Below are 53,670 nucleotides of genomic sequence, written 5' to 3' on the forward strand. Positions count from 1 at the left end.
CGGCGCGACTCTGCCGCATATAGATCGCACACGATCAAATCGTGAGCGATTTAATAAGAAAGGACATGCCATGACCACCATAGCCTATTCCACCACCTCGACCGCGACCGGGGGCCGCGACGGCAAGGCCCGCACGACCGACGGCAGCTTCGAAGTCACGCTCGGGACCCCCAAGGAACTGGGCGGCAACGGCCAGGGCAACAATCCGGAGCAGCTCTTCGCGTCGGGCTATGCCGCCTGCTTCCTGGGCGCGATGAAGTACGCCGCCTCGCAGGACAAGGCCCTGCCGCGCGTTCCTTCCGATGCCGAGGTGTCGGCGACGGTCGGCATCGGCCCGCGAGCCGACAAGGGCTTCGGGCTGGCGGTCGAGTTGGTCGTGAGCTTGCCGGGTGTCGACCGGGCAGCGGCCGAGGCGCTGGTTGCGGAAGCCGACACCATCTGCCCCTACAGCCATGCTGTGCGCGGCAATATCGAGGTGAAGCTGAGCGTCGCCTGACGCCTGCAGCGGACCCCGTCCTTACCCCTCCCCTCGCCGGGGAGGGGTTTTGATTCCAGCGGCATCGCAGACTCACCTGCACCCTTCCTCCGGGGTCCGTCCTGTCCTACATGGGAGGGATGAACGCCCCCCTCTACAATATGGACATCCTTCGCCTCGCGGCGAACATCCCCCATCATAAGCGGCTGGCCGACCCGCAGGCGAGCGTCGAGAAGCGGTCGCCGGTCTGCGGGTCGCGCGTGACCGCCGATGTCAGGATGGAAGGCGGCAAGGTCGCCGAGATGGGGCTGGACGTGAAGGCCTGCGCGCTGGGCCAGGCGTCCGCCGCACTGATGGCGGCGCAGGCGATCGGCATGAGCGCGGACGAACTGGCCGATGCGCGTGACAGGCTGACCGCCTGGCTGGCCGGGGAAAGCGAGACACTGGATTTCTGGCCCGGCCTCGCCGTACTGGCACCCGCGCGCGACTATCCCGCCCGGCACCCCTCGATCCGCCTCGGCTTCGAGGCGATCGCCGAGGCCGCGCGGATGGCCGACGCCTGATGCATCCACCCGCACCCGCCAACGCCACCGATATCCTGCTGTCCGAAGGCGTCGTCCTGCTGGGCGCCGCCGTGCTGTTCGTCATGATCTTCCGCCGCTTCGGCCTGGGCGCAGTGCTGGGCTATCTCGTCGCCGGGGCGCTGGTGGGACCGCAGGGCCTCGGCCTCGTGGGCGGCGGCGAATCGAAACTCGCCATCGCGGAGATCGGCATCGTGCTGCTGCTGTTCCTCGTCGGGCTGGAACTGCATCCGGCGCGGCTGTGGCGACTGAAGCGCGACATCTTCGCACTGGGCCTGGCGCAGGTCGTGCTGTGCGGCTGCATGCTGGCGGCGATCATCTTCTTCACCACCGGTTTCACCTGGGGCGCGGCGATCGCGCTCGGCCTGCCGCTCGCGCTATCCTCCACGGCGCAGGTGCTGCCGGGCCTGAAGTCGAGCGGTCGCATCAACTCGCCCTTCGGCGAGAAGGTCTTTTCGATCCTGCTGTTCCAGGACCTGTCGATCGTTCCGCTGATCACTATCGTCGCCGCGCTGTCCCGCAACCCTGCCGACGCGGCCGGGCCGCCGGGCTGGCTGCTGGCCGGCTACACCGTGGCGGCGATCGTCGGGCTGGTCCTGGCGGGGCGTTTCATTCTGCGGCCGCTGTTGGGTTTCGTCGGGCGGCTGGGCGAGCGCGAGCTGTTTGTGGCGGTGGGGCTCTTTACCGTGCTGGCGGCGGCGGCGCTGATGCATGCGCTGCATCTCTCGACCGCGCTGGGTGCTTTCGTTGCGGGCGTGATGCTGGCCGATTCGCCCTATCGCCACGAGATCGAGGCCGATGTCGAGCCGTTTCGATCGATCCTGCTCGGCCTGTTCTTCCTGGCAGTCGGCATGGTGCTGGACCTGCAGACGGTGATCGCCCACCCCACCTTCGTCATCGGCCTGGCGCTGGTGCTGGTCGCGACCAAGACCGCGCTCATCACCTTGCTCGCTCGCCTGTTCGGCATGGCCTGGCAGCAGGCGATCGGCGCCGGGCTGCTGCTGAGCCAGGGCGGCGAATTCGGCTTCGTCCTGTTCGCCCAGGCGCAGAACGCCTTCCTGATCCGGCCAGAGGCGGCCAGCCTGTTCAGCGCGATCGTCACCTTCTCGATGGCGACCACCCCTTTCCTGATGCTGTTCGCCCGGCGGCTGGAGTTTGCCACGCCCAAGGCCGGCATCCACCTGACCGACCCCGATCAGGCACCACGGGGCACGGCGATCATCGTCGGCTATGGCCGATTCGGCCAGACCGTCGCGCAGATGCTGATGGGGCACGGCTTCGGCGTGGTCCTGATCGACAAGAAGCCGGCGCAGATAGAGGTGTCGAGCCGGTTCGACATGAACGTCTATTATGGCGACGGGACGCGCATCGACCTGCTGCGCCGCGCGGGCGCGGAGGAGGCGCGGCTGATCGCCTTCTGCATCGACGACCCGTCGCTGGACGGCCGCGTTCTGGAGCCGATCGCCGAAGCCTTTCCGCAGGCAGCGCTGGTGGTGCGCGCCTTCGACCGGCGCCAGTTGCTGACGATGCAGGACCTGAACCTGGCGGGCGTGGTGCGGGAAGTGTATGAATCGGCCATCTGCATGGGCGTGCAGGCGATGGAGGCGCTGGGCGTTCCCCAGGGCGAGATCGAGGAGGTCGAACGGCAATATCGCCAGAATGACGAGCAGCGGCTGGCGCTCCAGATCGAGCATGGGAGCCTGCTGGCGGCCAAGGACCTGATGTACCGGCCCGGCCGGGGCATGCGCCTGATTGCGCGCGGGGACAGAGAGGAAAAAGCATGATCGGACTGCTGGCCGCCTTGTCCGCGGCGCTGGCCATCGGAGCAGGCGCATTCGGCGCGCATGGCGCGGCGAGTCCGCAGGCGGCTGAATGGCTGCGGACCGGCGGCCTGTACCAGCTGGTGCATGCGGTGGCGGCGATCGCGCTGATGGGCACGGCAAAGGCGGCGGCGGCGCTGATGCTGCTAGGCGCCGCGATCTTTGCCTTCACCCTCTATGCGATGGCACTGGGCGCGCCCAAATGGCTCGGTGCGGTGACGCCGGTGGGCGGCGTGCTGATGATCGCGGCCTGGCTTTGGACAGCCTGGGCTTTTGTGAGGCCCTGATGCGCGCCCTTGCCGCAAGGGCCGTGCGAGCATAAGTTAAGGGCATGGCGGACCATCATCATAATCATCACGAGCCGATCGGCGCCAAGCTGGCAGATGCGGCCCGTGCCACGCTGGAAGCGAAGGCGGAACAGTGGACGCCGATGCGCGCCGCGATCTTCGACGCGCTCGCGGCCGAGGACAAGCCGGCGTCCGCCTATGACATCGCCGACGCGGTATCGAAGGCGCGCGGCAAGCGCGTGGCGCCCAACAGCGTCTATCGCATCCTAGACCTGTTCGTGACGAACAACATTGCGATGCGGGTGGAAAGCGCGAATGCCTATATCGCGAACGCCCATCCCGGCTGCCATCATGACTGCATATTCCTGGTGTGCCGCAACTGCCGCGAGGCGACCCATGTCGACGACGACAAGGTGACGGACGAGGTTCGCGCCGTCGCCGAGCATGAGGGTTTTCGTCCCGAGCGCCCGGTGATCGAGATATTGGGCACCTGCGCCAAGTGCGCCGCATAAGGGCTTGCGGTAAAGGGCTGAAGGGAGGCGACCGGTCTTCCTACTTACATTTGGCTGAAGGGTAATTCCCGGAAAGTCAGTTTTCGTCCTCCCCTTTAAGGGGAGGTGGCAGGCGCTTAGCGCCTGATGGAGGGATGTTACCCTGTCGTGAGCAAGACACCCCTCCACCACTGCGTGGGCCCCCTTCCCTTACAGGGGAGGAAGTCTATGGCTGTCTGACCGTTGGCAAATGTCACCCAAAGGAAGCCATCGACCTCGCCGCTACGCCTCGTTGGTGGAGAAGAAAGTGTCTCCATCGGCGAGGACCAACGGGCCGGCGCCCGTCATCGGGGCGGTAGCCGGCCAGCGGGAATCGAGCAGGCGGGCCTTTGCGATCCGCGTGACCGACACGGCATCACCCTGGTTGCCGCCCAGCACATGATAAGCGGAACTGTCCTCCCCGGCATAGAAACCGACATGGCCGAGCCAGCCGTCGCGGCTGCCGCGCCAGAAGACAAGGACAGCGCCCAGCGTCCGCGGTCCGGCCGCGCCGAACCTTTGCCACGCCCGCGCACCCAGCGGATTGCCCGGCAGGCTTTCCCCTGAGAGGGTGGCGCTGATGCAATGCGCGACGAACAAACCGCACCAGGGTATGTCGTCCGAATCATAGTCGATGCCGGCCTTGTCGGCCCAATCGATCAGGACCGGATTGCTGCCCGGCCCTACCTTTTCCCGGACGCCGATCAGCCGGCGTGCTTCCTGGAACCAGGGGATGGCGGGATTGTCGGCAACGGCCTGCTCTTCCGCGTCGCCGAACAGCGCCTTCCAGGTGACGGGGCCGACGATGCCGTCCGCCACCAGCCCCTTGGACCGCTGGAACGCCTTCACGGCCGCTTCCGTGCGCCGGCCCCAAATGCCGTCGATAATGCCCGGATCGAAGCCCTTGCGGGCCAATATATGCTGAATGCTTTCAATGGTCGCTTTCGACTTGCTTGGCATGACTGTCTCCTTTCGAAAGACATGGCGTCATTTCGCGAAATCAGAAATAAGCGACCCTTTCATCATCAATGCTTGTGCGCCAAGGATACAGTAAAGTCAGGGGGAGTCCAATGGTGCTTTCTGGCCGGAACAAAGAAGCGCCCGGGAAGCATATGCTTCCCGGCCGCTTCATATTGCGGGATAGCGATTGATCAGCGCGAGGCGAACTGGCGGCCCTTGGCGGCGGAGGCCCAGCGCGGCTGGGTTGCGCCGGGAGCCATCTCGCGGACGAAGCACTGGCCCCGCCTGGCCTGGATGGTACGGCACAGTCCCGCCGCGTCGGCGCGATTGCCGAAGCCGCTGATGGCGAGGCGGTGATAGGCCTTGCCGTTGACCGTCGCCTGGCTGGTCAGGACCGGGAAGGCCGCGAGCGTGGCGTTGCCACGCATCATGACGGTCCATTTTTCCCGCGCCACCGCTGCGCTTTCATAGGCGCCAAGTTGGACCACCCAGTTGCTGGCACCGGTGCTCACCGGCTTGAGGAATGCCACCTGCTGCATGCGGGCGACAGGCGCAGGCGTCGCGGCGCGGCCGGCCTTCGGAGCCTGACGCGTCGTGCGATCCTCGATCACGAAATCCCTGGCTGCGACGCGCACCGGCGCCGAAACGGCGGGCGCGGCCGGAGCGATCGAAGGCCCGACGGGCTGCACCATGGGCGCGGGGGCCGGCGCCGGATCGGCGGACGCCACTTCGACAGGGGCGGTAGGCTCCGTGGTCGGCACGGGTGCGGCTTCCGCTACGGCGACGGGGGTGGCAGCAGGCGCAGCCAGCGCCAGCGCGACCGGCTGCCCAGCGTCGGCACCATCGATACGGATGCCCATCAGGGCTGCGACGCGCTGGGGCGCCAATGCTGGATCAGCCATCTGCGCCCATTGCGAAATGCGCTGATTGGCGGCGAGGGTGTCGAGGTCCATGCCAGCGACCAGCCGCGCGTCCTTCCAGCGGCCGGCGAGCGCATAGGCATAGGCCAGGTTCTGGCGGGTGCGCGCATTGGCCGAGGGAGCATGGATTGCGTCCGACAGGATGCGGACGCCTTCATTGGGATCACCGGCCATCGCCAGCGCAAGGCCATAGTCTCCGGCGGGCAGTTGGGTGCCATGTTCGGCCAGCAGCGCGCGAGCCGCATCGGGCTTGCCGAGGCCGACCTGAACCAGTGCCAGCGTGATGATGGTGCGCGAATCCCTGTTGCCGAGCGTCAGGGCGTCGGTGAACGCGGTTTCCGCCGAGGCGAAGCGGCCGCTCAGCACATAGGCGCGGCCCAGGAGCTGACGATAACCCCCATTGTCGGGTGCGGCGCGAACGGCGCCTTCCGCAGCCTCCACCGCCGCGGCACCGTCTCGGGCCGCCAGCGCCTTTTCGGCGGCGGCGGCGAACTTGACGGGATTGAGCTTCTGGGGGGTGATGCCAGCCGACGGGCGGAACGCCGCACCGGTGCAACCGACCATGGTCGTGGCAACGAGCAGCGAGGAAATCGCCGCCTTTCCGAATGTGGTGCGCTTCATAATCCTACCCACCCCTTCATTTCGTCTCGCCGCGTTCCGGCGGCAGCTGCTGGGCCAGCCGGGCGACATCGGGCTGGCTGTCGAGAAAGGCGTCGAGCGCCTGCGTGACCATTTGCTGTGCCGACTTGCCCGCGATGGCGCAGGCGAGGCGCAGCTTGAGATGCCGGTCGGCGTCCAGGCGCAGCGTGAAGGCGGCCTTCCGCCCGCTGCGCGCCGGCTGGAGCTGTTCGACGCGCTCCGCGAGCTCCTCCCGTTCCGTGACCACCGCCGGAACAGGCGGCGGCGTGACGGACCGTGCAGCGCCCGGCATGGGCGTCAGGCCCGCAGAAGGACGAGAATCCGCCGGCGCGGGTTTGGGCATGGGCAGGTCAAAGCCCATGTCGTTCCAGCCCAGATCGTCCTGCTGCAGCGCGGCGGCGCCGGTCGCGCGGCCGAAGCCGAGCATCGGACGGCGCATCGCGGGCTGCGCCGCGCCCTTCCGGGCCAGCAGGCCGGAGGTCAACGAAGCGAGCGGCTTGGGTTCGGACATGGCTCCCCTCCTCGCTTACTGGCCGACCACGCGGCGGCCGAAGCCGCCACCGGACGGACGGGCGGCGGCGGTGCCGACGCTGCCCTGGGGCACCGAAAACACGGTGCGGCGGAAATTCTTTTCCAGCCGGTCTGAGATATAGGACCAGAGCTGCTCCACTTCTCCGGCGGAGCGACCCTTGGGATCGACCTCCATGACCGTGCGGCCGTCGATCATCGACGCGGCGAAATCGGTGCGGTGATGGAGCGTGACCGGCGCCACGGTGCCATGCTGGGAGAGAGCGACGGCGGCCTCGGACGTGATGCGCGCCTTGGGCGTCGCAGCGTTAACCACGAAGATCAGCGGCTTTCCGGCGCGCTCGCACAGGTCCACCGTGGCGCCGACGGCGCGCAGGTCGTGCGGGCTGGGCCGGGTCGGCACTACGATCAGTTCGGCGACGGAAATGACGCTCTGTATCGCCATGGTGATGGCGGGCGGGGTGTCGATCACCGCGAGCTTGAAGCCCTGCTGGCGCAGGATCTCCAGGTCGGCGGCAAGGCGGGCAACGGTGGTCTGCGCAAAGGCCGGGAATTCAGCCTCACGCTCGTTCCACCAGTCAGCGAGGGAGCCCTGCGGGTCGATGTCGATCAGCACCACGGGACCGGCACCGGACAGCTGCGCCTGTACGGCGAGATGCCCCGACAGGGTCGTCTTGCCTGATCCGCCCTTCTGCGATGCCAATGCCAATATGCGCACGCAATTCCCCCCAGGAAAATCCAGTTCCGGGTCGGACTGCCACGATGTCACCTAAGATTTGGTTAATCGGGCGGGAAGTTTGCGCGTGCCCCAATGGCAATGACTTGACTATCTTTCTCGCGTTCTCGCGGGCAATTTTTCGCTAACAGGCTATTAACCTTGTCCCGTTATCGGATTATTCAAGGAATCCGTTGGGAGCATTCTCATGAAGCTTTTCTGGGGCGCGCTGGGCGCAGGCATGATGCTGGCCGTCGGATCGCCGGCCGGCGCGGACGTCAAGGCCGGGGTCGATGCCTGGCAGCAGGGTGACTATGCCAAGGCGATCGGCGAATGGCGGCCGCTGGCGCAGGCGGGCGACGCCGACGCGCAGTTCAACATGGGCCAGGCCTACAAGCTAGGGCGCGGCGTGCAGTCGGACCTCAACGCGGCTCTGGACTGGTATCGCAAAGCTGCGGCCCAAGGGCATCTTCGCGCGGAGGATAATCTGGGCCTGATCCTGTTCCAGCAGGGCGACCGGGCCGGCGCCATGCCCTATCTGCAGCGCTCCGCGGCGCGCGGAGAACCGCGCGCGCAATATATCGTCGCGACGGCGCTCTTTAATGGCGATATGATCGGCAAGGACTGGGTCCGCGCCTATGCGCTGATGACCCGCGCGGCCGCGTCCGGCCTGCCCCAGGCGACGACCAGCCTGCAGCAGATGGACAAATATGTGCCGGAGGACCAGCGCAAGCAGGGTCTCGCGCTGGCGGCCAATCTCGAACAGCAGCAGCAACAGAGGAAGGACAGCGCCATCGCGCTGGCGGCCCCCGCTGCCCCGATGCCGCAGCCGGCCCGCAACCAGCCGTCGCAGGTGCGTACCGCCGAGTTGCCGCCCTCCACCATTCCGCAGCCCGCTCCACAGGCGCCGGCGACGCCGAAACCTGCTCCCGAGCCGACCAAACCGGTTGCGAAGCCGGTGGCGCCCAAGCCTATGCTGGCGAGCCGGCCCGCGCCCGCTCCGGCGGCATCGGGAGGCTGGCGCATCCAGTTGGGCGCGTTCAGCGAGGAAGGCCGCGCGCGGACGCTGTGGAAACAGCTGACCGGCAAGGTCGGCGGCCTGTCCGCCTATCAGCCCTATCTGGTGAAGGCAGGCACCGTAACGCGCCTCCAGGCCGGCCCGGTCGCCAGTGCCGCCGACGCGGCGCGGCTGTGTGGCGCGATCAAGTCGGCCGGCGGCGATTGCATGCCGAGGAAGATGTAGGGCGGGGCGTTGCCCCATTTGCCCGAAGCCTTCGATCTGCGCTAAGACCGGTTCCCCATAGGAGCCGGTGCCATGTCGATGCAGAAGGAAGGAACGATCGCCGCGCTGGCCGCGGCCGCGCTGGGCGAGGAGGATGCGCGGAGGGCGCTGGAGGCGCTGGCGATCGCGCCCGCGCTGATGGCGGAGAGCGGCGAGCGTGTGTCGCGCGCCGCCTTCGCGATGGCGATGAATGTCCTCCTGTTCCACGACCTGCTGCGGCGGGTGCCGAGCGGCAGCGCCTATGTGACCGACACGCTGGGGCGCGGCGGGCGCGTGCTGTTCGACCATGGCGCGCTGCGCACCGTCCGCATGCCGCAGGGGCCGACCGGCGCCCTGCCCGCGGGAGAGGACGCCTTCACCCGCATCTTCCTACCGCTCGGCTATGAGATGGCCGCCGTCTATCCGCTCGACCGGCTGCGCATGACAGGCCGCGCCTATCGTCATGCCGACGCGCCGGAGGATATTCCGCAGTTTTTCCTGTCGGAGCTGCATGTCGATCGCTTCGATCCCGAGTTCCAGGAGGCGGCGGAGCGGGTCTTCGGGTCCTCGCGCGATCCGCTCGACGGGGAGGCGCTGGCCCTGCTCGACGCCTTCGCCGCTGGCGAGGCTGTGTCGCTGGGGCAGGCGGCGCGGGTGTTACCGACGATCGTCGCGGCCTTCGACCGGCAACATGAGGCGCCCGACTTCGAGGATTATCAGCTCCTCCTGTCCCGTTCCAACGAAGCGGCCTGGATCGCGACCGAGGGCAATGCCTTCAACCATGCCACCGACCGGGTGCCCGACGTCGCGGCGCTGGCCGAGCGGCTGAAGGCCGAGGAGCGGCCGATGAAGGCACGGCTGGAGGTGTCGGCGACCGGTCGCGTGCGGCAGACCGCCTTCCGCGCCGACAGCGTGGAACGCGTCTTCGCCGACGGTGAGGTCCGCACAGTTCCCGGTTCCTTCTACGAATTCATCAGCCGTGACGTCGACCCAGAGACGGGACGGCTGGACCTGGCTTTCGACACGGGCAACGCCACCGGGATCTTCGCGATGACGAGCGCAGGCCGATGAGCGGAACATTCCGGTCGATCGATCCGGCCAGCGGCGAAATGGTGTGGGAAGGCGAAACCGCGGACGCAGCAGCGTGCGCGCGCGCGGTGCAGACGGCGCGCGTCGCCCTGCCCGCCTGGCGCAGCGCGCCGGTCGAGCAGCGGGTCGCGGTCGCGCGGCGCTATGCCGAGGTGCTGGGCGAACGACGCATGGCGCTGGCAACACTGATCTCGCGGGAGACGGGCAAGCTGCTCTGGGAGAGCGATGCCGAAGTCGGCTCGATGATCGCCAAGGTGGAGGTGTCGATCCGCGCCCATGCCGAGCGCACCGGCGAGCGGGCGGCCGACATGCCCTTCGGCAACGCGGTGTTGCGCCATCGCGGTCATGGTGTGATGGCGGTGCTGGGCCCTTACAATTTCCCCGGCCACCTGCCCAACGGGCATATCGTGCCGGCGCTGATCGCGGGCAATGCCGTGGTGTTCAAGCCGTCCGAGGTTGCGCCCGCAACCGGCGCGGCGATGGCGGATGCCTGGACGGCGGCGGGGCTGCCCGAGGGACTGTTGAGCATCGTCCAAGGCGGACGCGAGACCGGGGAGGCGCTGGTCGCGAGCGACATAGACGGGCTGCTGTTCACCGGATCGGCGGGTGCCGGCGCGGCGCTGCGCCGGGCGCTGGTGGACCGGCCGCATGTCATCATGGCGCTGGAGCTGGGCGGGAACAATCCGCTGGTCGCCTGGGATTCGCCCGAGGAGGCCGCTTCCATCATCGTCAGTTCGGCCTTCATCACGACCGGTCAACGCTGTTCCTGCGCGCGGCGGCTGATCGTGCCCGAGGGCGCGACGGGGGATCGGATCGTCGAGGCGGTCGACGCCATGGCCGGGCTGCTGCGCGTCGCGGCCTGGGACGAGCCGGGCGACGCCTTCATGGGGCCGCTGGTCTCCGATGCGGCGGCGGCCGGCGCCCACCGCGCGGTCGAGGGGCTGATCGCGCGCGGCGCGGGGATCATCCGGCCGTTCGAGGCAGTGAGCGGGCGGAGCGACGCCTTCGTAACCCCCGCCCTGCTGGACGTGACAGGACTGGACATGCCTGACGCCGAAATCTTCGCGCCGGTGCTGCAGGTCCTGCGTGTGCCCGATTTCGATGCGGCGATGCGCGCGGCGAACGACACGGCATTCGGCCTGTCGGCGGGGCTGATCTCCAGCGACCCAGACCTCTGGCAACGGTTCATCGAGGAAAGCCGCGCGGGCGTGGTCAACCGCAACCGGCCGACCACGGGCGCGGCGGGGAACATGCCCTTCGGCGGTCTGGGCGCTTCGGGCAATCACCGCCCAAGCGCCTATTATGCGGCCGATTACTGCGCCTATCCCATCGCGAGCTTCGAGGCGCCGGAGGTTGCGCCCGTGCCGGTTAACGGCTTGATCAGCGAAACGGCATAAGGCAACGGCCGATCGTTTCGTTTAAGGAGGCATGGGTGCAGGGTTCGAACGTCCCGTCCTGGGTGCTGACGCTGGTGTGCGCCGACCGGGTGGGCATCGTCGCGGCGGTGAGCCGCTTCCTGGCCGAGCGAGGCGGCTTCATCACCGACAGCCAGCAATATGCCGACCGAGACGCCGGCCGATTCTTCATGCGCGTGGCGTTCGAGGCGACCGACGAGCGGATCGGCACCACAACCCGGTTACGCGAGGATTTCGCGACGGTGGGCGGGGAATTCGGCATGGACTGGCAGATCACCGCCGCCGCCGATCGCCCGCGCATGCTGATCGCCGTTTCGAAGGGTTCGCACTGCCTGGCCGATCTGCTGCATCGCTGGCAGACCGGCACGCTGGCGATCGACATCATGGGCGTGGTGTCCAACCATCCCGACATGCGCCGGATCACCGAATGGCAGGGCATCCCATTCCACGAACTGCCGCCCAATGGCGACAAGGCCGCCCAGGAGGAGGCGCTGGCCGCGATCTTCGAACGGACGTGGTCGGACTATCTGATCCTTGCGCGCTACATGCAGGTGCTGTCGGAAGAACTGGTGCAGAGGCTGGAAGGGCGCTGCGTCAACATCCATCACAGTTTCCTGCCCGGTTTCAAGGGCGCGCGCCCCTATCACCGCGCGCATGAGCGCGGTGTCAAGCTGATCGGCGCGACGGCGCATTTCGTGACCGCCGACCTGGACGAGGGGCCGATCATCGAGCAGGCGGTCGAGCGCGTGGACCATCGCGCCACGCCCGAGGACATGATCCGCATCGGCCGCGACATAGAGGCGCAGGTGCTGGCCCGCGCGGTCGGCTGGCTGGCCGACCGGCGGGTGCTGCTGAACGGCGGGAAGACCGTGGTCTTCCGCTGAGCTACAGCCCCAGCCGCGCCCAGAAATCGTCCGGGGCGATCGACGCGGCGGCCGAAGCGGGCCGTTCGATACGCGAACAGGAATAATGGGGAATGTGCACGCGGTCGCGCTCTTCGGCGCGGCGCTGCTGGCGGAGGGATTTGCGGCTCATCGTCTTCTCCTGTGCAAGGGAACACGAAACCGGGCGTCGTCGCCTGGGACCCGTGCGCTTTAGCCGTTGGTGACGCGGAGCAAGCTGACATCCTTCAAAAGCCGCGGAGCGAAACGCTCGCAGCCTTCATGCGCCATCCCGCCGCTATCGGCAAAATAGGTTTGCTTGGGAGGATGATAGATCAGCGCAGCCGATCGGCATGCCAGCGCAGATGATCCGCCATGAAGGTGGAAATGAAATAATAGCTGTGGTCGTAGCCGGGCTGAAGCCGCAGTTCCAACGGGATGCCGGCCGCCGCGCAGGCCGCGCGCAGCAGGTCAGGGCGAAGCTCGCGCTCCAGGAAGCCGTCGGCTTCGCCCTGGTCGACGAGCAGCGCGGGAACCCGCGCGCCGTCCTCGATCAATGCCACAGCGTCGTGGCGGCGCCAGGCGGCATGGTCGTCGCCCAGATATCCAGAAAGCGCCTTCTGCCCCCAGGGCACCTGTGACGGGGCGACGATCGGCGCGAAGGCGGACACGGCCCGGTAGCGGTCCGGATGGTTCAGGCCGATGGTGAGCGCGCCATGGCCCCCCATGGAGTGACCCATGATCGACTGGCGGTCCATGTCGGCTGGAAAATGCGCGCCGATAAGGGTGGGCAACTCTTCCGTGACATAGCTCCACATACGGTAGTGCGCGGCATAAGGCGCCTGCGCCGCATCGACATAGAAGCCCGCCCCCAGGCCGAAATCCCACGCGCCGTCGGGATCGTCCGCCACGCCCTCGCCGCGCGGCGATGTGTCGGGTGCGACGAAGATCAGGCCCAGCTGCGCGCAGGCGGCGCGAAACTCGCCCTTTTCCGTCACATTGGCATGGGTGCAGGTGAGGCCGGAGAGATACCAGACCACCGGCAGCCGCGCGCCATCCTCGTGCGGGGGCACATAGACGGAGAAGGTCATGTCCGTCCCCGTTTCTCGCGAGGCATGGCGATAGACGCCCTGGATGCCGCCAAAGGCCTTGGCGCCCGAAACCTGCTCCAGTCCCATCATGGGTAGCGATACAGCGCGCAGAGCTTGTTCCCGGCGGGGTCGCGCAGATAGGCGAGATAGAGCTTTCCGAAAACGCCGCTCTCGCGGATGCCCGGAGGATCCTCGCAGCTCCTGCCGTCAGCCGCCACGCCTGCGCTGTGCCAGGCGTCGATCTGCTCCGGCGACGCGATGGCGAAACCGATCGTCCCGCCATTGGCATGGCAGGCCGGCTGGCCGTCGATCGGCTGCGTAACCATGAAGAGCCCGCCGTCATGCGCATAGATCAGGCGGCCCTTCGGGTCCGTCCTGCCCGGCTTCGCGCCGGCGACAGCGAAGATCGCATCGTAAAAGGTCCTGGACGCCTCGATATCGTTGGAACCCACCATCACATGGCTGAACATCGCCCTGCCCTTTTCCTTCAGAAGACTACGACGCTGCGGATGCTTTCCCCGGCATGCATCAGGTCGAATCCCTTGTTGATCTCCTCAAGCGAGAGGACATGGGTGATCATGGGGTCGATCTGGATCTTGCCGTTCATGTACCAGTCCACGATCTTCGGCACGTCGGTGCGCCCCTTGGCCCCGCCAAAGGCGGTGCCGCGCCAGTTGCGGCCGGTGACCAGCTGGAACGGGCGGGTCGAAATCTCCCTCCCCGCCTCCGCCACGCCAATGATGATCGAGGTGCCCCAGCCGCGATGGCACGCCTCCAGCGCGGTGCGCATGACTTCGGTGTTGCCGGTGCAGTCGAAGCTGTAGTCGGCGCCACCGTCGGTCAGTTCCAGCACGCGGGCGATCGTCTCTTCGCGCGACAGGCCACGGGAATTGAGAAAGTCGGTCATGCCGAACTTGCGACCCCATTCCTCCCGGTCGGGATTGATATCCACGCCGATGATCCGGCCTGCACCCGCCAGCTTCGCGCCCTGGATGACGTTGAGGCCGATCCCGCCCAGACCGAACACGACGACATTCTCGCCCACCTGCACCTTCGCCGTGTTGACGACCGCGCCCACGCCAGTGGTCACGCCGCAGCCGATATAGCAGCTGGACTGGAACGGCGCGTCCTCCCGTATCTTCGCGACCGCGATTTCCGGCAGCACGATGAAGTTGGAGAAGGTCGAGCAGCCCATATAGTGGAAGATCGGCTGGCCCCTGTAGCTGAAGCGCGTGGTGCCGTCGGGCATCAGCCCCTTGCCCTGGGTCGCGCGGATCGCGGTGCAGAGGTTGGTCTTGCCCGAGAGGCAGCTTTTGCACTGGCGGCATTCGGGCGTGTAGAGCGGGATCACATGGTCGTCGGGCTTCACCGAGACCACGCCCGATCCCACTTCGCGCACGATCCCGGCGCCCTCATGACCCAGGACGGACGGGAAGATGCCCTCGCTGTCGAAGCCGTCGAGCGTATAGGCGTCGGTATGGCAGATGCCGGTCGCCATGATCTCCACCAGAACCTCGCCCGCCTTGGGGCCTTCCAGGTCGAGTTCGACGATTTCCAGGGGCTTCTTCGCTTCAAAGGCTACGGCTGCGCGGGTCTTCACGGGGTCGTTCCTCCAGGACGTTTGGGCTGCGGCCGGGCAGCCCGTCACGCGCCTTCTATCGCCTCCTCCGGCAAAAGCCAGCGGGCGGAACAGGATCAGGCAATCATAGCCGTGGAACAGCGACCGGAACGAAGGATGGCGGAACGGCGAAGATCGCCGTTCGCGACCGGCAACCGATATTCCGCCGGCCCCGGCCGAGGCGCATACGCCCAGGGAAAACGCGGCTCAGGCGATGGCGTTATACAGGAACCAGCCTACGATCAGCAGGCTCGTCACGATACAGATACGATCACCGAAGATATCAATCCGAGACATCGCACAACATCCTTCCATCCCCAGGGCGTTCTCGTTCTGACGCCTTAATCCGAGAGTACATCAGTTTTCTCCGGCAAGGAACAGCAAAGCGTCGCCGGAGCGCGCCGCACATGCGACGAACTGACAAGGGATGGATGTTGAAAACGAACGATGCGATAATAAGAGCCGCCTGGGCCGGTATCCGCCGTTAGCGAAAACCCGCCCCCCGGTGACGGAGGAAGGACCGGGTCGCTTCCTCCGGGCCGCGATAGGCCTCCTGGAACTCCGCGCTCCAGTAAACGAGATCCTCCAGATCGATCCGCTCGCCCGACACGGCGCAGAGCACGAACTGGCCGGGACGGATCACTTCGAAATGCGGAGTGTCGTAATGCAGCTCCGCAAGGCCCTGAATGTCCGCCATCAGTCGCCGGTCAGGATGCGGTCGACGAGCTGCTTCACGGTCGGCACGAATCCGTTCGAATAGAAGGGATCCTGCTTGAACTTGTAAGCGCCATGGCCGGCGAACAGCAGGTTCTTATCGAGATCGCCGCCGTGCACCGCTTCCTGCAGCGATTTCTGGATACAGAAGCTGCGCGGATCGGCCAAGCGGCCGGTCGAGTTGGTCTCGCTGTCCATCCAGCTGGAGAAGGCGCATTGGGAGAGGCAGCCCATGCAGTCGGTCTGGTCCTTGCGTATCTCGGCCTTCTCTTCCTCCGTCACGAACACCAGGGTGTTGTCGGGCGTCTTGAGCGCGGAGGTGAAGCCCTGCCCCACCCATTCGCGGGCACGCAGCAGGTCGCCGCGGGTAACCCAGAAGTTCCTGCCTTTCACCCCAGCATCGAGCTGGTGGGTGTGGTCGCCCGCCTGCTCGGTGCTGAAGGGAATCTGCCGTTCCGAACGCGCCTCCAGCTGGCGGAGGAAGGGATTGCGGACCGCCGAGCTGTAGAAGCCGGTGGGCGAAAAGCGATGAAGCAGCACGTCGCCGGGCTCCAGCTGCATCAGCCGTTCCTTCCAGAGCTGAGGGATCGGGCTTTCCTGCGTCAGCAGCGGACGAGTGCCGAACTGGAAGGCAATCGCGCCCAGCTCCGGATTGTCGATCCAGTCGTTCCAGTCCTTGAGGTGCCAGACGCCGCCGGCCATCACGATCGGCACCTCGTCCGAAATGCCGCCTTCCCGCATCGTCTCCCGCAGCGCCTTCACGCGGGGATAGGGATCCTGCGGCTGCTTGGGATCCTCGGCATTGGAGAGGCCGTTGTGGCCGCCCGCCAGCCAGGGGTCTTCGTAGACCACGGCGGCAAGCCATTCGGACGCCTTGGAATAGGCCCGCTTCCAGAGCGCGCGGAAGGCGCGGCCGGAGCTGACGATGGGAAGATAGTTGACGCCGTAGGAGGCGGCGATCTCGCTGAGCTTGTAGGGCATGCCCGCGCCGCAGGTCACGCCGGCCACCATGCCCTTCGTCTTTTCGAGGACGCCGTGCAGGACGCGCTGGGCGCCGCCCATTTCCCACAGGACGTTGATGTTGATCGCGCCCTTGCCGCCCGCGATTTCGAAGGCGCGCTTCACCTGCTCGACGGCGCCGTCGATGGCGTAGGCGATCAACTCCTCATGACGGTCGCGGCGGGTGCGGCCATGGTAGATCTGGGGAATGACATTGCCGAAGCTGTCGTAGCTGTCGGCATTGACCGCGGAGACGGTACCGATGCCGCCGGCAGCTGCCCAGGCGCCCGAACTCTCATGATTGGAAACCGCGACGCCCTTGCCACCCTCAACCAGCGGCCAGACTTCCTGACCGCCATAGACGATGGGCTTCAAACCCTTGAACAAAGAAATCTCCTGCATGTTAGCCGCGACTTCCCCAAGCCGCATAAAACCCATCTATAGCAGTTTTCGGCGCCAATGACGAATTTTCGCGCGCCCTAGCGGAAAATATCGGGATGTGCCAGTGCCGTGCCGTAGAGTGCAGCATAGGCGTCGACCATCGCCGCCTCCGTGAAGTCGCGCGCGGCGCGGCGGCGGTTGGCTTCGCCGAGCGAGGCGCGCAGATCGGCGTCGGCAGCCAGAAGGCCGAGCGCCGTCGAGAGCCCCGTTTCGTCGGGCACCACGAAGGGCCGGTTTTCCGGCGCGACCATGTTCGCGACATCGCCGACGTCGGTTGAGACGACCGGCATGCCGGCGGCCATCGCCTCCACCAGCGAAATCGGGAACTGTTCGCTGTCGGAGGAGAGGGCAAAGATGTCGAACAGGCCGATGAAGCGCCAGGGATCGGTCATGAAGCCGGCCATGCAGAGATCGTCCATGCCGGCGTCCCGCGCCGCCGCGACGATCGCGTCCCGCTCCGGCCCCTCCCCCACCACGACCAGCTGCAGCCGGTCGCGATGCGGGGCGATGGCGCGGACCAGCCTAGGGATGTTCTTCACCGGGCGCAGCCCCGCCAGCGTCCCCACCAGCAGCTTGCCGGGGGTGCGGCGCAGGGCGGGGATGGCGTCGGGTGGCGGGGGCTCGGCGTAGCGGTCAACGGGGACGCCGTTGCGGATCAGGTGCAACTTTTGCGCGGGCTGTTTCCAGACTTGGCGCGCTATGCCCTCCAGTCGTACCGAGGGGACGACCAGGGCATGCGCCCGCTGGAGGGCGATGCGGCGATAGAGGTTGCGCTGGGGTTTCAGGCCGTCGGCCTCGTCGGCGTTGAAGCCGTCTTCATGATGGATGAGGGGCGGCAAGGCGCAGAGCGAGGCGGACAGTCGATGCGCCATTGCGGCGTCCATCGCGCCCCAGTTATAGGTGAGTATTAAATCGAATGATTTCAAGAAGTTAGATATATCACGGAAACGCCGGATGCCCGGCTTGCCGGCCATCGGCGGCGCATCGGGAAAATCGACGGGAACGGCGGGGTCGATCGCGGCGCGCGCGCCCATCGCGTCGGGCGCGGCGGAGACGATGCTGTGATGCGCGCGGTCGCCCCAGAGGTTCATGAGGCGGATGGCACGCGCTTCCTTGCCGCCCAGGGTGAAGCTGCCATGGACGTGCAGCAGCCGGGGCGGCCGCCCGTTGGGATCAGCCATGGAGAACGCGGGCGAGCAGACGGTCGACGGCGGCCGCCGCCTCCGGCTCGTCGAGCACGGGAGTATGGCCGACACCCGGCACCGTCACCAGTTCCGCGCCCCCACCGATCTCCCGCACCATGCGCTGCGCCGTCGCGTCGCTCAGCAGGTCGGAACGCTCGCCGCGCAGCAGCAGGGTCGGTATGCCGCGGAAGGCGGCCATTACCGGCCACATGTCGACCCCCGCCTGCTCCCCGGCGACCCGCAGCGGCTCGGCGATGCGCATGTCATAGTCGAGCACGATCCGGCCGGCGCTGTTGAGACGATAGAGCCGCTTGGCCATCGCCAGCCACTGCTCCAGTCCGTAATGGGGATAGACGTCGCGGTTCGCCTCCTCCAGCGCGCGGGCCGCCATGACCCAGCTGAGGTGCGACTGGCCGACGCCGACATAGGTGCGGATGCGCGCCAGCCCCGCCTCCTCCAGCGTCGGGCCGACATCGTTGAGCAGCGCGCCGGCAAGCCATTCGCGATGGGTCGCCGCGATCAGCATGGTGATGATGCCGCCCAGCGAGGTGCCGATCGCCACGAAGCGCTGGACGGCTAGGTCCGCGAGCAGGCGGCCGATGTCCTGCAGGTAGGTGAGCGGGACATAGCTCATCGCGTCCTTCGCCTGGGCGCTTTCCGCCCGGCCGCGCATGTCCGGGCAGATCAGGCGCCAGTCGCCCGCCAGCCGGGCAGCGAGCGGTTCGAAATCGCGTGCGTTGCGGGTGAGCCCCGGAAGGCAGAGCAAGGGCGGTCTGCCGTCATCCCCGCCCGCATAGTCGCGATAATGCAGCCGAAGGCCGTCGGGGGACCACCAATATCCGTCGCTATAGCCGCTCAAGCTTGATCCTTCCGCTGTGCGCACCCCATATCGCCCTATGCGCGAGCCCCTGCAACCTTTCACATTTGTCCCTGCCAACGAAATTCCGGCGCTGCAGCCCGATTTCGCCGACCCGGTGGCGGCGGCCGATTTCCCGCAGGCGATCCTGCGCTTCCGCAACCAGCGCTGGGCAACGGCGGTGGGGCTGGGCGCGCTGACGGACGAGGAATGGGTCCGCCATTTCGGGCGTTTCGCGCCGATGGAGGGATCGCTGCCGCAGCCGCTGGCGCTGCGCTATCACGGGCACCAGTTCCGGCAGTATAATCCCGACATCGGCGACGGGCGCGGATTCCTGTTCGCGCAGCTGCGCGATGCCGACGGACGACTGCTGGACCTGGGCACCAAGGGTTCGGGGCAGACACCCTACAGCCGGTTCGGCGACGGGCGACTGACGCTGAAGGGCGGTGTGCGCGAGATACTGGCGACCGAGATGCTGGAGGCGCTGGGGGTCGACACCTCCAAGACCTTCTCCCTGATCGAGACCGGCGAGGCGCTGGAACGCAATGACGAGCCGTCCCCTACCCGGTCGGGGGTGCTCGTGCGGCTCAGCCATTCGCACATCCGCATCGGATCCTTCCAGCGCGCGGCCTATCGCGAGGACAAGGCGCTGATGGAGCGGCTGACGGACTATGCGCTGACCAGGCTGTACCGCGAGGCGCCCGGCGACAATCCGCCCGCGCAGCTGCTGGGCCGGGTGGTCGAGCGGACAGCGGAGCTGGCGGCAAGCTATATGGTCGCGGGGTTCGTGCACGGTGTGCTGAACAGCGACAATATCAACGTCACCGGCGAGAGCTTCGACTATGGGCCTTGGCGTTTCACGCCGCTGTGGGATCCGGGCTTCACCGCCGCCTATTTCGACCATGCGGGGCTGTACGCCTTCGGGCGGCAGGCGGAAGCGATCCACTGGGACGTGGCGCAGCTCGCCGTGTCCCTGCGGACGCTGACGGAGGCCGAGCCGCTGATCGCGGAACTGGAGCACTTTCCCATACTGTACGGCCAGGCGGTGACACGGCGCTTCTGCGCGCGGCTGGGCGTGGCGGCGGGGCCGGATGCCGGGGAGATGGTCCAGGCGGCGGTCCGAGGCATGATGGAAACCGGGACACAGATCGACCGCTTCTTCCACGACTGGCGGGGCGGCGTCGCGCGGGATGTGGGAAGCTATGCCGGGGAGGCGTGGACGCCGTTCCGGGAAGCGGTCGCCGGAGCAAAGCCGATGCCGGGGGCGAAGGACCACCCCTATTGGGCGGATGCAGCGCCCTGTTCGATGCACATCGAGGAGGTCGAGGCGATCTGGAGCGCCATCGACAAGGGAGAAGACTGGGAACCGCTCCACGCCAAGGTGGCGGCGGTCAGGCGCATGAGCGAAGCCCACGCAATTCTCCCCTCATGAGCCCGCCTGCGAATCCGCCTCTCTCTTCAGGACGCCGATGATCTTGGAATAGGCACGGGCCAGATCCTCCAGCCGCCCCCGTTCCTTCGCACAGTCGGCAACGACCGCCTGGTTCAGCGCCGCCTGCCGCCGCCGGTCGAGATATTCGAAGCGTTCCATGATCAGCGCCGATAGGAGGAAGCGGGCGGCTGCCGGGCGATATGCTGGGACGATCGCGTTACCGAGCCGGAAATCAGCTTGCCCTTCATGAGCGACCGGAAGGAATCGCAGTCGCGGCTGTCGAGCATCACGATCCTGAAGCCGCCAGACAGCAACGGCTCACCACCGACAGCCGGAAACCGTTCTTCTCGCAAAGCGCGTCGATCTGCCCCGCGGTGGCGTCGACATGGATCACGCGGCTCATGCATGTTCTCCTTCGCCGCCGAACGGATGCGGATTGAAGGATGCCGTGCCGTCGGCGCGATCCGACCGATAGGGCAAGGGATGCTGGCGGATGCGCCGGGCATAGCGCTTCGCGAGGCTGCGGTGGGTGCGGCGTTCGGCGGGGCAGGCGCAATCCTGCGCTCGCAGCAATTCTTCCTGCTCGCGCTTCAGCAAATAATTCAAGTCATCCATCGAAGGCTCCGCGGCTGGCAAGCGGGAGCGCAATGGTCTCTCAGTTACGGCGAATGCTTGCGGCATGGTTCGCGCAATGCACACATCCTAACAGGTCGGGGCCGGATTGTCGTGGGAAAGTTTGGAAATGGCTTTCGGCAGGCGTGCCAAGGGGCAAGCGGGCGACCGTCCGTCCCATGCCTCTTTTTTCCTTAACCATTTTCGGCCATATCCGCTGCCATGTCCGCAGCGTTGATTTCCTTCGAGCCCGCCACCGGCGCACAGCTGTGGCAGGGCAAGACAGGCGACGTCGCCGCGGAGGTCGCGCGGGCGCGGGCGATCTGGCCGAAATGGGCGTCGCAACCCATCGCCTATCGCATTGAGGCGCTGCGCCGCTTCGTCAACGTCGTTCGGGCCAATGAGGATGCGCTGGCCGACCTGATCGCGCGCGAGACCGGCAAGCCGCTGTGGGACGCGCGCGGCGAGGTGGCGTCCGTCATCGGCAAGGTCGACATATCGGTCGCCGCCTATTCCGAGCGCACGGGGCAGAAGCGGCTGGATGCCGCCATGGGCGCGCGCCAATCGCTGCGCCACAAGCCGCATGGCGTGATGGCGGTGCTCGGCCCCTATAATTTCCCCGCGCACCTGCCCAACGGGCATATCGTGCCGGCGCTGCTGGCGGGCAATGCGGTGGTGTTCAAGCCGTCAGAAAAGACGCCCGCCGTCGGCGAGATGCTGGTCCGGCTCTATCATGAGGCGGGCGTGCCCAGCGACGCGGTACGGCTGCTGCTGGGCGGGGTGGAGGAAGGCAAGGCGCTGGCGGCCCATCCCGACGTCAACGGGATATTGTTCACGGGTTCGGCGCAGGCCGGGATCGCCATCAACCGCCAGTTCGCCGCGCAGCCGGGCAAGATCCTGGCGCTGGAAATGGGCGGCAACAACCCGATCGTCGTCTGGAACACGCCGGAAATCGGCGCCGCGGCGGCGATCGTCATCCAGTCGGCCTTCATGACATCCGGCCAGCGCTGCACGGCGGCGAGCCGGCTGATCGTGCGCGACAGCCTGGCCGATACCCTCCTGACCGAAGTGAAGAAGATCACCGACCGGCTGATCGTCGATCATCCCCACGCCACGCCCGCGCCCTATATGGGGCCGGTGATCGATAACGAGACCGCCGACGGACTGACCGAAAGCTTCCTCTACCTGATGAGCAACGGCGGGCGGCCGATCAAGCATATGGTCCGGCCGGTCAAGGGCCGCCCCTTCCTGACGCCCGCGATCATCGACGTCACGGCGATGCAGGAACGGCCCGATGTCGAGCTGTTCGGTCCGCTGCTGCAGGTGGTGCGCGTGCCCGATTTCGAGAGCGCCATCGCCGAGGCGAACAATAGCCGCTACGGCCTGTCCGCATCGCTGATCGGCGGGTCGCCCGAGCAATACAGCCAGTTCTGGTCGAACATCCGCGCCGGTATCGTCAACTGGAACCGGCCAACCAACGGCGCGTCCTCCTCCGCACCCTTCGGCGGAGTGGGCATTTCGGGCAACCATCGGCCGAGCGCCTATTATGCGGCCGATTATTGCGCCTATCCGGTGGTGTCGGCCGAGATCGAGCAGCCGCGGGCGTCCATTGGCGTCGGGCTGAAGGACATCGACACCAGCGCGATGGGGGATTGAGAGAGCCAACGATGCCGTTTGTGCTTTCTCTACCTTCCCGCTAATCAAACATTTCCTTAGGGGCCACCAACGCATTCTGAATTGAAGTCGAGGCGCGCTTTCGCCATGTGCCGACCATGGCTTCCTCTGCCCCTGCAACCGTTTACCTGGTCGGTGCCGGTCCCGGCGATCCCGAGTTGCTGACCCTGCGCGCCGCGCGGCTGATCGCGGCGGCGGGGGTGATCGTGCATGACGGGCTGGTATCGCCGGAGGTGCTGGCGATGGCCCGGCCGGATGCGCAGCGGATTTCGGTCGCCAAGCAGCGCAGCCGCCATTCGATGCCGCAGGACGAGATCAACGCCCTGCTGGTGCGACTGGCACGCGAGGGGCGCAGCGTGGTGCGGCTGAAGGGCGGCGATCCGTTCATCTTCGGCCGCGGCGGCGAGGAAGTGGACGCCTGCCGCGCGGCGGGCGTTCCGGTAGAGGTGGTGCCGGGCATCAGCGCGGCGCTGGGAAGCGCGGCGCAGGCGCAGCTCCCCCTCACCCATCGCGCCGCTTCGAGCGCGGTGAGCTTCGTCGCGGGGCAGTGCAAGGGTCTGACCGAGCAGGACTGGTCCGGGCTGGCGGGCAAGGGCCGGACGCTCGTTATCTACATGGGCGTGGCGACGGCGGCCGACATCGCCGACAAGCTGATCGCCGACGGCGTGGCGCCGGGCATACCGGTGGCCGTGCTGGAGAAGGGTACGCGCGCCGACGCGCGGGTGCTGCGGACGCTGCTGGCGGACCTGGGCGACATGGTGGCGCGCGAGGCGGTGAAGAGCCCCGCGCTGATCGTGGTCGGCGAGGTGGCGGCGCTGGCGAATGCGCGCGATGTGATGGCCGGCTGGGCCGCGCAGGTTGAAAGGGAATCGGAGATGCGTTCGTGAAGATATTGACGGGCAATGACCTTGTGACCGGGGATGTCGTCTGGTGGGCGGGCGATGGCTGGTCGCGGCTGGTCGGCGATGCGGTCGATGTCGGCGAGCGCGGCGACGAACTGGCCCGCGCCGAGGAAGCCGCGCTGCGGGTCGTCGCGCCCTATGTGATCGACGCGACCGTCACCGACGAAGGCGTGCGCCCCGCCCATATCAAGGACCGCATCCGCGCGCTCGGCCCGACCGTGCGCCCCGACCTGACGCTGAAACCGAATGATGCCGACGCCGGCAACTGGGTGATCTGAACATGTATCGCTACGACAATTACGACCAGTCCATCGTCGAGGCCCGCGTCGACGAATTCCGCGACCAGGTGCAGCGCCGCCTGACCGGCGCGCTGACCGAGGACCAGTTCAAGCCGCTGCGGCTGATGAACGGGCTCTACCTGCAGCTGCACGCCTATATGCTGCGCGTTGCCATCCCCTATGGCACGCTGTCCGGGCGGCAGATGCGCAAGCTGGGCGAGATCGCGCGGAAATATGACAAGGGCTATGGCCACTTCACCACGCGCACGAACATCCAGTACAACTGGATCAAGCTGGCCGATGCGCCCGATATCCTGGCGGAGCTGGCGGGCGTGGAGATGCACGCCATCCAGACCAGCGGCAATTGCATCCGCAACATCTCGTCCGACCAATATGCCGGCGTGTCCGCCGACGAGGTGGCGGACCCCCGCCCCTGGGCCGAGCTGCTGCGCCAATGGTCGAGCTTCCACCCGGAATTCACCTATCTGCCGCGCAAGTTCAAGATCTGCGTGATCGCGGCGGAAGAGGACCGGGCGGCGATGCGGCTGCACGACATCGGCCTGAAGCTGGTGGAGCGCGACGGCGCTATCGGGGCCGAGGTCTATGCCGGCGGGGGAATGGGGCGTACGCCGATGGTTTCGCCGCAGATCCGCGACTTCGTGCCCGAGGACGAGATCGTGTCCTATCTGGAGGCGTGCCTGCGGGTCTATAACCGCCATGGCCGGCGCGACAACAAGTACAAGGCGCGGATCAAGATCCTGGTCCACGAGCTGGGCGTCGAGGAATATAAGCGGCAGGTGGAGGAAGAGTTCGCGCATATGCGGACGCTGGGCCTCAACCCGCCGACTGAGGAGCTGGATCGCATCCGCGCGCATTTCGCCGGGCCGGACTATGAGACGGGCCTGAGCGATGCGATCGACCGCAGCGATCCCGCCTTCGCCCTGTGGGTCGACCGACAGGTCGTGGCGCACCGGGCGCCGGGCTATGCGATCGTCAACATCAGCCTGAAGCCGCGCGGCGGCATTCCCGGCGACGCTTCGGCCGAGCAGATCGAGCTGGTGGCGGCGCTGGCCGAGCAATACAGCCTGGACGAGCTGCGCGTCACCCATGCGCAGAACCTGGTCCTGCCGCATGTAAGGAAGGCGGACCTGTACGCCGTCTGGCAGAAGCTGGACGAGGCGGGTCTGGCGGAGGCCAATCTGGACCTCATCACCGACATCATCGCCTGCCCCGGGTTGGACTATTGCAGCCTCGCCAATGCGCGCTCGATCCCGCTGGCGCAGAAGCTGTCGGAGCGCTTCGCCGCGCAGGACCGTCAGGCCGAGCTGGGCGAGCTGAAGGTCAAGATTTCCGGCTGCATCAACGCCTGCGGCCACCATCATGCAGGGCATATCGGCGTGCTGGGCGTGGACCGGAAGGGCGTGGAGAATTTCCAGCTGTCGCTCGGCGGATCGGGCGCGGAGGATGCCAGCGTCGGCCAGATCACCGGCCCCGGTTTCTCCGAGGACGGCGTGGTCGATGCGATCGAGAAGGTCACCGACCTCTATCTCGCCGAGCGGCAGGAGGGGGAGCGTTTTCTCGACACCTATCGCCGGATCGGCATGAAGCCGTTCAAGGAGGCGATCTATGGCTGAGTTCCTGTCCTTTCGCGAAGGCGAGGCCGCGCAGGAGCCGGCCGTCACGGTCGAAGCCTTCACCGGCCAGTCCAACGCCACCGCCGTCCGCATCGAGCCGGGCGAGGATGCACGCGAGCTGCTGCCCTGCCTCGATCGGCTGGCGCTGGTGGAAGTGAACTTCCCCGGTTTCGGCGACGGACGCGGCTACAGCGCCGCCCGCATCCTGCGCGAGGCCGGCTATCAGGGCGAGCTGCGCGCGGTGGGCGACGTGCTGGTGGACCAGATCGTCGCGATGCGCCGCTGCGGCTTCGACAGCTTCCGGCCGGACAAGCCGCTGGACGATGCCGCTGTGGAGCGCGCCCTCACCCGTTATGCCGACGTCTATCAGAAGAGCGTCGATGGCCGCAGCCCCGTCTGGGCGAAGCGGCACCCGGAGAAAACAGATGGCTGAGCCTGCCCGCAAGCTGGACGTCATAGACGCTCGCCCCGCCTTCACCCAGGCGGATGCGGACGCGCTGAACGCGCGGTTCGAGGGGGTGGACACGCTGACGATGCTGCGGACGGTGTTCGCCGAAGGGCTGGCGGGCAAGGTCGCGGTCGTCTCCTCCTTCGGCACGGAGAGCGCGGTGCTGCTCGACCTGGTGGCGAAGGCCGACCCGAGCGTGCCGGTGATCTTTGTCGACACGCTGAAAATGTTCGCGGAAACGCTGAACTATCGCGATACGCTCATCAAGCGCCTGGGCTTCACGGACAGCCGGACGGTGACGCCCGACGCGGCGGTGCTGGCGAAGAAGGACGAGACCGGCCTGCGCTGGTCCTACGACCCAGACGGCTGCTGCGAGATCCGCAAGGTCGAGCCGATGAAGCGCGCCAAGGATGGCCTGGACGCCTGGATTTCGGGCCGCAAGGCATTCCAGTCCGTGACGCGGCAGAACCTGCCGCGCTTCGAGGTCGAGGACGGCCGGCTGAAGATCAATCCGCTGGGCGACTGGACCAAGTCGGACCTGGAAGCCTGGTTCGCGGCGCACGACCTGCCCCGTCACCCGCTGGAGGCGCAGGGCTATCTGTCGATCGGCTGCGAGCCGTGCACGTCCAAGGTCCTGCCGGGCGAAGACCCGCGTGCGGGGCGCTGGCGCGGCTGGGACAAGGTGGAATGCGGCATCCATTCGCCGGTGTCGCCGATCCCGGTGGCCGATCCCGACGATCCAGCCAACCAGCCGGCGTTCTGACCGATCGCAGCCCTGGGCTTTGTCAGGCCCGCACCAGCTCCACGGCGCGGGCAAACACCGCCTCGAACATCTCGCGCGTCAGACGCCCGGTGTTCTGGTTGTAGCGGGAGCAGTGGTAGCTGTCGATCAGCATGCGTCCATCGGGCATGCGATGTTCCGCCATGTGCGCGAAACGGGCCTTGGGCAATTTACCGCCGAGTATCTTCACGGCCGACTGGTGGGCGATCTGGCCGAGCGCGATGAACACCCGCGCCCGGGGCAGCATATCCACCGCCTGCGCCAGGAAGGGCCGGCAGGTGCGGATTTCCTCCGGCGTCGGCTTGTTCTGGGGCGGGAGGCACTTGACCGAATTGACGATGATGAAGTCGCGCAGGACGAGACCGTCGTCGGGGCGGGCTTCATATTGCCCCTCGGCCAGCCCGAACTTCGCCAGCGTCTCGAACAGCAGCACCCCGGCATGGTCGCCGGTAAAGGGCCGCCCCGTGCGGTTGGCGCCATGCTTGCCGGGGGCGAGGCCGATCATCGCGATCCGCGCTTCGGGATCGCCGAAAGCGGGCACCGGCGCATTCCACCAGCCGGGAAATTCCGCCCGGCATTCCTGGCGTAGCGCGACGAGACGGGGGCAGCGCGGACAATCATGGGGCGGCTCGCTTTGCGGCAGGGGACTTTCCAGCATCATGCGCAGCAGATAGGCGGCCTTTCATGGCCGGGACAAGAGCAGGACATCGCTACGCCATCGCATTGGGATCGAACCGTGCCCTGTCGGCGCGGCTGTCGCCCGCGCGGCTGGTGGAAGCGGCGGCGGGGGAGATCGCAGCGCACGGCCGGGTGCTGGCCCGGTCGCCGCTGGTCGTGACCGATCCCGTCGGCCCTTCCCTGCGCCGCTATGTCAACGCCGCGCTGGTGCTGGAGAGCCTGCTGCCGCCCCAGGCGATGCTGGCGGCGTTGCAGCGGATCGAAAGCGCGCTGGGACGGCGGCGGCAGCGCCGCTGGGGCGCGCGCACGGTCGACATCGACATCATCCTGTGGTCGGGCGGGCTGTGGCAGGGCAAGGCGCTGACCATCCCCCACCCCGCCTTTCGCGGCCGGGATTTCGTGCTGACCCCGCTCGCGGCGGTGGCGCCGGCGTGGCGCGATCCGCTGACCGGCCGTTCCGTCCGGCATTTGCGACACCGGCTGCGCAAGCCGAGGCCGAAGTCGCGTCAGGGAGGTTGACCGCGACGGCCGCCGCCTCTAGGGCGAGCGCACCGCGCCTCAGGGGCCCTTAGCTCAGTCGGTAGAGCAACTGACTTTTAATCAGTAGGTCGCTGGTTCGAATCCAGCAGGGCTCACCAAAATATGTCTATTTTTCAGTGCGGTACAGCCTATCACCGACTTGCGGACACGGCTTACGAGATCAATGTCCGCGTGGTGTCCGCAAGATAGCCAGCAAAGAAAACCCCCGCCGAAGCAGGGGTAGGTTTCCACCAGTGGTTGCGGTTGGTCAGTTCTCGTTCGCGGCCAGGACAGCCTCCCGCTTGTCGAGCGCGGTGAGGCGGCTGCGAATCTGTCGGGCATATTCATGCGAGCCGGATGCCTCCAGTTCTGCGAGCTGCTCGTTCAGATGGTGGCGCATGCGGATCACGTCGGCATTGATCGCGCCGGCTGACTGGTCGACGCCATAGCGAGGCTTCTCGGGATAATAGTCCTCCCCCGCTCCCATCTGCGGCTCATCCTCGACATTGCCGCCGCCCGGATCGTCGTCCTCCGCAGGATCGTCATTCTCGTCATCCTCATGAAGGGCGTTGCCATATGCGTCGCGGGCCAGCAGTTCGCCACCGCCTCTGCTGAGCTTGTGCGAGCCGCGTGTGTGCCATTCGATGTAAGTTGCCGAATCCGGCTCGCTCACCGCGCAGCCGGGCGTATCGCTGGCGCTGGCCAGTGCATATGCGGACAGCACGAAATCGTCCTCCGCGTCGTTGCCGTTCTCCAGGTCCGGATCGCCGTCCAGCAGGTCGAGAAAGTCAATGGCCAGCGACAGGAACGCCTCCAGAGATTCCCGGTCATGCCGGGCGTAGCGGAGCAGGATGCGCTGCACGGCAGGCATGGGCGGGAGCGTGTTGGGGTGCTGCATCATGCCCATGTTACGCCCTCCCCGCTAGACGGCGGGCGTCTTCGAAGAGAAGCAGCAGCCGGTGATCCGAAGGGAATCCGTCCCAATCGGGATTATCCCCGAACATTGCGATGAATTTGCGCAGGAAGCCTGTGGCGTCGCGTGGTTGCCAGTCGTCGAGTGCATCAAGCGCGGCGGTAAATTCCTCCTCGGACGAGCCGCCGTTATTGAATGCCGCTTCGATCGCGAGATATTTTCGAGCTGGATCTAGGGTCTGGGCGCAGACCAACCCCACGCCCTGAGCGGCGGCGGGGACGGAGATAGCGGCTGGTAGGAAGGCGAGCGCGCGCATGACATCGCGCCGCGAACTGTGTAGTTCGGACATAGCTGTGGCCCTTCTCAGTCAAGGGTTGCGGTTAGGGCCGGGGAAAGCGCCAACTTTCCTTCGGCCCGCCACCGTGGTACCATGATAACCATGGCGATGCAAGAAACTGTGGTACCGCGCCGACGCGGACCTAAGCCCACTGGCAAAGGCGAGTCTCTCCACCTTCGCCTTCAACCGGATTTGCTAGCAGCATTGGACGCCTGGATTGAGGCCAACGTCGATCCGACCGATGGTTACGCAACCCGACCAGAGGCGGTTCGGGCCATTCTCAGGGAGAAACTCGGATGATTTTTGAACCGGGTACCGAATATTGGCTGACGTGGGGGACCACCGACGAACAGATTCTCAGTTCAATCAAGGTTATCGGGCAAGACGGCACTTGGCTTCACATCGAGTCAGAGAAAGAAGGCTTGGACCCGATGATAAACCTTGCCGCTCCCATCTTCATCAGCGCACGCAAGCGCAATCGCGAAACCGAAAAGGGTTTCGTCAGCCGCATTTCGTTTGTGGATCATGCGGGCCGCGAAGGCGGTCATATGGATATTGGTAGCGAGGGGAAATAGCATGCTGAACTTCGTGCTAGTAATACGCGAACCGGGCCGTCTTGCGCCTGATTACTCGCTTAACTTCACGGCTGCTGTTCTCCCTCGCGTGGGCGATTACATCTCCGTGCAGCGCAGCGACAAACCACGACCCTATGGCGAAGACATGATCGTCAGGGCGGTTTGGTGGCGCCTGGACCACCCAGAGACTGGAACTGCAACCACAGAGCCAAAGGCTGGAAGCGTCAACGAGATTTTCGTCGAATGCGAGCCCGCTGTGGGGCCGTATTCAAGCGATCAATGGCGCGACATGATCGCAGCCAGCGGCGGTCCCGAATTTGAGGTTGAACGCTTCTCCGTGCGTGAATCAGATATCGGTCGCTGATGATTGGCGACAGGTGATCCCGACAAACATCACCTGGGGATCGGTTGCGGACTGGGTTTCCGGCATCGGGTCCGTATTGGCGAGCTTGGTGGCGCTTTACCTGTCCGGATCGGAACGCCGTGCGCGACGCGAGGGAGAGCGGCCTATCATAAGCTGCAGCTTGGAATCGGGCGGCGGCGAAGGCTGGGTGAGGGTATTCGTCGGGTTCGACAATCCTTCTTCCAAGCCATGGAGATGTTATAGTGCAGAGGTGGTGCGCCCTCGCAGCGGCTTGATAGTGTATGAATCGGATAGTCTCGATTACGAGACGATGGAGACGGTGTTTAAGGTTGAGCTGAGAGATGCCCATGCGAAAAGAAATCTTCCTCTTGATATCACTATCGGTCCGATAGGTTCTCAGGCCCCATCGTGGTCCGCTACTGGCCGAGGTAACTACACTTATCGTCATTTTTATGCCACTAAATCAGAACATCACCCTTTCAAACTCCGGCTATCATTTGAATCGATGGAGCCAACTCCAGATCGTTTCACGGCGGTTATCGTCAGATAGCGGAGCAGGATACTGTAGCTTTAATCCTCTTGCGCTATAGTGATGGGGTCCCCAAAGTCTGGGCCATGCAGGGATGCTCGCCATGATGGGTAATCGCGGTTCAAAGGGCGGGGATGAGGTGGACGCCTTCTCGCGTAAGTCGCGTCGGCTGCTGTCGTGGCGGCCCGGCGAACTGCGGAGGCTCAAGCGCGCCTTCAGCAAGCGGATGCGTCGATCGTCGATCCAAACTTAGGAATGACTGAATGTGCGCCGGTTTACAAAACCGCTGCACGTTGTCCTCCAAATCTGGAGAGTCGGAACCGGGAGGGAGACGAGGAAACCCCTCCCGGCTCCTGCGCTGCGTTCGGGTCCCGCCGCGCTAACTGATCATCCATCATTCCTTTTCCATCACAGAGTCGTCTTCGGTAGGCATCAGACCTCCGTTTCGGCGTCGCCGCCATCATAGACGATCTCGGTATCCACAGAGGCCGTGGAATATTCCCACGCAGGCCCGGCGCCCGATCCCACGACATAACGATAGCGGACAGTATATTCCCCGTTCGGCACGGGCACACTGACTGCCGTGTTTATGTTGATCGACATCGGCCGCCACGGGTCATTTTCATCGCCAGTGATGTCGGATGTCAGGATATATTCGGCGACGTAGGTCGCGTCCGATCGGGGAGGGGCGGGGAATTCTATCTTGATCGTCCCTTCGGACACAGAGACGATTTCCCCGGTGATGGCCGGGAACGATACGGTTCCGGCTGACCCGTCCACCACAGGCTTGGGCTGCTCTTCGCCGGGGAGGAGCGTCCATCGGTTCTCCGTGACAGGCACGGCCCCAAAGCCGGTAAAGATGCCAGCCCCGTCCAGCTCGACAGGGGTGGCGATCTCATAATCGCCGGCAAAGGTGTTGTCATAATTGATTGTGACGATGCGTTCATGCCGCGCCTGCAAGCCACGGAGATTCACCACGGGGGTAATCTTGTGCCGGGGCTGAGAACGCATGCCGATCGCTTTAGCCAGCCGCATGGCCTGATTATGATTGGCGCACGCGAGAACATCCACCGTGAGGAATTTCGGTGTGGTGAGGGAGTCGTAGTAAAGTGGGTTCAGCCAGGCAGCCGATGGCTGGGCAGTATAATTCGCATCCGGCTCGATATAATTCACGATCACCCCTTGCGTCTCGCTCTCGCCGTCTTGGGGCTCGACACTGGACATCGCCATGATGTCCCGGTTGCGCGAAAATGACAGGGTGGGCTCATACCAATGTCCGACCCGGACCCATGATTTGCCATCCTCATCGAAGACTAGTTGCCCATCGCATGACAGTAGGATTTCGCGCTCCGCGTCGGCGCGGCGCTTGCTGTCTACGATTGCGACGCCGGCCTCATAGCGCTTCTGCGTGCCCTCGATGCCTTCCACGTCCTGATCGCAGATGTCGGCCTGTTCTGCGATGCGATCCCAATTGATGCTGGTCTCCGCCTTTCCGCGCCCAAAGGGATGCGTGCGGAACCATGCCCATATCAGGGCCGCATTACGCGTTGGCTTGTAGGTCGATCGGTTACCGAGCGTTTGGGTCGGGTCGCGCGGATCATAGGCGCTGCTCCAGTCGCCCACGACGCTCAAGGCGGGCTCGCCCATCCCGAATGGTCCGCGCCAACGATAGATTTTGTAGCGATGCTCGATTGGGATGGCGTCCAAACACACGACCGAGAAGGTCGTCCCGACCAGCTTGTGATCCGGCGTCCACAGAGTTCCGAGGGCCGCATCCAACGCGGCAATGCGGGGCGGAACCGGATCGGTCGCGCTGTAGGTCGTCGTCCAAATTCTGATGTAGCCCCTGCCCTGTCCGTCGAAGTCCGCAGGGTCGCGGTCCTTGTTCGTCTTCAGGCGGAACGCGGCCTGTTGGACATAGCCGTCGCTGCCCAGCGTCACCGGCTCGTCGTCCAGAAAGTAGCTATAGGGAGCGTGCAGGATCTCGTCGCTATGGATCACGACATACCAAAATCGGCCCTCGCCATCGAACTCACCGAAGACCACGCCGCCCCCGGAACGGGCGCGACCGCAATGAAGCCAGCGTGGCGGGTCGGGAATGCGGACGGTGACTTTACCGGCATCCATCTTGGGCGCGCGACCAGAACCCACCAGGGCGGTTTGAATGATGTAGGTGCCGGCGGCGACGATGACCGATCCGATCGCCACGCCAAGAAAGCCAGAGCCCAAGGCACCTGATGCGACCAAGCCCCCGGCGCCGAAGGTATAGTAAGTCAGCGCAGCAATCGCGACGAGCGCGACGAGCTTCTTGACGAATGCCACGCCCCTGCGCTCCTTACCGAGCCAAGGCGGCGACGGTGACGACGGCAGGACCGCCGATGCCCTTCGCATATACGGCAATGCCGGCCATGACCTCGCGTCCGGTCCAAACCCAATCCTGCACGGGGACAGGCGGCATCGTCAGCGTCGCTGCGCCGCGCTCGTGGGGGATATGAAGGCTGGTAAGACATGACCCCACCAGCGGACGGATATCCACGTCCCTGGCGCCGTCAGGCGGCACGATCAGCGTCCATTCGGCCGAAGAGAGATTGAATTGCTCCATCTGCCTTCCCCTCAATCGAATTTCGGTGCGTCCGGAACGCTCAGCCCCAGAGCGTGGGCGGCGGTCACGGCATGGCTGTGCAGCGCCTCGACATGCTCGCGCAGCATCCGCGATCGGCCGAAGGCCCGCTCGTCATCAAGGCGCTGTTGGTGGCGGGCAACGGCCTCAGCGAGGGAGTTGATCTCCTCGATCTCGACCGGGACCATCTTCCGATACTCGTCCAGCGCGCGGCGCGCGTCGGCCAGGCGGCGTTGCTCCTTCGCCTCCGCTTCGCGAGCGACGGTGGCCTCCAGCTTGCGAAGATAGCCGCGAACGTGAAGGGCATCGACCATCAGGCTCGCCCGATCCTCAGTCAGCCGATCGCGGGCCGACAGGTCGTTGATGCCGTAGCGATAGAAGGGCGAACCGGAGCGCTTGAAGACGCGCGCAAATTCCGCCGCCCGCTCCTCCTGCGTCGGCTTGCGCAGGCTGGTGGCGCCACGGTTGAGGGCGCTGCCAAGCATCTGCATCCGCATTTCAGCGCCGGCCTTGCCGCGCGGCCCCTCATACCGGCGCGTGGATACGCCATCGCTGTATTCCAGCGGCCAGTCGGGACAGTCCGTCGGATCGGGCCAGAACTCGGCAGGATCGAGCACATGCGTCATGTCGATCGCGGGCGGAGGCGGCGCGGAACGTCCAGGCACAGGGAACGGCTTGCCGAACACGGTGTCGCCGCTCGGAGTTGGCATATCCATGGCTCAATCTCCTTTGGGCGCGAGATAGAGGGTGTTGCCGGCGGGCCGGCGCTCGTTCGCCACGGTCGGGGCAGTGTCGTCATCATCGGATGGCGCGAGAAACCCACGATCGGGACGGCGGGCGTTTGTCGCCGTCTTCACACCATCGACCAGGGGCTTGAGCGCGTTGGTGAAGGCTTCCTGCATCTTCTCGGGGGCAGTCGCCACCGCGAAGTCCTCGATCAGGCCATGGACGGCCAGCACCAGCGTGTTGAACTCTTCGCGGGTGACAGGCTTGCTGTCGTTGGTGACAGGCTGGCGCTTGGCCCTATCGGCTAGAAACTGTTGAAGAATGTTCGTCATGGGATGTAACTCCGCTCAGTGGTCTTCGGGTTCTTCCAGTCCTTGCCCCCCTCGTTGGGGAACAGGAAAAGCCATGGTTTCCATCGCGGCTTGGCGGCGGTCAGCAGCGCCCCGGCGACGGCGTTGGCCCGGTCGTCATGCTGGCCGGGTGCGTGATCGATGCTGTCCCGCCCCCCGCGCGCGACACGGCGCTCCAGGCCCACGATCTGATTCACGGTTTTCTCGTCATCCAGCAGGACCGCGCGTCCGCTGTTCAACATCGGCAGCATCTCGCGATACAGGTCCGATCGGGACCGTTCGGAAATGTCGTAGGTGATGCCGTGCTTGCGGAATTGCTCACGGGGCCATTCGCCGGCATAGCGATCCCCCGTCACGCTGGTGATGCCGTAGAGCTTCAGCAGGTCGCAGAACTCCGCCACCACGCCCTCGGGGCTGAACGGCGGCTTCACCTCGCGCACGGCGTCGATGACGGTCAGGCCGTCGTCCTCTCCACCTTCCTGATGGCTGATCGCCAGCGTCATGCTATCCTGCGAGCCGCCGGAAGGATCGACGAACGCGGCATAACTGATGCTGGAAACCGGCCCGCGCTCATAGGTGCCCAGCTCGACACAAGCCTCCACCACCTCGATCGAGACGAACGCCTCCACGTCCTTGCGGAACTCAGCGCCATATTCAGCCGCCGCCGATGCCGGATCGTCCTTGAATGCCTCGGTCAGGAAGTCGCCATCACGCGGCACGGTCGGATTCATGCGCCAGGTCGGTGCCTGCACCACCAGCACGTTGCCGGGCTTGCCATAGTGCTTCTTGTGCTTGTTCCAGAGCAGGCCCTTGCGCGCATAAGGCGAGGAAATGCCGATCAGCATGGCGCCGGGGATGGTGGCCATGGCGGGCTTGATCGCCGCGTACAGATCCGTGTCTGGATTGGCGCTATTTTCAGAGGCGTAGAACGCGCATTCATCCAGCACCGCCGCGACCACGGTTCGGCCTCGGCTGGTGCGCAGGTCGTTGGTGGTAATCTCGGTCGCCAGCCCGTTGGTAAGCTCCAGCCCCTCAGCGGTGGACTTGGCGACCATCTGCTTAAGCAAGGGCTGCTCGAAATAGGCGCGCAGGTAGGACAGGCAGACCTTGGCCTGCCGGCGGTCCACCGCGATCAACTGCACCACGCCCGTCTCACCCTTCACCAGCCGGGCCAGGAAGCCCATCTGCTCAGCGCCGAATGTGGCGAGCCATGCCACCAGCGCCGCCGCCTTCACGTCCTTTCCCGCGCGACGGCCGCAGACGAACCACGCCTCGGTTGACGGCTCGGTCGGTGCTTCGGCGCGCCCGGTGATCTCCGTGAAGATGGCAAGCTCGGCATCGTCCAGGGGTTCGCCGAACAGCGCCTTGTCGATCACGCGCCATACAGCCCAGCTATCGCCATCGAACCACGAACCGAACAGGTGGGGGTCACGGCAGGCTTCCGAGAACGTAATCATGCCGCCCTCGCCTTCTCAGCCGCCTTGCGGGCCGCATACTCGCTCAGGGTCGGGGTGACGTTGCGCTGGCGCCGCTCAAGGCCAACACTCTCCAGCAGGCGGCGCAGGTTGCCGGCCGTGCGCTGGTATAGGTCCAGGTCGGAAGGCTGGGCAGCACCAGCAGTCGCGAACGCAGCTTCCATGCGCTCAAGCTCAACGGTCAGGGTTGCGGCGCGGCGAATGATCGAACGCTCTGCCTCGCTGATCGCATCCTCGCCTCCAAGGTCGGACACATGGAGGCTGACAAGATCGCGCAGGCGACGAACCCATGTTGAGCGCCCATCGACGCCCGGCAGGACTGCCGAACCGTTGGTGACGCGGCTCCTTGCCATCACCTTGTTGTCCGGTTGATCGGGGCTAATGGCGGACATTTTGGCTCCAACGGGCGGATACTGTGCGGACACGATTGCCATATGCCGATGCATTATCAAGGTATTTCAATACATATGTCACAACTTGTCCACTGATAGACTATCAGATGACATGCATTGTCAGGGTGGTTTGCGCTGGCCATGACGACCGGGAAAAATCCTCCGTCAGGGACTTTGCGAGCGCGATGCAAATCCGCCCTATTCATTCAGCCAGCCCACGGTGTTCCCGCGACCATCATCATCGGGCGCGTTGGGATCGTCGCTAGGACAAACCTCCTTTAGAATACCCCCTGTCCCATGTGTCCCAATGTCCCAATCAGCAGGTGATGCTCCGTCATTTGGGACGATGGGACCGTTGGGACACCTGAACTGGCCCCTACCTGTTTTCTCGACTTCGCCGTCATGGGCCATACGGGTGAGGCACTTGCGCACAGCCTCGTAGCTCTTGCTCAAAAGGTCGGAAATCTCCCGCGCAGACAGGGGTTCATCGCTCATCCTAAGGGTTTGGAGGATCGCCTGGCGCTCTGTCGTCTTGCCCACTTCATGGGCCGCGCCAAGGATGATCCATGTCCCAATGTCCCGTTTGAACTCTAGCGCTGTCTCAACCTCTTCTATGTCCCTCCCCCGGACATAGAGCACGGTCTTCGCTGTCCCAATGTCCCGTTTGAGCACCATGACGGTATCCGCCGCGCCGGTCAGGCCGCGTGTACCGCTGACCGCATCGAACGGGTCTTCTGCTTCCATCTTGCGGGTATGGTGCACGACAACGACCGCGAGGCGGTGGCGTGTTGCGAAGGCATGCAGGCCGGTCATGGTCCTATAGTCAGCATCGTATAGCTGTTCGGTGCCCTTCGCGGCGGGGCGCACCTTGGCCAGCACGTCGATGATCAGCAGCCGTGGGCTCTCGACATCCTGCGCCCACGCCTCCAGTTCATTTAAGCAGCCCTCGTCCAGCGTGGGCCATTCGGTCATGAAGGTCAGCCGCTGCGGGGCCAAGTGACGGCCCATGACCTTGAGGCGGCTTTGCAATCTGCGCCGATTGTCTTCCAGCGCCAGATACAGGACATCGCCCTGCTGGCACTTGATCGAGCCGAAAGCCACGCCGCCGCTCGACACTGCAATGGCCAGGTCCATTGCCGTCCAGGACTTTCCGATCTTGGGAGCGCCAGCGAACAAGGTCAGGCCCTCGGCAACGTATCCGGGCACGACGTAGCGGATCGGATCGAACTGCATGCCCATCAGCGCGCTTGCTGATATGCCTTCGCGAGCAGCCAGCCCCTTCTGAGGGGGCTGGCCTGCCATCAAGGGGCTATGCGCCGCCGGATGAGCCTCTATCTGTTCCCAGCTTCTCATTGCGGCAGGGTCTCCAGCATCTCGGCCGTGTCGGCGACGATCAGCAAACGGCGACACTGCTCCGCCACCATCTCCAGTGCCTCCAGCGTCGCGGGCGAGAGCATCCATTCTGTTGCGGTATCGATTACCAGCCAGCACAATTGCCGGGCGCCCGGCGCGTCTTTCAGCTGCGGTATCTTCGCTGTCGCTATGTTGCGTGCGATGCGGATGCGGTCGCGCTGCTTGTGTTCGGCATCGGATATGGTCGGCAAAAAGATGCGAACCGGATCCAGCACGCGCTGATCATCCATGGCCGGCCACTCCGAACGCCATGGGTGCAAGGAGTGCCGCGCGGTGGACCGACAGGCCATGACGCGCCGCCAGATATTGGATGCGGGCCGCCGCCGTGCTATATGCGCCGATGTCATCCGCCAAGAGACACACGGCGCCTTCGCCCTTGCGGGCGGGGGCGTTCCGTTTGCAGGCCATCGGTCAAGCCCCTGCCCTGCGCGACCGGCGTTGGTTCGGGTGGCGCTCGCGGCTTTCGATCCACGCGAGAATCGACTGACGACGATAGAGGATGCGCCCGCCCATCTCGACATACGGAATGCCGTTGGGCTGGTCCTGCCAGCGAGCGACTGTGCGAGGGGTGACGTGCAACTCAGAGGCGAGCTGGTCACGGGTGAGATAATCTTGAAGCAAGGCGCTCATCTGCTGCCATTCCTTTCGGTTCGGGTGACAGCAGATGAAATATTCTGGATATTGTCCCCGGCGCCAATTGTCGAAGGCGCAAATTTGTCGGGATTTCCGTTACTATTTGTCGGGATTGGTTTCGCGAAACTCCGACAGAACTTGTTCACGCGCTCTTCGGCAGGTGTCCCGAGATGCCTTAAACGTCTCTTCCATGACAGTCTGCTTCATATTCGCCAAGTCAGCCATATCGCCGTGCGCACGCATCGCCGCCTTCACACTTTCCAACTTGGCCGGCCGGGGGCCTCTGGTCGCAGTGGGGTGCGCCAGGATGGTCGCCGACGCTGGGAGCAAAGCCGATCTCAGCCGTATCTCGGAAAAGAACATGCGGGGCGCGCCGGCCAGCAGTACACCATCAGCGTTCTCGGTCGCCCAAATATGTCGAGGAACCTCAATCTCGCCTTCTTCATCAAACCCGATCGCAACGATGCTTCCCTTGTGGAGCATCGACCGAAGAATCGGTTCAGCCTTTCTGGCCAGTTCTCGTTCCCGATAGTTCAGATTAGGGGGGATTCTGCCGGCCTCAGCGTAATGTCTTCGGACCTTTTCGATCTCTGCCGCTTCATCTGCAAAGCGCGCTTCTATCACCAATCGGATGGCGCTCCGGCAATCGAGATACCCGTCAGGCACGAAAGCGACCATCACACACCCCCTTTCATCGGCACGACTTCCGCACTCTCACCCGCCGGCATGACGATCGCGCCGACGCGCTCCGTCGCCTGCCGCAGAGGATCATCCATCAGGTGGCTATAGCGCGCTGTGGTCGCCGGCTGGCTGTGCCCCAGCAGTGCGCCAATGATCGGCAGAGAAAGGCCGGCAGAGGCCAGGACGCTCGCATAGGTGTGCCGTAGGTCGTGGACGCGCGCGGAGGGCTTCACGACCGTTTTTTCCTCGTCACCCACCTTCACAGTTTCCACCGTAACGATTCCTGCCGCGACACAGACTTCCCGCCATGCCTTCTTGATCTCCTCGCGGTGTCCGCTGCCCCCTCTGCTGGGAAATACATACTCGGCATCCTTCCCAACCTTTTCGCGAAGGCCGGCAAGAAGTTGACGCGCTGGCGCCGATAATGGGACCCGGTGCAACGTCTTCTGCTTGGTCGTACTGCCGGGTTTGGTCCAGACGCCCGACGCCAAGTCGAATTGATCCCAGCGCGCCGCAAGCACCTCTCCCCGGCGAGCGCCGGTGAGCAACAGCAGGCGAATGATGTTTGCCGCCTGCTGATCGTCCAAGTCGGCGAGCGCCGTTGTCAGGCTGACCAGCTCGGCGGGGGAAAGGTAGCGGTGCCGCTTCTCTTCATGATTGCGCTCTAGACCCTTCGCAGGGTTGTCGGCGCGCCAGCGCCATTTCATGGCCAGCGCGAACATCTTGGACAGGACGGCCACGGTGCGATTAGCGAGATAGGGCGCGCCACTGCGCGTGATCTTGCGGTGCAGCGCGTCGATATCGGTAAATTCGACTTCGGCGACCTTCTTATGCTTGAGCGCGGGCAGAATGTGCCGAGCAATAAGAGCCCTGTAGTCGCGGGCCGTCGCGGGCCGCTTCTTAGCGAGGTGTTCTTCCTCGAACCGCTTGCACAGATCCGCAATCGTCTTGGCGTCACGATCGGCTTCAACCTCAGCCATGGGATCCTGGCCAACATCAATGCGCTTCTTGAGGCTTGCCGCCTCATCGCGCGCGACACTGGTCTTCCAGTCGGGGTATGATCCGATGGTATATCGCCGCTCCCGTCCGCTGCGGGTTCGATAGTTCAGAATGAATGACCGCGCGCCAGCCGCCGTGACGCGAACGCCAAAGCCCTTCACGTCGCTGTCATAGGTGATCCTGTTGCCCTTTGCCGGCATCGGCAGGGCCTTAACGCAAGTGTCGGTAAGCTTCTGAGCCATGTCTGCGTGTCCGCATTGTGTCCGTCCATTCAACGGACTTTCCAATGCTGCTTATGTCGCTCAATGTCCTGATTTGTCAACGCATAATGCACGCAAAACAGCCGTTTATTTGCGGACACGGTCAAGATCGACGCGTTCTCACCATTTCCAAATCGGTCATGGAAAGAACTTTTAATCAGTAGGTCGCTGGTTCGAATCCAGCAGGGCTCACCACCATCACCGATGAAATCCCGTGACGGCGGCCATGCCGTCGCACGGACGCGCCGCCGTTGCCAACCGTGCGGACGGCATGGGGCGCGTAACCGATCGCGTGCCTGTCCCGAACCCATCGCGCAAGGCAATGGGAGCTTGAGGACGACGACGTTGGTGCAGCGATGGGGAATCATGGATGCCGGCCTGGCTCCGGGCTGGACAGCGATCCCGCTGCGCCCGCCCGCTGCGCCTGATCGTCGGCTATGGCTTCCTGGAGCATAGCTTTGCCAGGCTGGGCCGGGGCGTCGATGGATTCGCGTATTCCTGCAGGAAATCGGCATGCGCATTCCGTCGCTGCTGGCTTGGGCCACCGTGCTGGTCGAGATATTCGGCGGCCTTGCGTTCCTGCTGGGCGTGTTCGTCGCGCTGGCCAGCATCCCGATGGCGATCGTGCCGCTGGTCGCGATCTTCACCGTGCATCTGCCCAACGGGTTCAGTTCCATCAAGCTGCAGGCATTCGGCCGGGCTATGAGTGCGATCTTCTGTACCTGGCTACCCTCGCGGCGCTGGTGTTCGGGGCGCGGGTCCGCTCTCGATCGACCGGCTGATCGCGCGGCGGTGCCCTGACCCCCGGCACCTAAGGCAGCGAGTGGCGGAACACCGCGATGCGTCGGCTGGCGGCAAGGCTGGCCAAGGCAGTGGTCACGCAGGCGATGGGGACCAGAAGCAGTCCGATGCCGAGGCTGTTGCCGATGCCGACGGCGCCTGCCAGGTCGCTCGCCAGCCCGACGATCAGCGGTCCAAGCGCCGGCCCCAGCAGTCCGCTTCCGATCATAGCGAGGCTCGACGCCATCCCCTCTCGGCCAGCGCCCGCAACCAAATGGGCCGCACCGAAGGCATAGGGCAGCATGAAGGCGAAGCTGAACATCGCCGGCACGAAAAGGGCGATCGCCATCCAGGGAGTCTGGACGAACAGCGCCGCCGTCGTGGTAAGCGCGGCTACGCACAAGGCGATGGCCGGTGGGCGCAGCAGCGCGGTCGAGCCGCGTCGACGCGCGACGTCGAACCCCCTCCCCCCCAGCAGCGTCCCTGCCGCCCCCAGGAGCCCCTGCAACAGGCCGAAGGCGACGCCTGCCTCCGTCACTGTCAGTGCGTGGGTGCGGATGAGGAAGGTTGCGGCGAAGGCGTAGAAGGGCGTTGCCGCGAAGCCGATGCTGATCGCGGCGATGAAGAGCGCGCGGAACGCCGGGGTGGCGAGCAGCGCCCTGCTGGATTGCCAGAAGGATGTGCCGGCGTTTGGCCGCGCCAGGGGAGGCGTCGGCCCGGCCGCCCAGAAGGCGAGGACGCCGATCGCCGCGCCGCAGAGGCCGGCGCCGACCAGCGCGACCCGCCAGCCGAACGCATCGGCCATCGCGCCCCCCGCGCCGAAGCCGACCATGGTGCCGATGGGTATGCCCATCGAAAAGAGGCCGAGGGAGAAACCACGTCGGTCGGGCCGGATTTTGCGCGCGATGAGCGTGTGGCCGGCGGGCACGGCCCCGGCTTCACCCAGCGCGACGCCGAAGCGGGACGCGGCCAGTGAGGTGAACCCCACGGCAAATCCGCCCAGCGCCGTCATGGCGCTCCAGACGAGCGTGCAGGCCAGAAGGACGTTGCGCGGCGACCCGCGGTCGCACTGGCGCGCCATCGGCAGGGAGAGCAGCACGTAGCAGAGGGCGAAGGCGATGCCGGTGATCAGCCCGATCTGCGTGTCGGTGAGCAGCAGTTCGGCCTTGATCGCTTCGGCGAGGATGAAGGGCAGGATGCGGTCGATCTGGGCGAAGATGCTCACGAGGAAGAGCGACGCGAGGAGCAGCGCAGCGCGCTTCCGTTCGAAATAGGTTCCGTCCTGAAGGTCAGGCGTCTCGTTCGCCGCGTCCGCAGTGGCTGTCATCGTCATGCTGACTAGTCCTGATCCTGGTAGCCGGCGCTTCAAAGAGCGGTGCTGACGGGAAGTCGCAATGCTTCCTGGCGCGGCCCGAACCGCACGCCCGTCAGTTCTTCGGACAGCTTCCACAACCGCGCCGCGACCCCGCGGTCGAGCGCCTTCGGCGGGATCCTGGCCTCGGCCGGGTCACCGCGCACGCCGCCGAACCCATCGGGCCCGTAATAGCCGCCCGGCTGGGCCGCGGGTGCGGTCGCAGCGAAAAGCGTCGGCAACGCGCCACGGGCGGCCGGCTGGAAGAGAAATGGCATGAGGGAACGGACCCGCCCCGGGATGCTGCGCGGCCCCGCCCCGTTATGAATGAGATTGGTGCGGGTGAGCCCCGGATGCGCGCCGATGCTGGTCACGCCCCAGCCGCCTGCCTCGCTCCGCCGCTGCAGTTCGAACGCAAATATCAGGCATGCCAGCTTGGACTGGGCATAGGACACCATGGGAACATAGCGTTCCTCGGCGTTGAAATCGTCGAAGTCGATCGCGCCCCGCATGGCGGCGATGCTGGATACGGACACGATCCGCGCGGCATCGCTGCGGCGAAGAACCGGCAGGAGATGCGCGGTCAGCGCGAAATGGCCGAGATAGTTGGTGCCAAGCTGAAGCTCGAACCCATCGGCGGTCACCCGGCGTTCGGGCGGCACCATGACGGCCGCATTGTTGATGAGGATGTCGATCCTGTCGCATTCCCTTGCCAGCCGTTCGCTGAAAGCGGCGACCGACATGAGATCGGCAAGGTCGAGCAGCGAGAAGCGTATCCTGGCTCCAGGCACCTGTTGCAGGATGTGGTCGATCGCTTCCTGTCCCTTGTCCGGGTTGCGGCCGGCCAGGATGGTGTCGCAACCGGCACGGGCGAGCGCGAGCGCATCCTCGAAGCCCAGCCCCCCGGTGCCCGTCACCACGGCGACGCGCCCGTTCTGCGGGGGAATATCAGCCACTGTCCAAGCCTTCATGGCGTTCGTCCTTGTCGAAGAATTCATCTTCGACCAGCCTAGGCCGCGGAGGGCGGAGCGCCATGCCTGAACCGGCAAGTTACTTGCCCGATCCTCCAGATTCCCGCTCAACGGGGCATCGGCGCGGATGCTTCAGCGCGGTGTCGCCTGGGCGAGCAGCGCCTTGAAGTTCAGCACATCGCGCTTGGGCGCGACACCGAAGGACCGCGTATATTCGCGGCTGAACTGGGACGCGCTTTCATACCCCACCTGATAGGCCGCTTCGGAGACATTGGCCGCGTCCGACAGCATCAGCCGACGCGCCTCCAGCAGGCGCAGCTGCTTCTGATATTGCACCGGCGTCATGGACGTCATGGCCTTGAAATGATGGTGGAAGGAGGACGGGCTCATCATCGCAACCTCCGCCAGCTGCTCGACCCGCAGCGGCTCGCTGAAATGATCCCGCACATAGTTGATCGCCCTGGCGACGCGTTCCGCATGGGTGTCGGGAAGCGCGAGCTTGGCGATCTCCCCGCCATAAGGGCCGGTGAGGAGCCAGTAATAGAGCTCGCGCATGATCGACGGGAACAGCACCGGGATCGCGGCGCTGTTCTGCATCAGGCGGACGAGGCGCGTGAGGCAATCGGCCAGCGGTTCGTCCACCTTGCCCACGAAAACGCACGGCCCTGAATTGGAATGGGGAAGCGGCGGCGATTCAAGCTGCTGGATCACGTCGCGCAGGGCGGCAGGATCAAACTCTATCGTCATGCCGAGATAAGGGGTTTCCGGCGATGCGCCGACCATGCGGCCGATCGCCGGGATCTCCACACTGACGACCAGGCATTCCATTTCGGTGTAGTGGAGTTTCGTATCCCCGAAGAGGATTTCCTTCTCGCCCTTGAAGACGATGCACAGCGAGGGTCGGTACATGTTGGGCACCGGCATGATCGTCTGAAAAGACCGCACGAGGTTGACGCCGGGCATCCGGGTGTCGAACCGGCCCTGCCCGCCGCCACGCGATTCCATCAGGTCCAGAACGGCGCCCATGAGGGAAGCAGGCGTCTGTCCACGCGGCCCGCCCATCCGGGCTGTAGGAAAAGGCAAGATTTCTGCGGTATTTGGCATTCTGGTCATGGGCCGATCCTTCTAGCTTGAGGGAGCTCAATCAAGCCAGTCCCAGAAATTATGACACAATGAATCAAGAGGTCAACAGATCCCATCCAATAGATGAAATGTTGCCAATTTATATAATATCAAGCCGGTTATAACGGCAATGAAATAATCTGCAATATTATTGATCGGTTTTGCTTTTAACTATGCAAATCCGAAGATGAGGTCTCGCGCCATTTGCACAATGGCCGTTGATTTATCCTATCCGCATACTGACGGTCGTCCATAGGGGAACGCCCAGTAGCGGATGCCGATTTTCATCGGACGGGAATAGCCGGCCGATGCCGTTTCACCTTGCGCCGCCACAGCTCTCCCTCAGGCGGCGCAGGCCACCGCGGGTGATCCCTACCCCTACCCCTGGCCCGCGGTGGCCACGATAAAAGGACCCTTTCGATGCGACCAAGATTTCGTCTGATCCTGACCTGCGCCGCGCTTCTGCCGGGGGTCGCCATTGCGCAGGAGGTGCCGGTGGACGGCACGCCGCACGGCCAGATCGCCATCGGTGCGGGCGTCGCCCCGGACTATGACGGATCCGACGATGTTCGGGCGATCCCATTCCTGCTGGGCGACATCCGCTATCACGGGATCACTCTCGAATTTCGGGGTCTTCGCGGCCGGGTCGACCTGGCGTCCGATCCGCGCCTCTCGGTCGGTCCGATCATCGGTGCCCGGCTGGACCGCAAGGATGCCGACGGGCGGGTGGGCCTGCTTCCCGAGATCGACATGGCGGTCGAGGCGGGCGGATTCATCGGCTACCGCTTCGGTGGCGACAGATTCGGCCAAGGTTCGATCCAGACCGAGTTGACGGTGGTTCACGACATTTCGGGCACCTATAACGGCCTGCTCGTCACCGGGAGCGCCGGCTATGCGGCCATAAGAAGCGCCGACACCTTCCTGTCGGTCGATGTCCAGACCACATGGGCCAATGCCGACTACAGCCGCACCTATTTCGGCATCACGCCCGAAGACTCCGCGCGCAGCGGCCTGGCGGCATACAGGCCCGGAACGGGTTTTCGCGATGTCGGCGCGGGCCTGAGCGCCGGCCACTATTTCAGCCCGCATTTCGGGGTGATCGGCCGCCTGGGCGCCACTTATCTGGTGGGAGACGCAGCGGACAGCCCGGTGACGCGGGAGGGTAGCCGGTGGCAGCCGCTGGGCGGCATCACCCTCTCCTATCGGTTCTAAAGGAGCAAGCCATGACGGATTTCGGCAATGCAACGGGTCGGGCCAGGAAAGCGCCCGATCCGCGGTCTTCAGCAGCCTCCCTGATCGCAGCGGCGGTCGCGGTGGGCCGGATGCCCGGCGAGCCCGCGACCGTCATCGACCCTGAGGTACGGCCGTCGTTGTTCGCCCGGCTGTTCGGCGGGCCGACGCGCGCCGCGCTCGCCAATCCCCGCCTGGAGGTGGTGAGAGCCATAAGCGCCTCGCTGGCCAGAGGAGCGACCGATGTCCGGGCCGATCTTCTGGCCGCGGCGCAGAAGGTCGGCCTCACGGCCGACGAATTGCGGCAGGCCTTTCCAGAGCTGACCGTCCTGCGGCGCCCGGTGACCGGCCGATGACGATGCAGCAGGGCGCGGCCTCCATCGGGCAGGGATGCGGCTGGAACCGCTTTTCCGCCGTTTTGCGCAAGGCAGTGCAGGATTTCGGAGACGGGCTGACCTTCTTCGGACGCTGGCTGCGCAATCCTGCCCATATCGCCTCCGTCGCGCCGTCCGGCCGCGCGCTGGCCGCGCTCATCACCCGCGAGATCGACGGGACCATGGGCGCTGTGCTGGAACTGGGCAGCGGAACGGGTGCCTTCGTGCCGGCGCTTCTGCGGCGCGGGATCGGCGAGCATGCACTGACCCTGGTCGAGCGCGATCCCGCCCTCGCCCGGCTTCTGGCGCGGCGATATCCTCGCGCGGCTGTGCTGAACCTGGACGCTGCCAATGTCGCGCGCCTCGCGGGGGACGCGTCCTTCGGTGCGGTGGTGTGCGGCCTGGGGTTGCGCAACATGCGCCAGCATGAGATCGAGGCCATCCTTCGCGCCTCACTTGCGGTGATGAAACCAGGCGCAGCCTTTTACCTGTTCACCTACGGTCCCAGATGCTCGGTCCCTGCCGACAGTCTCGATCGGCTCGGTCTGGATGTCCGGCGGATCGGTGCGACCTGGCGCAACCTGCCTCCTGCGGCGGTCTATCGCATTTTGCGCAGGCCCCGACCGACCGTCATCGACATGACGATGGGATCGGACGGATCATGACAGAAGTGAATGAGCGCAAGGGCGGCGTGGCACTGGTAACGGGGGCATCGGCCGGCATCGGCCGCGCCTTCGCCCTGCGATTGGGCGCGTCCGGCTACAGGATCATCGCGGTCGGACGCCGCCGCGACCGGCTGGAGGAGGTGGCCTCAGCGCTCCCGGAGGGACAGATCGAGACGATCACCGCCGACCTTGCGACCGACGAGGGGATCGAGGCCGTAGCGGCGGCATGTGCACGCGAGCCAGTCAGCCTGCTGGTCAACAATGCCGGCCTGGCGCATTATGGTGCCTTCGCGGATGTGGCCGCACGCGACATTGCGGAAGTGCTTCGGGTGAAGGTGTTGGCGGCGACGCTGATCGCGCATGCGGCCGTCCCCGGCATGGTGGACCGGGGCGGCGGCGCCATCGTCAATGTCGCGGGCATGCTCGCCTTTGGAGCGGGGGTGCCGCTCGGCCCGGCGCCGGGACGGGCGACCTATGTGGCCACCCTGGCCCATCTGGTGGCCCTGACCCAGGCGCTGCATGTCGAGCTGGCACCAGCCAGGATACAGGTGCAGGCGCTGTGCCCGGGGATCGTCGCGACGGAATTCCATAGCCGGCAGGGCATGGACCTCAGCATGCTGCCGCGCATGTCCGCCGAGGATGTGGTGACAGCCAGTCTCAGCGCACTGGCGAGCGGCGAGGTCATTTGCGCTCCGGGGCTGGAGCAGACCGGGTTGTTGGACGCCGTGCAGGACGCGAGCCTTGCCGCCTTCGGCGCGCAATCACCGATGCTGGCGGATCGATACCGGGCTGGCTAGACTGAATACAGCCGCGAGAGGAGAAGCATGGCAATGACCATCGATCCGGCGCGAGGGCTGCTGATCCTCAAGCGCATGCTGGGGGCAGCGGTCGTGTTTCTCATGCCGGCGTCGATGGTCGACGCCCGCCCTTCGGGCGCCGCTCCGAACGAGGTGGCCGGAACATGGCGCATGGTAAGCGCGACGGTGGAGAATGGAGGCGAAGTGACCCGCCCCTATGGCCCCGATCCCGCCGGGATGCTGGTCTTCACGGCCGACATGCATTTCGTCGAGGTGCTCACGGACCCGGACACGCCGCGCTTCGCGTCCGATGCGCGAGGCGGCGGCACCGACGCGGAGAACCGGCGCGCCATGGCGAGCAGCATCGGCTTCTTCGGTACCTACAGCGTGGATGAACAGGGACGCTTCGCCGGCAACCGCGTGGAGGGTTCGACCTTTCCCAATTGGGTGGGCAGCGTCAGGACGACGCGCGAACTGACGCTGACGGTCGAGGGCGGCCGCATGCATGAGGTCTTCACCCGACCGGACGGCGGCGTCGTCCGGGCCGAGTTCGTCCGGTTATCCTCCGCGGCCGCTGCCACCGGGCGACCAGATACCATGTCACGCAAAGAGAGATGACCCCATGATCATCGAAGATGCATCGTCCAGCGACGCGGGCGAGATCGCAGCGCTCGTCAACCGCGCCTATCGCGCGGCGGAGGGCGCGGACGGATGGACGAACGAGCGCGACCTGATCGAAGGGGCGCGAACCAGCGCCGAAGCGGTGCTTGCCTTGCTGGTCCAGGGACGGATCCTGCTGCTGCGGGAGAGCGCAGGCGGACCAATCATGGGCTGTATCCATGTCGCGGTGGATGGCGACGGCGCCTGGCATACGTCGATGCTGGCGGTCGATCCCGACAGCCAGACCGGCGGCGGAGGCAAGGCGATCAAAGGCGAGGTCGAGCGACAGGCGATCGCGGCGGGCGCGCCGTGCATGCGCATGGAAGTCATCCGGCAGCGCGAAGCGCTGATCGCTTGGCACCGGAGGCGTGGCTATGAGCCGACCGGGGCTGTCGTGCCCTTCCCCTATGACAATCCGTCGGTCGGGCGCCCACGTCGACCCGATCTCGAACTCATCGTCATGGAGAAGCAACTGGCCGCTCCGGATCGTCCAGCATAGTGCGCCGCGTCGCCGGGATATGAGACCGAAAGCGCGTTCAGCACCGCCTTCAAGCGGATGATCGGCTGTTCCCCGCACCAATATGGCCGCGCCGGAAGGCGGGCCGGGGGAACCGCCCACAGCCGGAGGATCGGGCAGATTTTCTGAAGTATCGGGCGTTCCGATGCCGGCCGCCCTTGCCTTACGATCCGCCCACGAACTTTCTGTGCAGGACTGCAGCGATGGCTTTCATACTCCATGTCAACGGACGGCCCCACCGCGTCGAGGCCGATGGCGAGACCCTGCTCCTGTGGGTGATCCGGGAATGGCTGGGCCTGACCGGCACCAAATATGGCTGCGGCATCGCGCAATGCGGGGCCTGCACCGTCCATGTAGACGGACAGCCGATGCGGTCCTGCTCGACCCCGGTGTCAATGGTCGCGGGATCGGACATCACCACGATCGAAGGAGTCGCCGGCCCCGAGGCGGAGGCGATCCGCAAGGCCTGGGTCGCCCGCGACGTGCCGCAATGCGGCTTCTGCCAGTCCGGCCAGATCATGAGCGCGGTCGCGCTGCTGCGGACCAGACCCGCGCCCACCGATGGCGATATCGACATGGCGATGAGCGGCAACATATGCCGCTGCGCGACCTACACCCGCATCCGGGCCGCGATCCATGACGCTGCGGCAGCGGCGGCCGGGACGCCGGAGGCCGCATGAGGCGGATATGGCGCATAGGCTGCCTGCCGCTGGTCGGTCTGGCCGGGGCCGCGATCCTGCTCTCGCTGGCCTATATGCTATGGCCGCGCACCATGCCGCAGCCCGAAACGATCGCCGCAAGCCCGAAGGCGGCAGCGCCGACGCATCTGCGGCCGGTGCAGTCGTTCTCCGCCATTGCCGATCCCGCAGCGCGATCCGTCGCGCTGTTCCGGGAGGCGGGCCGGGTGATCCAGCATCCCCGATGCCAGAACTGCCATCCCCGCGGGGACCGGCCGACGCAGACCGATGCCATGCGTCCGCACATGCCAGTCGTGCTGCGCGGGCCGGACGATGCGGGCGAGCCGACCCTGCGCTGCTCGACCTGTCATCATGACAGGAATGTCGAAGCCTCCGGCGTGCCGGGCAACCCGCAATGGCGGCTCGCGCCAGTGGAAATGGCGTGGCAGGGCCGCTCGCTCGGCGACATATGCCGCCAGTTGCTGGACACTGGCCGTTCGCACATGAATCGCGCCGAGCTGCTCCATCATATGGCGGAAGACGAGCTGGTCGGCTGGGCCTGGCATCCCGGCGGGAAGCGGGCACCGGCACCGGGAACCCAGGCCGAATTCGGGGCCATCATCAAGGCATGGCTGGATACGGGTGCGCGATGCCCCGCCTGAGCCAGCCGCGACAAGGAAGCAGCCAATGACCGAGCAATCCTCTTCCGGCAGGCGCTTTGCCCTTACGCGACGCCGCATGATCCTGGGCGGGTCGCTGGTCGGCGGCGCGCTGGTGGTCGGCTATGCCGTCACCCATCCGATGCAGGTCGCGGGTGCGATCCTGAGCGGCGGCGGGCGCGATCCCGAACCCAGCGCGTTCGGGTCGTTCATCCGCATCGCACCCGATGGCTGGGTCACGATCGTCAACAGGCAGCAGGAGCTGGGCCAGGGTATCCACGCGGGGATGGCCGCGATCGTCGCGGAGGAACTGGACGCCGACTGGGATAGGGTGCGCGTGGTCGATTCCCGCAGCAACTTCCGCGCCTATGGCGTTCAGGGGACGGCGGGTTCCCGGTCCATCTCCGGCAACTGGGACCAGATGCGCAAGGCGGGCGCGGCTGCCCGCTTCATGTTCGTGAGCGCGGCCGCTGCGCGATGGAATGTGGCGCGCGGCAGCATCGCGGTTCGCGACGGGATCGTGTCGCATCCGCCATCGGGCCGATCGGCGAGTTTCGCCGAGCTGCTGGCCGAAGCATCGCTGCAGGAACCGCCGCAGTCCCCCACCCTCAAGCAGGCAGGGGACTATCGCCTGATCGGCACCGACCGAGTCCGGCGCAAGGACGTCTTGCCCCGGATCACGGGCGCCCAGATCTACACCCAGGATGTGCGGCGCCCCGGCATGCTGGTCGCGATGGTCGCGCACAGCCCCCGCTTCGGCGGCAGGGTCGCCCGCTTCGATCCGTCCGACGCGCGCAGGATCAAGGGCGTGGTGGACGTCTTCGCGATCGAGACCGGCGTCGCCGTGCTGGCCGAGAACAGCTTTACCGCAAGAAGGGGACGCGACGCGCTTCGCATCGAATGGGACGATAGCGAGGCGGAAAGGCGGTCGACGCCGGACATCACGCGCCATTATGAGGATGTCGCGAACGGCCGCACCGATCTGGAACCGGCCGAATTCGCGATGAAGGGCGAGGATGCCGGGGCGCCCTTTACCGGGCAGGTGGCCGAATTCGCCTTTCATTTCCCCTATCTTGCCCATGCGCCGATGGAGACGCTGGATTGCGTCGCCAAGGTGGACGGCTGGGATGTGTCCATCACCTCCGGCGCGCACCTGCCCATCGTCGATCAGGTCCAGGCGGCCCGCGTCGCCCTGACGATACCCGGCAAGGTCGACGTGGAGGTGATACCCGCCGGCGGATCGTTCGGGCGGCGGGGGCTGATGGCGTCCGACTATGTGGTGGAGGCCGTCCGGGTCGCCAAGCATGCGAGGGGACGGCCGGTCAAGCTGATCTGGACGCGCGAGGACGAGATGGGGGGCGGCTATTATCGGCCGATGTCCCATCATCGCGCCTGGGTGCAGATCGGCGCGGACGGATTTCCAGAGCGATGGCGTTTCCGGTCGGTGTGCCAGCCGCTCCTGCCCTTCGGTGGGAATCCGCAGGCGGTGGAGGGGATTGCGGAATCGCCCTATTTCTCGACAGCGACAAGCGTGGACGGCAAGCTGTTCAGCCCGCGTTTCCCGGTGCCGGTGTCCTTCTGGCGATCGGTCGGCCATTCCTACACGGCGATGGTGATGGAGCATATGATCGACCAGCTCGCCCGCCGCGCCGGCCGCGATCCGGCAGAATATCGCCGCATCCTCTATCAGAGGGCGGGCGCGTCGAGGCGGGTGGCGGTGCTGGATGAACTGTGCCGCCGGGCCGGCTGGGGCACTGCCATCGAACCCGGCTGGGCGCGCGGCCTGGCCGTGCACGAGCCGTTCGGAACGGTGATCGGCCAGGTCGCGGAGGTTCGCCTGGAGCAGGGCAAGCCGATCGTGCGGCGGGTGGTGGCGGTCGTGGATTGCGGCATCGCCGTGTCCCCCGACCAGATCGCCGCCCAGATGGAAGGCGGGATCGGCTTTGGCCTCTCCGCCGCGCTGTACGGCGCGATCACGTTGAAGGACGGCGTGGTCGAGCAAGGCAATTTCGACACCTACCCGGTGCTGCGGATGAGCGAGATGCCGGCGGTGGAGACCTATATCATGCCGTCGACCGGCCGTCCGACCGGCATGGGAGAGCCCGGCGTCGCGCCGATTGCGCCCGCCGTCGCCAACGCGCTGCTGGCGCTGACGGGCAAGGCCACCGACCGGCTGCCGTTCATGGGCGGCGGGATGGTGTGACCGCGGCAGGACAGCCGAGTTATCCGCGCCTCGGATCTGCCGGCCAGTTCCCGCTGATCCGGGACAGTCCCTAACATGGGTAAGCCGGCGTCCCGCTCGATGGATCGGCAACAAGGGCGATCGGTTGTTCGTGAAAAGGAGTGCGACATGAACGACCGCAATGCTTTCCTGCAAGGACAGGGTTCCCCGATCAAGGACGACGCGCCGCCGCCGGCGCAGGGCTGGCGCGGCGAGCGCGCGGCGACGGAGGGTGCCGCCCCACAGGCGCAAAGCAAGTCGATCCCTGGCAGCGATGCGAGGGCGGAAATCGTTTCCGGCGTCGCCTTTGCCGAGGATCAGGGGCTTCAACCGGCCAACGCCTCAGACCCAGGCGGCGAGCGGCCGGAAAGCGCATCGATCAGGAAATCGGCCGAGGACGGTCATGCCGACAGCGTCCATGACCTGAACGATACCGCTGAGAGCCCGGGCGGACAGAGCGCGGGCAAGCCCTATCCCAATCCCCATCAGGGTAGGAAAGCGGATGCCAAGTTCGGCACTATGCTCGGCCATGGCGGCCAGAGCGAGATCGCCTATCACGGGCCGGGCCATCTGGGCGAGCAGACCGTTGACGATGACGATAATCGCAACGGCGTGGCTGAATCCAACGCATAGCGGGAGATGGAAGCAGGAGCGCTCAGCACTCCCGCCTCCATGTCTTTCCGAAGCGGTCAGATCTGCGCAAGGCCGCCGTCGGCGAACACTTCGCTGCCGGTCATGAAGCTGCTGTCCGACGATGCGAGGAATGCCGCCACCGCGGCGATTTCCGACGGATCGCCGACATGGCCGATGGGCGTTCCCGCTCCCATTTCGATCATCGCGTCCCGCCCAACCGCTTCCTCCGCCAGTTCAGTCAGCGTCGGCCCCGGAGACAGGACGTTGACGCGGATGCCGGTGCCGCGCAGGTCCAGCGCCCAGCTGCGCGCGAAGTTGCGCACGGCCGCCTTGGTCGCGCTGTAGACGCTGAACGCAGGCGTTCCCATCACGCCGGTCGTCGATCCCGTCAGGATGATCGATCCGCCCTGCCCCATCAGCGGCAGGCCCTTCTGGACCGTGAACAGGACGCCCTTCACATTGACGTCGAATGTCCGGTCATACTGCTCCGGCGTGATCTGCCCCAGCGGAACCAGCTCGCCGAAACCCGCATTGGCGAACAGGATGTCGAGCGATCCGCGTTCGGCTTTCACGGTGTCGAACAGCCGGTCGAGATCGTCGAGGTCGGATACCGACCCCTGGACGGCGCGGACATTCGGTCCCAAGGCCTCCACCGCCCGGTGGAGCGGCGCCTGTCGGCGGCCGGTGATATAGACGAAGGCGCCTTCTTCGATGAACCGCCTTGCCGTCGCGAAGCCGATCCCCGTGCCTCCGCCGGTCACCACAGCGGTCTTGCCATTCAATC

At 65.7% G+C, this 53,670-nt stretch carries 64 protein-coding genes and 1 tRNA gene (1 of these 65 only partly in view); 31 read left to right on the forward strand and 34 right to left on the reverse strand.

The genetic code is table 11. The annotated features are described in order from the left end of the window. Positions 1-70: 70 nt before the first annotated feature. The 5 genes from M529_RS35025 to M529_RS35045 all read left to right on the forward strand — a co-directional run bounded on the left by M529_RS35025 (position 71) and on the right by M529_RS35045 (position 3,675). The gene (locus M529_RS35025; RefSeq protein WP_021317907.1) at positions 71-496 is read left to right on the forward strand and encodes an organic hydroperoxide resistance protein; all 426 of its coding nucleotides are present in this window, start codon (positions 71-73) and stop codon (positions 494-496) included. Positions 497-615: 119 nt separating this feature from the next. Further along, positions 616-1,038: an iron-sulfur cluster assembly scaffold protein gene (locus M529_RS35030; protein WP_021317908.1), complete on the forward strand. Its 423-nt coding sequence runs from the start codon at positions 616-618 to the stop codon at positions 1,036-1,038. Beyond that, entirely contained in the window at positions 1,038-2,840 is a 1,803-nt protein-coding gene (locus tag M529_RS35035) for a monovalent cation:proton antiporter-2 (CPA2) family protein (RefSeq protein ID WP_021317909.1), read from the forward strand. The genes M529_RS35030 and M529_RS35035 overlap by 1 nt, the downstream gene beginning before the upstream one ends. Next, positions 2,837-3,163, forward strand: a complete 327-nt coding sequence (locus M529_RS35040; protein ID WP_021317910.1) for a DUF423 domain-containing protein — start codon at positions 2,837-2,839, stop codon at positions 3,161-3,163. The genes M529_RS35035 and M529_RS35040 overlap by 4 nt, the downstream gene beginning before the upstream one ends. A 44-nt stretch (positions 3,164-3,207) precedes the next feature. Continuing rightward, positions 3,208-3,675 (forward strand): Fur family transcriptional regulator, encoded by a 468-nt coding sequence (locus tag M529_RS35045; protein ID WP_021317911.1) that lies wholly within the window; start codon positions 3,208-3,210, stop codon positions 3,673-3,675. A gap of 261 nt (positions 3,676-3,936) precedes the next feature. Here M529_RS35045 and M529_RS35050 read toward each other — a convergent pair whose 3' ends face one another. The 4 genes from M529_RS35050 to M529_RS35065 all read right to left on the reverse strand — a co-directional run bounded on the left by M529_RS35050 (position 3,937) and on the right by M529_RS35065 (position 7,458). Further along, positions 3,937-4,653 carry an NlpC/P60 family protein gene (locus M529_RS35050; protein ID WP_021317912.1) on the reverse strand — a complete coding sequence of 239 codons (717 nt, stop codon included), beginning with the start codon at positions 4,651-4,653 and terminating at the stop codon, positions 3,937-3,939. A 191-nt stretch (positions 4,654-4,844) separates the two neighbouring features. Then, positions 4,845-6,194, reverse strand: coding sequence for an SPOR domain-containing protein (locus tag M529_RS35055; protein ID WP_021317913.1), 1,350 nt, complete (start codon positions 6,192-6,194; stop codon positions 4,845-4,847). Between the two features lie 16 nt (positions 6,195-6,210). After that, positions 6,211-6,723 (reverse strand): hypothetical protein, encoded by a 513-nt coding sequence (locus M529_RS35060; RefSeq protein ID WP_021317914.1) that lies wholly within the window; start codon positions 6,721-6,723, stop codon positions 6,211-6,213. Positions 6,724-6,738: 15 nt separating this feature from the next. Then, entirely contained in the window at positions 6,739-7,458 is a 720-nt protein-coding gene (locus M529_RS35065) for a ParA family protein (protein ID WP_031294944.1), read from the reverse strand. A gap of 205 nt (positions 7,459-7,663) precedes the next feature. On the opposite strand from M529_RS35065, the gene M529_RS35070 reads away from it, so the two are divergent. The 4 genes from M529_RS35070 to purU all read left to right on the forward strand — a co-directional run bounded on the left by M529_RS35070 (position 7,664) and on the right by purU (position 12,104). After that, on the forward strand, positions 7,664-8,698 hold the full coding sequence (locus M529_RS35070; protein WP_021317916.1) for an SPOR domain-containing protein: 1,035 nt from the start codon (positions 7,664-7,666) through the stop codon (positions 8,696-8,698). Between the two features lie 72 nt (positions 8,699-8,770). Then, on the forward strand, positions 8,771-9,787 hold the full coding sequence (locus tag M529_RS35075) for a 2-oxoadipate dioxygenase/decarboxylase family protein (protein ID WP_021317917.1): 1,017 nt from the start codon (positions 8,771-8,773) through the stop codon (positions 9,785-9,787). Beyond that, positions 9,784-11,202: a succinylglutamate-semialdehyde dehydrogenase gene (gene astD / locus M529_RS35080; RefSeq protein ID WP_021317918.1), complete on the forward strand. Its 1,419-nt coding sequence runs from the start codon at positions 9,784-9,786 to the stop codon at positions 11,200-11,202. Before M529_RS35075 ends, astD (M529_RS35080) begins: the two co-directional genes overlap by 4 nt. 62 nt (positions 11,203-11,264) lie before the next feature. Beyond that, positions 11,265-12,104 (forward strand): formyltetrahydrofolate deformylase, encoded by an 840-nt coding sequence (gene purU, locus M529_RS35085; protein WP_031294945.1) that lies wholly within the window; start codon positions 11,265-11,267, stop codon positions 12,102-12,104. Between the two features lies 1 nt (position 12,105). Here purU and M529_RS49995 read toward each other — a convergent pair whose 3' ends face one another. The 8 genes from M529_RS49995 to M529_RS35120 form a co-directional block, all read right to left on the reverse strand. Continuing rightward, a complete protein-coding gene (locus M529_RS49995) occupies positions 12,106-12,255 on the reverse strand; it encodes a hypothetical protein (protein WP_021317920.1) in 150 nt (49 codons plus the stop codon). A gap of 181 nt (positions 12,256-12,436) precedes the next feature. Next, positions 12,437-13,273, reverse strand: coding sequence for an S-formylglutathione hydrolase (fghA, locus tag M529_RS35090; RefSeq protein WP_031294946.1), 837 nt, complete (start codon positions 13,271-13,273; stop codon positions 12,437-12,439). 5 nt (positions 13,274-13,278) lie between these two features. Beyond that, entirely contained in the window at positions 13,279-13,662 is a 384-nt protein-coding gene (locus M529_RS35095; RefSeq protein WP_021317922.1) for a VOC family protein, read from the reverse strand. A gap of 17 nt (positions 13,663-13,679) precedes the next feature. Continuing rightward, positions 13,680-14,792 (reverse strand): S-(hydroxymethyl)glutathione dehydrogenase/class III alcohol dehydrogenase, encoded by a 1,113-nt coding sequence (locus tag M529_RS35100; RefSeq protein ID WP_021317923.1) that lies wholly within the window; start codon positions 14,790-14,792, stop codon positions 13,680-13,682. Between the two features lie 502 nt (positions 14,793-15,294). Next, the gene (locus tag M529_RS35105) at positions 15,295-15,507 is read right to left on the reverse strand and encodes a DUF2093 domain-containing protein (RefSeq protein ID WP_021317925.1); all 213 of its coding nucleotides are present in this window, start codon (positions 15,505-15,507) and stop codon (positions 15,295-15,297) included. After that, entirely contained in the window at positions 15,507-16,910 is a 1,404-nt protein-coding gene (locus M529_RS35110) for an NAD(P)H-dependent flavin oxidoreductase (protein ID WP_021317926.1), read from the reverse strand. The genes M529_RS35105 and M529_RS35110 overlap by 1 nt, the downstream gene beginning before the upstream one ends. Positions 16,911-17,002: 92 nt before the next feature. Next, the gene (locus M529_RS35115; RefSeq protein ID WP_021317927.1) at positions 17,003-18,145 is read right to left on the reverse strand and encodes a glycosyltransferase family 4 protein; all 1,143 of its coding nucleotides are present in this window, start codon (positions 18,143-18,145) and stop codon (positions 17,003-17,005) included. Continuing rightward, the gene (locus M529_RS35120; RefSeq protein WP_021317928.1) at positions 18,138-19,007 is read right to left on the reverse strand and encodes an alpha/beta fold hydrolase; all 870 of its coding nucleotides are present in this window, start codon (positions 19,005-19,007) and stop codon (positions 18,138-18,140) included. Before M529_RS35120 ends, M529_RS35115 begins: the two co-directional genes overlap by 8 nt. 37 nt (positions 19,008-19,044) lie before the next feature. Here M529_RS35120 and M529_RS35125 point away from each other — a divergent pair, with 37 nt between their 5' ends. After that, the gene (locus M529_RS35125; RefSeq protein ID WP_021317929.1) at positions 19,045-20,436 is read left to right on the forward strand and encodes a protein adenylyltransferase SelO family protein; all 1,392 of its coding nucleotides are present in this window, start codon (positions 19,045-19,047) and stop codon (positions 20,434-20,436) included. On the opposite strand, the gene M529_RS49905 is transcribed toward M529_RS35125, so the two are convergent. The 3 genes from M529_RS49905 to M529_RS35135 form a co-directional block, all read right to left on the reverse strand. Continuing rightward, positions 20,431-20,595, reverse strand: a complete 165-nt coding sequence (locus M529_RS49905; protein WP_021317930.1) for a hypothetical protein — start codon at positions 20,593-20,595, stop codon at positions 20,431-20,433. The genes M529_RS35125 and M529_RS49905 overlap by 6 nt on opposite strands. A 2-nt stretch (positions 20,596-20,597) precedes the next feature. After that, positions 20,598-20,723, reverse strand: a complete 126-nt coding sequence (locus tag M529_RS50570; protein ID WP_021317931.1) for a hypothetical protein — start codon at positions 20,721-20,723, stop codon at positions 20,598-20,600. Between the two features lie 112 nt (positions 20,724-20,835). Then, positions 20,836-21,051, reverse strand: a complete 216-nt coding sequence (locus tag M529_RS35135; protein ID WP_021317933.1) for a hypothetical protein — start codon at positions 21,049-21,051, stop codon at positions 20,836-20,838. Positions 21,052-21,270: 219 nt separating this feature from the next. Here M529_RS35135 and astD (M529_RS35140) point away from each other — a divergent pair, with 219 nt between their 5' ends. The 6 genes from astD (M529_RS35140) to M529_RS35165 all read left to right on the forward strand — a co-directional run bounded on the left by astD (M529_RS35140) (position 21,271) and on the right by M529_RS35165 (position 26,747). Continuing rightward, positions 21,271-22,704: a succinylglutamate-semialdehyde dehydrogenase gene (gene astD / locus M529_RS35140; RefSeq protein ID WP_021317934.1), complete on the forward strand. Its 1,434-nt coding sequence runs from the start codon at positions 21,271-21,273 to the stop codon at positions 22,702-22,704. 116 nt (positions 22,705-22,820) lie between these two features. Continuing rightward, complete coding sequence (cobA, locus tag M529_RS35145; protein ID WP_021317935.1) at positions 22,821-23,609, forward strand: uroporphyrinogen-III C-methyltransferase; 789 nt, start codon at positions 22,821-22,823, stop codon at positions 23,607-23,609. Then, positions 23,606-23,902 carry a DUF2849 domain-containing protein gene (locus M529_RS35150; protein WP_021317936.1) on the forward strand — a complete coding sequence of 99 codons (297 nt, stop codon included), beginning with the start codon at positions 23,606-23,608 and terminating at the stop codon, positions 23,900-23,902. The genes cobA and M529_RS35150 overlap by 4 nt, the downstream gene beginning before the upstream one ends. A 2-nt stretch (positions 23,903-23,904) precedes the next feature. Then, positions 23,905-25,536 carry a nitrite/sulfite reductase gene (locus tag M529_RS35155; RefSeq protein ID WP_021317937.1) on the forward strand — a complete coding sequence of 544 codons (1,632 nt, stop codon included), beginning with the start codon at positions 23,905-23,907 and terminating at the stop codon, positions 25,534-25,536. Then, positions 25,529-25,969, forward strand: coding sequence for a DUF934 domain-containing protein (locus tag M529_RS35160; RefSeq protein ID WP_021317938.1), 441 nt, complete (start codon positions 25,529-25,531; stop codon positions 25,967-25,969). Before M529_RS35155 ends, M529_RS35160 begins: the two co-directional genes overlap by 8 nt. After that, positions 25,962-26,747, forward strand: coding sequence for a phosphoadenylyl-sulfate reductase (locus M529_RS35165; protein ID WP_021317939.1), 786 nt, complete (start codon positions 25,962-25,964; stop codon positions 26,745-26,747). Before M529_RS35160 ends, M529_RS35165 begins: the two co-directional genes overlap by 8 nt. Positions 26,748-26,769: 22 nt before the next feature. On the opposite strand, the gene M529_RS35170 is transcribed toward M529_RS35165, so the two are convergent. Then, a complete protein-coding gene (locus M529_RS35170; RefSeq protein ID WP_021317940.1) occupies positions 26,770-27,426 on the reverse strand; it encodes a uracil-DNA glycosylase in 657 nt (218 codons plus the stop codon). 23 nt (positions 27,427-27,449) lie between these two features. Here M529_RS35170 and folK point away from each other — a divergent pair, with 23 nt between their 5' ends. Further along, entirely contained in the window at positions 27,450-27,962 is a 513-nt protein-coding gene (gene folK, locus M529_RS35175) for a 2-amino-4-hydroxy-6-hydroxymethyldihydropteridine diphosphokinase (RefSeq protein WP_031294947.1), read from the forward strand. A gap of 43 nt (positions 27,963-28,005) precedes the next feature. Next, positions 28,006-28,081, forward strand: a tRNA-Lys gene (locus tag M529_RS35180). A 149-nt stretch (positions 28,082-28,230) separates the two neighbouring features. Here the strand turns inward: M529_RS35180 and M529_RS35185 are convergent. Together M529_RS35185 and M529_RS35190 are read right to left on the reverse strand one after the other, a co-directional pair. Continuing rightward, on the reverse strand, positions 28,231-28,869 hold the full coding sequence (locus M529_RS35185; protein WP_021317942.1) for a hypothetical protein: 639 nt from the start codon (positions 28,867-28,869) through the stop codon (positions 28,231-28,233). Position 28,870: 1 nt separating this feature from the next. Continuing rightward, on the reverse strand, positions 28,871-29,224 hold the full coding sequence (locus M529_RS35190) for a hypothetical protein (RefSeq protein ID WP_021317943.1): 354 nt from the start codon (positions 29,222-29,224) through the stop codon (positions 28,871-28,873). Positions 29,225-29,508: 284 nt separating this feature from the next. On the opposite strand from M529_RS35190, the gene M529_RS35195 reads away from it, so the two are divergent. Then, positions 29,509-29,787 carry a hypothetical protein gene (locus M529_RS35195; RefSeq protein WP_021317944.1) on the forward strand — a complete coding sequence of 93 codons (279 nt, stop codon included), beginning with the start codon at positions 29,509-29,511 and terminating at the stop codon, positions 29,785-29,787. 1 nt (position 29,788) lies between these two features. After that, complete coding sequence (locus M529_RS0124595) at positions 29,789-30,151, forward strand: hypothetical protein (protein ID WP_031294948.1); 363 nt, start codon at positions 29,789-29,791, stop codon at positions 30,149-30,151. A gap of 961 nt (positions 30,152-31,112) precedes the next feature. On the opposite strand, the gene M529_RS35200 is transcribed toward M529_RS0124595, so the two are convergent. The 12 genes from M529_RS35200 to M529_RS35255 form a co-directional block, all read right to left on the reverse strand. After that, the gene (locus M529_RS35200) at positions 31,113-33,002 is read right to left on the reverse strand and encodes a phage tail protein (RefSeq protein WP_021317946.1); all 1,890 of its coding nucleotides are present in this window, start codon (positions 33,000-33,002) and stop codon (positions 31,113-31,115) included. A 13-nt stretch (positions 33,003-33,015) separates the two neighbouring features. After that, the gene (locus M529_RS35205) at positions 33,016-33,282 is read right to left on the reverse strand and encodes a hypothetical protein (RefSeq protein WP_021317947.1); all 267 of its coding nucleotides are present in this window, start codon (positions 33,280-33,282) and stop codon (positions 33,016-33,018) included. Between the two features lie 11 nt (positions 33,283-33,293). Further along, on the reverse strand, positions 33,294-34,016 hold the full coding sequence (locus M529_RS35210) for a hypothetical protein (RefSeq protein WP_021317948.1): 723 nt from the start codon (positions 34,014-34,016) through the stop codon (positions 33,294-33,296). A gap of 3 nt (positions 34,017-34,019) precedes the next feature. After that, entirely contained in the window at positions 34,020-34,358 is a 339-nt protein-coding gene (locus M529_RS35215) for a hypothetical protein (protein WP_021317949.1), read from the reverse strand. Then, positions 34,355-35,833, reverse strand: coding sequence for a hypothetical protein (locus tag M529_RS35220; RefSeq protein ID WP_021317950.1), 1,479 nt, complete (start codon positions 35,831-35,833; stop codon positions 34,355-34,357). Before M529_RS35220 ends, M529_RS35215 begins: the two co-directional genes overlap by 4 nt. Further along, on the reverse strand, positions 35,830-36,243 hold the full coding sequence (locus M529_RS35225) for a hypothetical protein (RefSeq protein WP_201766341.1): 414 nt from the start codon (positions 36,241-36,243) through the stop codon (positions 35,830-35,832). Before M529_RS35225 ends, M529_RS35220 begins: the two co-directional genes overlap by 4 nt. Positions 36,244-36,441: 198 nt before the next feature. Next, positions 36,442-37,482, reverse strand: coding sequence for an AAA family ATPase (locus tag M529_RS35230; protein WP_161626343.1), 1,041 nt, complete (start codon positions 37,480-37,482; stop codon positions 36,442-36,444). Between the two features lie 110 nt (positions 37,483-37,592). After that, the gene (locus M529_RS49715; protein ID WP_021317953.1) at positions 37,593-37,886 is read right to left on the reverse strand and encodes a hypothetical protein; all 294 of its coding nucleotides are present in this window, start codon (positions 37,884-37,886) and stop codon (positions 37,593-37,595) included. Then, the gene (locus M529_RS50575; protein ID WP_269078867.1) at positions 37,879-38,010 is read right to left on the reverse strand and encodes a hypothetical protein; all 132 of its coding nucleotides are present in this window, start codon (positions 38,008-38,010) and stop codon (positions 37,879-37,881) included. Before M529_RS50575 ends, M529_RS49715 begins: the two co-directional genes overlap by 8 nt. A gap of 57 nt (positions 38,011-38,067) precedes the next feature. Then, positions 38,068-38,286, reverse strand: a complete 219-nt coding sequence (locus M529_RS35245) for a helix-turn-helix domain-containing protein (protein WP_021317955.1) — start codon at positions 38,284-38,286, stop codon at positions 38,068-38,070. A gap of 102 nt (positions 38,287-38,388) precedes the next feature. Then, positions 38,389-38,967 carry a hypothetical protein gene (locus tag M529_RS35250; protein WP_021317956.1) on the reverse strand — a complete coding sequence of 193 codons (579 nt, stop codon included), beginning with the start codon at positions 38,965-38,967 and terminating at the stop codon, positions 38,389-38,391. Beyond that, positions 38,967-40,211: a tyrosine-type recombinase/integrase gene (locus tag M529_RS35255; protein WP_031294954.1), complete on the reverse strand. Its 1,245-nt coding sequence runs from the start codon at positions 40,209-40,211 to the stop codon at positions 38,967-38,969. The genes M529_RS35250 and M529_RS35255 overlap by 1 nt, the downstream gene beginning before the upstream one ends. Positions 40,212-40,742: 531 nt before the next feature. On the opposite strand from M529_RS35255, the gene M529_RS47735 reads away from it, so the two are divergent. Continuing rightward, on the forward strand, positions 40,743-41,030 hold the full coding sequence (locus M529_RS47735; RefSeq protein WP_021317958.1) for a DoxX family protein: 288 nt from the start codon (positions 40,743-40,745) through the stop codon (positions 41,028-41,030). 10 nt (positions 41,031-41,040) lie between these two features. On the opposite strand, the gene M529_RS35265 is transcribed toward M529_RS47735, so the two are convergent. The 3 genes from M529_RS35265 to M529_RS35275 all read right to left on the reverse strand — a co-directional run bounded on the left by M529_RS35265 (position 41,041) and on the right by M529_RS35275 (position 44,357). Then, entirely contained in the window at positions 41,041-42,342 is a 1,302-nt protein-coding gene (locus M529_RS35265) for an MFS transporter (protein WP_021317959.1), read from the reverse strand. A gap of 32 nt (positions 42,343-42,374) precedes the next feature. Beyond that, entirely contained in the window at positions 42,375-43,331 is a 957-nt protein-coding gene (locus tag M529_RS35270) for an SDR family oxidoreductase (protein WP_031294956.1), read from the reverse strand. 132 nt (positions 43,332-43,463) lie between these two features. Continuing rightward, positions 43,464-44,357: an AraC family transcriptional regulator gene (locus tag M529_RS35275; protein ID WP_021317961.1), complete on the reverse strand. Its 894-nt coding sequence runs from the start codon at positions 44,355-44,357 to the stop codon at positions 43,464-43,466. A gap of 516 nt (positions 44,358-44,873) precedes the next feature. Between M529_RS35275 and M529_RS35280 the strand changes: the two genes are divergently transcribed. The 10 genes from M529_RS35280 to M529_RS35315 all read left to right on the forward strand — a co-directional run bounded on the left by M529_RS35280 (position 44,874) and on the right by M529_RS35315 (position 52,886). Further along, positions 44,874-45,665 (forward strand): MipA/OmpV family protein, encoded by a 792-nt coding sequence (locus M529_RS35280; RefSeq protein ID WP_021317962.1) that lies wholly within the window; start codon positions 44,874-44,876, stop codon positions 45,663-45,665. Between the two features lie 11 nt (positions 45,666-45,676). Next, positions 45,677-46,039, forward strand: coding sequence for a hypothetical protein (locus M529_RS35285; protein ID WP_021317963.1), 363 nt, complete (start codon positions 45,677-45,679; stop codon positions 46,037-46,039). Then, the gene (locus tag M529_RS0124605) at positions 46,036-46,722 is read left to right on the forward strand and encodes a class I SAM-dependent methyltransferase (protein WP_021317964.1); all 687 of its coding nucleotides are present in this window, start codon (positions 46,036-46,038) and stop codon (positions 46,720-46,722) included. Before M529_RS35285 ends, M529_RS0124605 begins: the two co-directional genes overlap by 4 nt. Further along, on the forward strand, positions 46,719-47,519 hold the full coding sequence (locus M529_RS35290) for an SDR family NAD(P)-dependent oxidoreductase (protein WP_021317965.1): 801 nt from the start codon (positions 46,719-46,721) through the stop codon (positions 47,517-47,519). Before M529_RS0124605 ends, M529_RS35290 begins: the two co-directional genes overlap by 4 nt. Before the next feature lie 27 nt (positions 47,520-47,546). Further along, entirely contained in the window at positions 47,547-48,137 is a 591-nt protein-coding gene (locus M529_RS0124610; RefSeq protein ID WP_201766343.1) for a lipocalin-like domain-containing protein, read from the forward strand. A gap of 4 nt (positions 48,138-48,141) precedes the next feature. Further along, the gene (locus tag M529_RS35295) at positions 48,142-48,678 is read left to right on the forward strand and encodes a GNAT family N-acetyltransferase (RefSeq protein WP_021317967.1); all 537 of its coding nucleotides are present in this window, start codon (positions 48,142-48,144) and stop codon (positions 48,676-48,678) included. 221 nt (positions 48,679-48,899) lie between these two features. Continuing rightward, entirely contained in the window at positions 48,900-49,376 is a 477-nt protein-coding gene (locus M529_RS35300) for a (2Fe-2S)-binding protein (protein WP_021317968.1), read from the forward strand. Beyond that, positions 49,373-50,035 (forward strand): hypothetical protein, encoded by a 663-nt coding sequence (locus tag M529_RS35305; RefSeq protein WP_021317969.1) that lies wholly within the window; start codon positions 49,373-49,375, stop codon positions 50,033-50,035. Before M529_RS35300 ends, M529_RS35305 begins: the two co-directional genes overlap by 4 nt. Positions 50,036-50,060: 25 nt before the next feature. Then, positions 50,061-52,235 carry a xanthine dehydrogenase family protein molybdopterin-binding subunit gene (locus tag M529_RS35310; protein WP_021317970.1) on the forward strand — a complete coding sequence of 725 codons (2,175 nt, stop codon included), beginning with the start codon at positions 50,061-50,063 and terminating at the stop codon, positions 52,233-52,235. Between the two features lie 147 nt (positions 52,236-52,382). Next, the gene (locus M529_RS35315) at positions 52,383-52,886 is read left to right on the forward strand and encodes a hypothetical protein (RefSeq protein ID WP_021317971.1); all 504 of its coding nucleotides are present in this window, start codon (positions 52,383-52,385) and stop codon (positions 52,884-52,886) included. A 56-nt stretch (positions 52,887-52,942) separates the two neighbouring features. Here the strand turns inward: M529_RS35315 and M529_RS35320 are convergent, their stop codons facing one another. After that, on the reverse strand, positions 52,943-53,670 hold the 3' portion of the coding sequence (locus M529_RS35320) for an SDR family NAD(P)-dependent oxidoreductase (protein ID WP_031294959.1). It continues 7 nt past the right edge of the window; only the last 728 of its 735 coding nucleotides appear in the window; its start codon lies off the right edge, out of view; the stop codon is at positions 52,943-52,945.

It is taken from the genome of Sphingobium ummariense RL-3 (assembly GCF_000447205.1).
GTDB lineage: Bacteria > Pseudomonadota > Alphaproteobacteria > Sphingomonadales > Sphingomonadaceae > Sphingobium > Sphingobium ummariense.

Excerpts from the sequence above, each read along its gene's own strand:
- M529_RS35040 (WP_021317910.1), top strand. The coding sequence starts at position 2,837 with ATGATCGGACTGCTGGCCGCCTTGTCCGCGGCGCTGGCCATCGGAGCA.
- M529_RS35170 (WP_021317940.1), bottom strand. The coding sequence starts at position 27,426 with ATGATGCTGGAAAGTCCCCTGCCGCAAAGCGAGCCGCCCCATGATTGT.
- M529_RS35245 (WP_021317955.1), bottom strand. The coding sequence starts at position 38,286 with ATGAGCGCCTTGCTTCAAGATTATCTCACCCGTGACCAGCTCGCCTCT.
- M529_RS35285 (WP_021317963.1), top strand. The coding sequence starts at position 45,677 with ATGACGGATTTCGGCAATGCAACGGGTCGGGCCAGGAAAGCGCCCGAT.
- M529_RS35270 (WP_031294956.1), bottom strand. The coding sequence starts at position 43,331 with ATGAAGGCTTGGACAGTGGCTGATATTCCCCCGCAGAACGGGCGCGTC.
- M529_RS35280 (WP_021317962.1), top strand. The coding sequence starts at position 44,874 with ATGCGACCAAGATTTCGTCTGATCCTGACCTGCGCCGCGCTTCTGCCG.
- M529_RS35305 (WP_021317969.1), top strand. The coding sequence starts at position 49,373 with ATGAGGCGGATATGGCGCATAGGCTGCCTGCCGCTGGTCGGTCTGGCC.
- M529_RS35135 (WP_021317933.1), bottom strand. The coding sequence starts at position 21,051 with ATGGATGACTTGAATTATTTGCTGAAGCGCGAGCAGGAAGAATTGCTG.
- M529_RS35300 (WP_021317968.1), top strand. The coding sequence starts at position 48,900 with ATGGCTTTCATACTCCATGTCAACGGACGGCCCCACCGCGTCGAGGCC.
- M529_RS35160 (WP_021317938.1), top strand. The coding sequence starts at position 25,529 with ATGGCTGAGTTCCTGTCCTTTCGCGAAGGCGAGGCCGCGCAGGAGCCG.
- M529_RS35205 (WP_021317947.1), bottom strand. The coding sequence starts at position 33,282 with ATGGAGCAATTCAATCTCTCTTCGGCCGAATGGACGCTGATCGTGCCG.
- M529_RS35230 (WP_161626343.1), bottom strand. The coding sequence starts at position 37,482 with ATGGGCATGCAGTTCGATCCGATCCGCTACGTCGTGCCCGGATACGTT.
- M529_RS35225 (WP_201766341.1), bottom strand. The coding sequence starts at position 36,243 with ATGTCCGCCATTAGCCCCGATCAACCGGACAACAAGGTGATGGCAAGG.
- M529_RS35095 (WP_021317922.1), bottom strand. The coding sequence starts at position 13,662 with ATGTTCAGCCATGTGATGGTGGGTTCCAACGATATCGAGGCGTCCAGG.
- astD (WP_021317918.1), top strand. The coding sequence starts at position 9,784 with ATGAGCGGAACATTCCGGTCGATCGATCCGGCCAGCGGCGAAATGGTG.
- M529_RS35310 (WP_021317970.1), top strand. The coding sequence starts at position 50,061 with ATGACCGAGCAATCCTCTTCCGGCAGGCGCTTTGCCCTTACGCGACGC.
- M529_RS35290 (WP_021317965.1), top strand. The coding sequence starts at position 46,719 with ATGACAGAAGTGAATGAGCGCAAGGGCGGCGTGGCACTGGTAACGGGG.
- M529_RS35250 (WP_021317956.1), bottom strand. The coding sequence starts at position 38,967 with ATGGTCGCTTTCGTGCCTGACGGGTATCTCGATTGCCGGAGCGCCATC.
- M529_RS49905 (WP_021317930.1), bottom strand. The coding sequence starts at position 20,595 with ATGGAACGCTTCGAATATCTCGACCGGCGGCGGCAGGCGGCGCTGAAC.
- folK (WP_031294947.1), top strand. The coding sequence starts at position 27,450 with ATGGCCGGGACAAGAGCAGGACATCGCTACGCCATCGCATTGGGATCG.
- M529_RS35055 (WP_021317913.1), bottom strand. The coding sequence starts at position 6,194 with ATGAAGCGCACCACATTCGGAAAGGCGGCGATTTCCTCGCTGCTCGTT.
- M529_RS35210 (WP_021317948.1), bottom strand. The coding sequence starts at position 34,016 with ATGGATATGCCAACTCCGAGCGGCGACACCGTGTTCGGCAAGCCGTTC.
- M529_RS35215 (WP_021317949.1), bottom strand. The coding sequence starts at position 34,358 with ATGACGAACATTCTTCAACAGTTTCTAGCCGATAGGGCCAAGCGCCAG.
- M529_RS35105 (WP_021317925.1), bottom strand. The coding sequence starts at position 15,507 with ATGGCGGACATTCAGGGCCTTGCGGAGCTGCATTACGACACTCCGCAT.
- M529_RS35185 (WP_021317942.1), bottom strand. The coding sequence starts at position 28,869 with ATGGGCATGATGCAGCACCCCAACACGCTCCCGCCCATGCCTGCCGTG.
- M529_RS35265 (WP_021317959.1), bottom strand. The coding sequence starts at position 42,342 with ATGACGATGACAGCCACTGCGGACGCGGCGAACGAGACGCCTGACCTT.
- M529_RS35195 (WP_021317944.1), top strand. The coding sequence starts at position 29,509 with ATGATTTTTGAACCGGGTACCGAATATTGGCTGACGTGGGGGACCACC.
- M529_RS47735 (WP_021317958.1), top strand. The coding sequence starts at position 40,743 with ATGCGCATTCCGTCGCTGCTGGCTTGGGCCACCGTGCTGGTCGAGATA.
- M529_RS35070 (WP_021317916.1), top strand. The coding sequence starts at position 7,664 with ATGAAGCTTTTCTGGGGCGCGCTGGGCGCAGGCATGATGCTGGCCGTC.
- M529_RS35060 (WP_021317914.1), bottom strand. The coding sequence starts at position 6,723 with ATGTCCGAACCCAAGCCGCTCGCTTCGTTGACCTCCGGCCTGCTGGCC.
- M529_RS35295 (WP_021317967.1), top strand. The coding sequence starts at position 48,142 with ATGATCATCGAAGATGCATCGTCCAGCGACGCGGGCGAGATCGCAGCG.
- M529_RS35190 (WP_021317943.1), bottom strand. The coding sequence starts at position 29,224 with ATGTCCGAACTACACAGTTCGCGGCGCGATGTCATGCGCGCGCTCGCC.
- M529_RS35275 (WP_021317961.1), bottom strand. The coding sequence starts at position 44,357 with ATGGGCGCCGTTCTGGACCTGATGGAATCGCGTGGCGGCGGGCAGGGC.
- M529_RS0124610 (WP_201766343.1), top strand. The coding sequence starts at position 47,547 with ATGGCAATGACCATCGATCCGGCGCGAGGGCTGCTGATCCTCAAGCGC.
- M529_RS35050 (WP_021317912.1), bottom strand. The coding sequence starts at position 4,653 with ATGCCAAGCAAGTCGAAAGCGACCATTGAAAGCATTCAGCATATATTG.
- M529_RS35125 (WP_021317929.1), top strand. The coding sequence starts at position 19,045 with ATGCGCGAGCCCCTGCAACCTTTCACATTTGTCCCTGCCAACGAAATT.
- M529_RS50570 (WP_021317931.1), bottom strand. The coding sequence starts at position 20,723 with ATGCTCGACAGCCGCGACTGCGATTCCTTCCGGTCGCTCATGAAGGGC.
- astD (WP_021317934.1), top strand. The coding sequence starts at position 21,271 with ATGTCCGCAGCGTTGATTTCCTTCGAGCCCGCCACCGGCGCACAGCTG.
- cobA (WP_021317935.1), top strand. The coding sequence starts at position 22,821 with ATGGCTTCCTCTGCCCCTGCAACCGTTTACCTGGTCGGTGCCGGTCCC.
- M529_RS35075 (WP_021317917.1), top strand. The coding sequence starts at position 8,771 with ATGTCGATGCAGAAGGAAGGAACGATCGCCGCGCTGGCCGCGGCCGCG.
- M529_RS35045 (WP_021317911.1), top strand. The coding sequence starts at position 3,208 with ATGGCGGACCATCATCATAATCATCACGAGCCGATCGGCGCCAAGCTG.
- M529_RS35220 (WP_021317950.1), bottom strand. The coding sequence starts at position 35,833 with ATGATTACGTTCTCGGAAGCCTGCCGTGACCCCCACCTGTTCGGTTCG.
- M529_RS35115 (WP_021317927.1), bottom strand. The coding sequence starts at position 18,145 with ATGGCTGATCCCAACGGGCGGCCGCCCCGGCTGCTGCACGTCCATGGC.
- M529_RS35035 (WP_021317909.1), top strand. The coding sequence starts at position 1,038 with ATGCATCCACCCGCACCCGCCAACGCCACCGATATCCTGCTGTCCGAA.
- M529_RS49995 (WP_021317920.1), bottom strand. The coding sequence starts at position 12,255 with ATGAGCCGCAAATCCCTCCGCCAGCAGCGCCGCGCCGAAGAGCGCGAC.
- M529_RS35255 (WP_031294954.1), bottom strand. The coding sequence starts at position 40,211 with ATGGCTCAGAAGCTTACCGACACTTGCGTTAAGGCCCTGCCGATGCCG.
- M529_RS49715 (WP_021317953.1), bottom strand. The coding sequence starts at position 37,886 with ATGGATGATCAGCGCGTGCTGGATCCGGTTCGCATCTTTTTGCCGACC.
- M529_RS0124605 (WP_021317964.1), top strand. The coding sequence starts at position 46,036 with ATGACGATGCAGCAGGGCGCGGCCTCCATCGGGCAGGGATGCGGCTGG.
- M529_RS35315 (WP_021317971.1), top strand. The coding sequence starts at position 52,383 with ATGAACGACCGCAATGCTTTCCTGCAAGGACAGGGTTCCCCGATCAAG.
- M529_RS35025 (WP_021317907.1), top strand. The coding sequence starts at position 71 with ATGACCACCATAGCCTATTCCACCACCTCGACCGCGACCGGGGGCCGC.
- M529_RS35165 (WP_021317939.1), top strand. The coding sequence starts at position 25,962 with ATGGCTGAGCCTGCCCGCAAGCTGGACGTCATAGACGCTCGCCCCGCC.
- M529_RS35155 (WP_021317937.1), top strand. The coding sequence starts at position 23,905 with ATGTATCGCTACGACAATTACGACCAGTCCATCGTCGAGGCCCGCGTC.
- M529_RS35030 (WP_021317908.1), top strand. The coding sequence starts at position 616 with ATGAACGCCCCCCTCTACAATATGGACATCCTTCGCCTCGCGGCGAAC.
- M529_RS0124595 (WP_031294948.1), top strand. The coding sequence starts at position 29,789 with ATGCTGAACTTCGTGCTAGTAATACGCGAACCGGGCCGTCTTGCGCCT.